The organism is Thiomicrospira sp. S5 (genome assembly GCF_003991075.1).
GTDB classification, from domain to species: domain Bacteria; phylum Pseudomonadota; class Gammaproteobacteria; order Thiomicrospirales; family Thiomicrospiraceae; genus Hydrogenovibrio; species Hydrogenovibrio thermophilus.
Map to the genome: position 1 here is coordinate 1323058 of NZ_CP014470.1, position 57671 is coordinate 1380728.

54 protein-coding genes (2 of these 54 only partly in view) are annotated in these 57671 nt (G+C 46.7%); 48 read left to right on the forward strand and 6 right to left on the reverse strand.

The window, feature by feature from the left end:
* Positions 1-1939, forward strand: the 3' portion of a protein-coding gene (gene rnr / locus AYJ59_RS05935; RefSeq protein WP_127119556.1) for a ribonuclease R. 431 nt of this gene lie to the left of the window's left edge; only the last 1939 of its 2370 coding nucleotides appear in the window; the start codon falls outside the window, past its left edge; the stop codon is at positions 1937-1939.
* 3 nt (positions 1940-1942) lie between these two features.
* Positions 1943-2677 (forward strand): 23S rRNA (guanosine(2251)-2'-O)-methyltransferase RlmB, encoded by a 735-nt coding sequence (rlmB, locus tag AYJ59_RS05940; RefSeq protein WP_029938375.1) that lies wholly within the window; start codon positions 1943-1945, stop codon positions 2675-2677.
* 108 nt (positions 2678-2785) lie between these two features.
* Here rlmB and AYJ59_RS05945 read toward each other — a convergent pair whose 3' ends face one another.
* The gene (locus tag AYJ59_RS05945; RefSeq protein ID WP_127119557.1) at positions 2786-3991 is read right to left on the reverse strand and encodes a PfkB family carbohydrate kinase; all 1206 of its coding nucleotides are present in this window, start codon (positions 3989-3991) and stop codon (positions 2786-2788) included.
* Between the two features lie 509 nt (positions 3992-4500).
* Here AYJ59_RS05945 and AYJ59_RS05950 point away from each other — a divergent pair.
* The 7 genes from AYJ59_RS05950 to AYJ59_RS05980 all read left to right on the forward strand — a co-directional run bounded on the left by AYJ59_RS05950 (position 4501) and on the right by AYJ59_RS05980 (position 12784).
* Positions 4501-5220 (forward strand): helix-turn-helix domain-containing protein, encoded by a 720-nt coding sequence (locus tag AYJ59_RS05950; RefSeq protein ID WP_029938373.1) that lies wholly within the window; start codon positions 4501-4503, stop codon positions 5218-5220.
* Positions 5221-5378: 158 nt separating this feature from the next.
* Positions 5379-5918: a peptidoglycan-associated lipoprotein Pal gene (pal, locus tag AYJ59_RS05955; protein ID WP_029938372.1), complete on the forward strand. Its 540-nt coding sequence runs from the start codon at positions 5379-5381 to the stop codon at positions 5916-5918.
* A gap of 140 nt (positions 5919-6058) precedes the next feature.
* On the forward strand, positions 6059-8692 hold the full coding sequence (gene pepN, locus AYJ59_RS05960; RefSeq protein WP_127119558.1) for an aminopeptidase N: 2634 nt from the start codon (positions 6059-6061) through the stop codon (positions 8690-8692).
* A 13-nt stretch (positions 8693-8705) separates the two neighbouring features.
* Complete coding sequence (locus AYJ59_RS05965) at positions 8706-10103, forward strand: penicillin-binding protein activator (protein WP_127119559.1); 1398 nt, start codon at positions 8706-8708, stop codon at positions 10101-10103.
* An 84-nt stretch (positions 10104-10187) separates the two neighbouring features.
* Positions 10188-11459, forward strand: a complete 1272-nt coding sequence (locus AYJ59_RS05970; RefSeq protein ID WP_127119560.1) for a hypothetical protein — start codon at positions 10188-10190, stop codon at positions 11457-11459.
* Positions 11460-11756: 297 nt separating this feature from the next.
* A complete protein-coding gene (locus AYJ59_RS05975; RefSeq protein WP_164730744.1) occupies positions 11757-12431 on the forward strand; it encodes an LPP20 family lipoprotein in 675 nt (224 codons plus the stop codon).
* Between the two features lie 50 nt (positions 12432-12481).
* Entirely contained in the window at positions 12482-12784 is a 303-nt protein-coding gene (locus tag AYJ59_RS05980; protein ID WP_127119561.1) for a hypothetical protein, read from the forward strand.
* 99 nt (positions 12785-12883) lie between these two features.
* Here the strand turns inward: AYJ59_RS05980 and AYJ59_RS05985 are convergent, their stop codons facing one another.
* The 4 genes from AYJ59_RS05985 to flgA all read right to left on the reverse strand — a co-directional run bounded on the left by AYJ59_RS05985 (position 12884) and on the right by flgA (position 15122).
* Positions 12884-13423 carry a PilZ domain-containing protein gene (locus AYJ59_RS05985; RefSeq protein WP_225972287.1) on the reverse strand — a complete coding sequence of 180 codons (540 nt, stop codon included), beginning with the start codon at positions 13421-13423 and terminating at the stop codon, positions 12884-12886.
* Positions 13424-13593: 170 nt separating this feature from the next.
* The gene (locus AYJ59_RS05990) at positions 13594-14082 is read right to left on the reverse strand and encodes a flagella synthesis protein FlgN (protein ID WP_127119562.1); all 489 of its coding nucleotides are present in this window, start codon (positions 14080-14082) and stop codon (positions 13594-13596) included.
* Between the two features lie 8 nt (positions 14083-14090).
* Entirely contained in the window at positions 14091-14396 is a 306-nt protein-coding gene (gene flgM, locus AYJ59_RS05995) for a flagellar biosynthesis anti-sigma factor FlgM (RefSeq protein WP_029938364.1), read from the reverse strand.
* A 111-nt stretch (positions 14397-14507) separates the two neighbouring features.
* Positions 14508-15122 (reverse strand): flagellar basal body P-ring formation chaperone FlgA, encoded by a 615-nt coding sequence (gene flgA / locus AYJ59_RS06000; protein WP_252120223.1) that lies wholly within the window; start codon positions 15120-15122, stop codon positions 14508-14510.
* Positions 15123-15402: 280 nt separating this feature from the next.
* On the opposite strand from flgA, the gene AYJ59_RS06005 reads away from it, so the two are divergent.
* The 29 genes from AYJ59_RS06005 to AYJ59_RS06145 all read left to right on the forward strand — a co-directional run bounded on the left by AYJ59_RS06005 (position 15403) and on the right by AYJ59_RS06145 (position 45770).
* Positions 15403-16380, forward strand: coding sequence for a chemotaxis protein (locus tag AYJ59_RS06005; protein ID WP_127119564.1), 978 nt, complete (start codon positions 15403-15405; stop codon positions 16378-16380).
* A 26-nt stretch (positions 16381-16406) separates the two neighbouring features.
* Positions 16407-17705 carry a hypothetical protein gene (locus AYJ59_RS06010; protein ID WP_127119565.1) on the forward strand — a complete coding sequence of 433 codons (1299 nt, stop codon included), beginning with the start codon at positions 16407-16409 and terminating at the stop codon, positions 17703-17705.
* Between the two features lie 340 nt (positions 17706-18045).
* Entirely contained in the window at positions 18046-18447 is a 402-nt protein-coding gene (gene flgB / locus AYJ59_RS06015) for a flagellar basal body rod protein FlgB (protein ID WP_029938360.1), read from the forward strand.
* Between the two features lie 2 nt (positions 18448-18449).
* Complete coding sequence (gene flgC, locus AYJ59_RS06020; RefSeq protein WP_029938359.1) at positions 18450-18860, forward strand: flagellar basal body rod protein FlgC; 411 nt, start codon at positions 18450-18452, stop codon at positions 18858-18860.
* Between the two features lie 9 nt (positions 18861-18869).
* Entirely contained in the window at positions 18870-19553 is a 684-nt protein-coding gene (locus tag AYJ59_RS06025; protein WP_127119566.1) for a flagellar hook assembly protein FlgD, read from the forward strand.
* A 15-nt stretch (positions 19554-19568) separates the two neighbouring features.
* On the forward strand, positions 19569-21191 hold the full coding sequence (locus AYJ59_RS06030; RefSeq protein WP_127119567.1) for a flagellar hook protein FlgE: 1623 nt from the start codon (positions 19569-19571) through the stop codon (positions 21189-21191).
* 306 nt (positions 21192-21497) lie between these two features.
* Positions 21498-22238 carry a flagellar basal body rod protein FlgF gene (locus AYJ59_RS06035; protein ID WP_127119568.1) on the forward strand — a complete coding sequence of 247 codons (741 nt, stop codon included), beginning with the start codon at positions 21498-21500 and terminating at the stop codon, positions 22236-22238.
* 17 nt (positions 22239-22255) lie between these two features.
* Positions 22256-23047, forward strand: coding sequence for a flagellar basal-body rod protein FlgG (gene flgG / locus AYJ59_RS06040; RefSeq protein ID WP_029938355.1), 792 nt, complete (start codon positions 22256-22258; stop codon positions 23045-23047).
* Positions 23048-23087: 40 nt separating this feature from the next.
* On the forward strand, positions 23088-23837 hold the full coding sequence (locus tag AYJ59_RS06045) for a flagellar basal body L-ring protein FlgH (RefSeq protein WP_127119569.1): 750 nt from the start codon (positions 23088-23090) through the stop codon (positions 23835-23837).
* A 321-nt stretch (positions 23838-24158) separates the two neighbouring features.
* Positions 24159-25259, forward strand: a complete 1101-nt coding sequence (locus AYJ59_RS06050; protein WP_029938353.1) for a flagellar basal body P-ring protein FlgI — start codon at positions 24159-24161, stop codon at positions 25257-25259.
* Between the two features lie 10 nt (positions 25260-25269).
* On the forward strand, positions 25270-25740 hold the full coding sequence (locus AYJ59_RS06055; RefSeq protein WP_127119570.1) for a rod-binding protein: 471 nt from the start codon (positions 25270-25272) through the stop codon (positions 25738-25740).
* A 40-nt stretch (positions 25741-25780) separates the two neighbouring features.
* Complete coding sequence (gene flgK / locus AYJ59_RS06060) at positions 25781-27619, forward strand: flagellar hook-associated protein FlgK (protein ID WP_127119571.1); 1839 nt, start codon at positions 25781-25783, stop codon at positions 27617-27619.
* 21 nt (positions 27620-27640) lie between these two features.
* Positions 27641-28660, forward strand: coding sequence for a flagellar hook-associated protein FlgL (gene flgL, locus AYJ59_RS06065; protein WP_127119572.1), 1020 nt, complete (start codon positions 27641-27643; stop codon positions 28658-28660).
* Positions 28661-28799: 139 nt separating this feature from the next.
* Complete coding sequence (locus AYJ59_RS06070; protein ID WP_127119573.1) at positions 28800-30050, forward strand: murein transglycosylase domain-containing protein; 1251 nt, start codon at positions 28800-28802, stop codon at positions 30048-30050.
* An 83-nt stretch (positions 30051-30133) separates the two neighbouring features.
* Complete coding sequence (locus tag AYJ59_RS06075; RefSeq protein ID WP_127119574.1) at positions 30134-31135, forward strand: NAD-dependent 4,6-dehydratase LegB; 1002 nt, start codon at positions 30134-30136, stop codon at positions 31133-31135.
* Entirely contained in the window at positions 31128-32339 is a 1212-nt protein-coding gene (locus AYJ59_RS06080) for a LegC family aminotransferase (protein WP_127119575.1), read from the forward strand. The genes AYJ59_RS06075 and AYJ59_RS06080 overlap by 8 nt, the downstream gene beginning before the upstream one ends.
* On the forward strand, positions 32336-32992 hold the full coding sequence (locus AYJ59_RS06085; protein ID WP_127119576.1) for an acetyltransferase: 657 nt from the start codon (positions 32336-32338) through the stop codon (positions 32990-32992). The genes AYJ59_RS06080 and AYJ59_RS06085 overlap by 4 nt, the downstream gene beginning before the upstream one ends.
* Positions 32992-34005, forward strand: a complete 1014-nt coding sequence (gene neuB, locus AYJ59_RS06090) for an N-acetylneuraminate synthase (RefSeq protein WP_127119577.1) — start codon at positions 32992-32994, stop codon at positions 34003-34005. The genes AYJ59_RS06085 and neuB overlap by 1 nt, the downstream gene beginning before the upstream one ends.
* Positions 34002-35183 (forward strand): UDP-N-acetylglucosamine 2-epimerase, encoded by a 1182-nt coding sequence (neuC, locus tag AYJ59_RS06095; RefSeq protein WP_127119578.1) that lies wholly within the window; start codon positions 34002-34004, stop codon positions 35181-35183. Before neuB ends, neuC begins: the two co-directional genes overlap by 4 nt.
* Positions 35180-36994 (forward strand): motility associated factor glycosyltransferase family protein, encoded by a 1815-nt coding sequence (locus AYJ59_RS06100; RefSeq protein WP_029938343.1) that lies wholly within the window; start codon positions 35180-35182, stop codon positions 36992-36994. Before neuC ends, AYJ59_RS06100 begins: the two co-directional genes overlap by 4 nt.
* A gap of 96 nt (positions 36995-37090) precedes the next feature.
* Entirely contained in the window at positions 37091-38410 is a 1320-nt protein-coding gene (locus AYJ59_RS06105) for an N-acetyl sugar amidotransferase (protein WP_029938342.1), read from the forward strand.
* A gap of 6 nt (positions 38411-38416) precedes the next feature.
* Positions 38417-39091 (forward strand): hypothetical protein, encoded by a 675-nt coding sequence (locus AYJ59_RS06110; RefSeq protein ID WP_029938341.1) that lies wholly within the window; start codon positions 38417-38419, stop codon positions 39089-39091.
* Entirely contained in the window at positions 39088-39876 is a 789-nt protein-coding gene (gene hisF / locus AYJ59_RS06115; RefSeq protein WP_127119579.1) for an imidazole glycerol phosphate synthase subunit HisF, read from the forward strand. The genes AYJ59_RS06110 and hisF overlap by 4 nt, the downstream gene beginning before the upstream one ends.
* Positions 39873-40526: an imidazole glycerol phosphate synthase subunit HisH gene (gene hisH, locus AYJ59_RS06120; protein ID WP_206197910.1), complete on the forward strand. Its 654-nt coding sequence runs from the start codon at positions 39873-39875 to the stop codon at positions 40524-40526. Before hisF ends, hisH begins: the two co-directional genes overlap by 4 nt.
* Before the next feature lie 21 nt (positions 40527-40547).
* A complete protein-coding gene (locus AYJ59_RS06125; RefSeq protein WP_127119580.1) occupies positions 40548-41624 on the forward strand; it encodes an N-acetylneuraminate synthase family protein in 1077 nt (358 codons plus the stop codon).
* Between the two features lie 18 nt (positions 41625-41642).
* Entirely contained in the window at positions 41643-42761 is a 1119-nt protein-coding gene (locus AYJ59_RS06130) for a phosphotransferase (protein ID WP_127119581.1), read from the forward strand.
* Between the two features lie 48 nt (positions 42762-42809).
* A complete protein-coding gene (locus tag AYJ59_RS06135) occupies positions 42810-43943 on the forward strand; it encodes a hypothetical protein (protein ID WP_127119582.1) in 1134 nt (377 codons plus the stop codon).
* 39 nt (positions 43944-43982) lie between these two features.
* Complete coding sequence (locus tag AYJ59_RS06140) at positions 43983-44699, forward strand: acylneuraminate cytidylyltransferase family protein (protein WP_127119583.1); 717 nt, start codon at positions 43983-43985, stop codon at positions 44697-44699.
* Between the two features lie 18 nt (positions 44700-44717).
* Entirely contained in the window at positions 44718-45770 is a 1053-nt protein-coding gene (locus tag AYJ59_RS06145) for a nucleotidyltransferase family protein (RefSeq protein ID WP_127119584.1), read from the forward strand.
* A gap of 63 nt (positions 45771-45833) precedes the next feature.
* Here the strand turns inward: AYJ59_RS06145 and AYJ59_RS06150 are convergent, their stop codons facing one another.
* Entirely contained in the window at positions 45834-48317 is a 2484-nt protein-coding gene (locus AYJ59_RS06150) for a 6-hydroxymethylpterin diphosphokinase MptE-like protein (protein WP_127119585.1), read from the reverse strand.
* A 223-nt stretch (positions 48318-48540) separates the two neighbouring features.
* On the opposite strand from AYJ59_RS06150, the gene AYJ59_RS06155 reads away from it, so the two are divergent.
* The 10 genes from AYJ59_RS06155 to AYJ59_RS06200 form a co-directional block, all read left to right on the forward strand.
* Positions 48541-49359 (forward strand): flagellin N-terminal helical domain-containing protein, encoded by an 819-nt coding sequence (locus AYJ59_RS06155; RefSeq protein WP_127119586.1) that lies wholly within the window; start codon positions 48541-48543, stop codon positions 49357-49359.
* Between the two features lie 51 nt (positions 49360-49410).
* A complete protein-coding gene (locus AYJ59_RS06160; protein ID WP_127119587.1) occupies positions 49411-49875 on the forward strand; it encodes a flagellar protein FlaG in 465 nt (154 codons plus the stop codon).
* Between the two features lie 313 nt (positions 49876-50188).
* A complete protein-coding gene (locus AYJ59_RS06165; protein ID WP_127119588.1) occupies positions 50189-51007 on the forward strand; it encodes a flagellin N-terminal helical domain-containing protein in 819 nt (272 codons plus the stop codon).
* A 141-nt stretch (positions 51008-51148) separates the two neighbouring features.
* Entirely contained in the window at positions 51149-51415 is a 267-nt protein-coding gene (locus AYJ59_RS06170; protein WP_127119589.1) for a hypothetical protein, read from the forward strand.
* Between the two features lie 157 nt (positions 51416-51572).
* Complete coding sequence (locus AYJ59_RS06175) at positions 51573-52394, forward strand: flagellin N-terminal helical domain-containing protein (protein WP_335930357.1); 822 nt, start codon at positions 51573-51575, stop codon at positions 52392-52394.
* Positions 52395-52743: 349 nt separating this feature from the next.
* Positions 52744-53562 (forward strand): flagellin N-terminal helical domain-containing protein, encoded by an 819-nt coding sequence (locus tag AYJ59_RS06180; RefSeq protein WP_127119590.1) that lies wholly within the window; start codon positions 52744-52746, stop codon positions 53560-53562.
* A gap of 235 nt (positions 53563-53797) precedes the next feature.
* The gene (fliD, locus tag AYJ59_RS06185) at positions 53798-55798 is read left to right on the forward strand and encodes a flagellar filament capping protein FliD (RefSeq protein WP_127119591.1); all 2001 of its coding nucleotides are present in this window, start codon (positions 53798-53800) and stop codon (positions 55796-55798) included.
* A gap of 44 nt (positions 55799-55842) precedes the next feature.
* Positions 55843-56286 (forward strand): flagellar export chaperone FliS, encoded by a 444-nt coding sequence (gene fliS, locus AYJ59_RS06190; protein ID WP_127119592.1) that lies wholly within the window; start codon positions 55843-55845, stop codon positions 56284-56286.
* A gap of 5 nt (positions 56287-56291) precedes the next feature.
* The gene (locus AYJ59_RS06195) at positions 56292-56573 is read left to right on the forward strand and encodes a flagellar protein FliT (RefSeq protein ID WP_127119593.1); all 282 of its coding nucleotides are present in this window, start codon (positions 56292-56294) and stop codon (positions 56571-56573) included.
* Between the two features lie 111 nt (positions 56574-56684).
* Positions 56685-57671, forward strand: the 5' portion of a protein-coding gene (locus AYJ59_RS06200; protein WP_127119594.1) for a sigma-54 interaction domain-containing protein. The gene runs 120 nt beyond the window's last position; the window shows 987 of its 1107 coding nt (coding positions 1-987); it begins with the start codon at positions 56685-56687; its stop codon lies off the right edge, out of view.

The following is a 57671-nucleotide window of genomic DNA, read 5'->3' on the forward strand; positions in this document are numbered from 1 at the left end:
CGTCATCGGCGTGGATCGCAAAGGTCGTCGTGAAGGCATGATCGTTGAGATCATCGAGCACGCCAATGAACAGTTGCTTGGTCGACTGCATTTTGAAGACGGTTTGGCTTGGGTGCAACCGACCAACAATAAAATTGCGCAGGACGTTTTCATTCCGCAAGACGGCCTGTTGAATGCCGAAGAAGGGCAAATTGTTCTGGTTGAGGTGATTCACCAGCCAACCAAGCGTTCCAGTGCCATCGGTAAAGTCATTGAAGTGATCGGGGATTATCTGGCACCGGGGATGGAAATCGATTCCGCGATTCATGCCTATGATATTCCGAACGAATGGTCAGAAGATACAACCAAACAGTTGGATGCGATTCCCGATGAAGTAACGGAAGCGGATAAGGAAGGCCGCAAGGATTTGCGAAGCTTGCCGTTGGTGACCATCGATGGCGAAGATTCAAAAGACTTCGATGACGCGGTGTTTGCTAAACGCCGTAAGAAGGGATGGCGACTGGTGGTGGCGATTGCCGACGTATCGCATTACGTGAAACCGGGCACACCGTTGGACAAGGAAGCTTACGAACGTGGCAACTCGGTGTATTTCCCACAACAAGTCATTCCGATGCTACCGGAAAAACTTTCCAACGGTTTGTGTTCCTTGAACCCGAAAGTCGACCGTTTGTGCATGGTGTGCGATATGTATATCGACGATGACGGTAAGTTGGAGAGAACCCAGTTTTACGATGCGGTGATGAACTCCAAAGCCCGTCTGACCTACAACCAAGTGCATGAAATGTTGACGGACGAACAGTCCGAACACCGTCAAACCTTCGCTGAATTCGTACCGAACATCGAGGATTTGAATGACTTATATCAAGTGTTGAAGAAAGCCCGTGAAGAACGCGGCGCTTTGGATTTCGACACTACGGAAACGCGTATCGTCTTTGATGAGAATCGTAAGATTGAGAAAATCGTTCCGGTAACCCGTAACGACGCACATAAATTGATTGAAGAATGCATGTTGATGGCCAACGTGGCAACCGCTCGTTACCTGAAATGGCATAAAATTCCGATGTTGTACCGTGTGCATGAAAAGCCGTCGGAAGAGCGCTTGACCAATTTGCGTACCTTCCTGGGCGATTTCGGCCTGACACTGGAAGGTGGCGATGAGCCGGATGCACAGGACTATGCGGCCGTTTCCGAAGCGGTCAAAGGAACGCCACATGAACACCTTGTGGAAACCGTGTTGCTGAGAAGTATGAACCAAGCCGTCTATCAGCCTGAGAACCAAGGGCATTTCGGTTTGAATTACGAGTATTACACCCATTTCACCTCGCCGATTCGCCGTTATCCGGATTTGTTGATTCACCGTGCGATTCGCTTTGCCTGGACCAAGCAAGCGGTTACGGAGTTCAATTATTCGGAACAGGATATGAAGTCTTTCGGTGATCACTGTTCTTCGACCGAAAGACGTGCCGATGAAGCGACACGTGATGCCGTTACTTTCCTGAAGTGCGAGTTCTTGTCGCACCGGTTGGGAGAAGAGTACGACGCCGTGGTGACTGCCGCGACCAACTTCGGGTTGTTTGTCGAACTGGATCCGCTTTATGTCGAAGGACTGGTGCACATTACCGAGCTCGGTGAAGATTACTTCCATTACGATGCGTCTCGTCACTGCTTGAAAGGTGAGCGCACCGGTAAAGTCTATCGATTGGGTGACCGCTTGAGAGTGCAGGTGGCACAGGTCAATCTGGATGATCGTAAGATTGACTTGCGTTTCCTGTCTTCGGAAGAGGACGGTGACTCAGAGACCACGGCTGAAACCAAGCCAGAAGGTGCGGAAACTTCGGCAGACGAATCGGAAGAATCCAAACCGAAGAAACGCAAGCGTTCCTATCGTAAAAAACGTGGTGGCCGCGGGCGCGGCGGTAAGAAAAAAACGGGAAGTTAAGCCGTGAAGCAAGATACCCTTTACGGCATTCACGCAATTGAAAAATTCCTGAAGCAATCCCCACATCTCGTTTATTCACTTGTCTTCCAAAAAGGCGTCGAGAATAAACGCATCCAAGGGCTGATGGCGCAAGCCAAGTCCCTTGGCATTCAATATCAATTCGAACCCAAGTCTTATTTCAATCGTTTCGATGCCGTACATCAAGGTGTAGTGGCGACAATTGCCAAACAGGCGGAGTTACAGGAATCGGACTTGTTGTCGATGATGGAAACTGAAAGTCAGCCGGTTTTTCTGTTTTTGGACGAGGTGCAGGATCCGCATAATCTGGGCGCAATTCTGCGAACGGCCGATGCGGTCGGCGTGACTGCGGTGGTGCTTCCTAAGCATAATTCGGTGGGGGTGAATGCCACGGTTCGAAAGGTGGCTTGTGGCGCGGCTGAAACCGTTAAAGTGGTTGTGGTCGCGAATTTGGCGCGTACCTTGAAAACGATGCAGCAATCCGGACTTTGGGTCACCGGCTTGGCCGGTGAGACCGATTCGACCATCTATGATATGGACTTTACCGGGTCGGTCGGCTTGGTGATGGGTGCGGAAGGCTCCGGATTGCGGAAACTGACGCGTGAGACTTGCGATCACTTGGCTGCGATTCCGATGGTGGGGGCGGTTGAAAGTTTAAACGTTTCCGTGGCCACCGGCGTGACCTTGTATGAGGTGTTTCGTCAGCGGCAGCGTAAATAAGGCCGTCACGTGCTTTTGAGCGGTGTTTATTCATTAGCATGAGGCTTTTCTGACAAGCCTTCTTACTTCTATAACTTAAGTCAAGAACGACCAGGCCTGGTCGTTTTTTTATTGTGCCAGGTAAATATCCCCTTGCTCGTCAATTTCAATCGCCACAGTGGTGAGCTCGTCATTGATGCAAGGACCTTCCACGCAGAGTCCGTCTTCGATATTGAAAAAGGCATCGTGCACGGAACATTTCATGGTCTTATCGAAAGGATTGACGTCAATCTTATAGGCTTCATTCAGCGGCACGTCCTGATGCGGACAGTTGTTTTCGTAAGCCTTGATGCTGTCTTCGTATTTGATGAGCACCACGGAATGCGCTAATTCGTCACAAGGCACGACCAGTGTTTTGGCATTTGTCACTTGTTTGATGTTGGCCAGCGGCCGTTTATCTTTGATTTCCGTCATCAGGTTATCCAAACCGGTTTGGCGGCATTTTCGTGCGGCCAGTCGGCTGCCGGCATGCACCGCTTCGGACAATGTCTTTCCGTTTAACAGGCTATCAATTACGCCCGCATTGAAGGTGTCGCCGGCGCCTAGGGTATCGACGGCCTGAGGAATGGTTTCAATGGGTTGGTGTTGAACCGGCTTGTCGGGGGACGCATACCAGGCGCCTTCGGTTCCCCAGGTACAAATCAAGTGCGCTTGAGGCGCCTTCTCTCGCATGGCTTCCAGTAAGGTTCGACCATTGGCATACCCTTTGGCTTTGGCATAATGATGCGAGAAGAAAATGACGTTGGCCTGTGGCAATAAAGCTTCGATGCCGTCGCGGGGTTTTTCCACTTCCAACGAAATCGGCTGATGACTTAGGAAGGTTTTGGCAATGTTAAGCATGCCACTCAGGTTGTCGATGTTTCGACCTTCAAAGTGCAGCCAATCATATTGTTCGATTTCGACTTTGGCAAAAAAATCGAAGTTAAGCTCCGGCAAATCACGATAGTGGGTGATGGTTCGGCTACCGGACGCTTCATTCAGTAACACATAAGAGGTTGGCGTCTGGCCTTGGATAAAGCGTTGGATGTGTTCTGTTTGGATGCGGCGCTCTTGCAAACCGTTCAATAATTGTTTGGAACTTTGGTCGCCACCGAGAGTGGTCATCAGGCTGGATTCATGCCCCAGTTGATTCAGGACATAAAGGCTGTTGCACACATTGCCGCCGACTTGGTGATGACGAGATAGCGCGCGCAGCTCTTCGTCTTCGTGGGGGTAGTGGTCGGTTTTCAAAATAATGTCCAAAACCGCATTGCCGATGCCTAAAATTTTTGCCATGACGTGTTCCTTAATGATGACCGTTTTATGACGCGAATTTTACCATAAATCCAATGTTTAAAAGGGGTGCGAGCAGTTTGTCGGTAAAAGTGAATAATTTCAAAAAAAACTTGACAAGCGAATAGCCGATATTAGTTTTTGTATTTAATTTGCATTCTAGTAATGCTTATTAAGATATTGTTTTTAAAATGTAAAAGATATTTTTATATTTGTTGGCATGGTTTTTAATTGGCCTGATTATAATCCACAGAAGCTGTGGATAACTTTGTGAAGACTTCTTTTTGAGGTGGCTAAATGCTTTAAAAATGTTACTGTTTTTATAAATTGATTAAAAAATAGGCAGTCGGGATTGATAAGAACTTTTAAGTAAAAAATAAAATTATTTTTCGCTGAATTTTTATGTTTTTTGACGAGCCGGAAAGTGCGACGCATTTTTGGGATATTTGGTGCCCCTGAAAAAAATATTTTGGTAGAATCGCGGAAAAGGGATTTTAAAAGAAAGTGGCGCTATGACAGAAAAGCATTCCGGGTTTAATGCAAGTTGCTCCAAATGTGCAATGCAAGGGATTTGCTTTGCCAACGGTTTGTACGATACCGATATTGAGCGTTTGGACCAACTGGTCGACCGCAAGCCGTCCTTGGTGAAAGGGGAATATCTTTATCAAGCGGGCGAGAATTTTACGTCGCTTTATGCGATTCGAGCCGGTATTGTGAAAGTCTACTCCGTTAACGAGCATGAGCAGGAAGTGATCCATGGCTTCTATTTGCCGGGGGATATTGTCGGGATGGAGGCTTTGGCGTGTTGCCGCCATGAATTCTACGCCGTGGCGATGGATACCACGACAGTCTGTGCGTTGCCTTACGAGCAACTCACCAAGCTGGGAACGGAAGTCCCGAACCTGAATGCGCAAATTTTCAGCTTGATGAGCCATGAAATTGTCACCGGGCGCCTGCATTCCACGATTTTGACCCAAAAAACCGCCGAGCAGCGGTTGGCCGATTTTATTTTGATGATGTCCGAACGCCTTCGGGCACGCGGGTATGAGCATACTCAGTTCCGGTTAAATGTGTTGCATCGCGATGTGGCCAGCTACCTTAACCTGACGCCGGAAACCGTTTCTCGCATTCTTGGAAAATTCCAAAAACAGGGTTGGATGAGCTGGAAGCGCAAGGAAGTGGTTATTCAGGATATGGAGGCCTTGCAGGCAATGGCCTCATCGGCGGGTTAAACCGTTTTAAATAGCGGTTTTGGAGTAAATAAAGTCTAAAAAAATAAGGTTTTTTACATAAATTCTGAAATAGAGTTCAATTTTTCTTAGAATTCAGGTATATTTGAATTTCGGTTATATTTTAAATACGTTTTTTTAACATTTTAGGGAGATTTACGATGTCTTTATCCGGTCTTAAACAACTATTTTTAGTTGGCTTTTTGGGGTTCGCTCTAGTCGGTTGTAGCTCAACGCCAACGACAGAAGAATCCGGTTCAGCAGATGCGCAAGCGGAAACGGCAGAACCAGTTGTTGTTGAACAAACAGAGGTGGTTGAAGTTGTCGAAGCAACCAACGATGCTGGTCAAACGGCCGCTGAGTTGAAAGCCACTTTGCAAGGAAAAGTCGTTAACTTTGACTTCGATCGTTCCGAAGTGAAAGCAGAGTTTTATGAAATCATTAAATTGAATGCCGATTACATGGCATTGGATAGCACGGCAAACGTCACTATCAAAGGTTACTGTGACGAAAGAGGTACGCGTGAGTACAACTTGGCGTTGGGTGAGCGCCGTGCAAATGCCGTGAAAAATGCATTGGTTGCTGAAGGTGTAAGCCCAAGCCGAATCAATGTCATCAGTTACGGTGAAGAGGATCCAGTTGATCCAGCGCATACTGAAGCGGCATGGGCGAAAAACCGTCGCGCTGAGTTCTCTTACTAAGACATTTCTGTAACTTTCCCTAAAAGCCTTTCTGCCTTTGGCAGAAAGGCTTTTTTTTTCAGATTTTTTTGTCCCAGTCTTTTACAATCAAACGTCTAACCATTCAATAGTACGATTCAAGCGAGTTCCTGATAACAGCTATGACACAAAATTTACCTAAAACGCATTATTTGACCGACTATCAACCACCGGCCTTTGAGGTTGAATCTCTTTTTCTGACATTCGAATTATTACCCAACGGTACACGGGTGACTAATCGCATGCTGGTTCGCCGGGAAAAGGATTTGTCCGCGCCGCTCGTGTTGGATGGCGAAGGGCTTGAATTAATTCAAGTCGACTTGGATGGTGTGGCCCTGATGCCGACGCAGTATGACGTCACCGATACACAGTTGATCTTGCCGGATGTTCCGGAACGTTTTGAGTTGGAAATCGTTACCGAAATCGACCCGGAAAACAACACGCGTCTGGAAGGGTTGTATCGGACCAGCGGTAATTACTGTACCCAGTGTGAAGCGGAAGGTTTCCGTCGCATTACCTATTATTTCGACCGTCCGGATGTTTTAACCTATTTCACGACCAAAATCATTGCCGACAAGCAAGACAATAAGGTATTGCTTTCCAATGGCAATCTGGTGGAAGTCGGGGATTTGCCGAATGATCGTCATTATGCGATTTGGAAAGATCCTTATAAAAAGCCTTGTTATCTTTTTGCATTGGTGGCCGGCAACCTGGAAGAAGTGGAAGACACGTTTATTACCCGGGATCAGCGTCAGATTGATTTGCGTATTTACGTAGAACCGAAAAACCTGGATAAATGTGAGCATGCAATGGAATCGCTGAAACGTTCCATGAAGTGGGATGAAGAACGTTTCGGTCTGGTGTATGACCTGGACATCTATATGATTGTGGCTGTAGATGACTTTAATATGGGGGCTATGGAAAACAAAGGTCTGAATGTCTTCAACTCCAAATATGTTTTGGCCAGGCCTGAAACCGCCACGGATGCGGATTACGAAGGCATTGAATCGGTTATCGGGCATGAATATTTCCATAACTGGACCGGCAACCGTGTCACCTGCCGCGATTGGTTCCAACTGACGTTGAAGGAAGGATTGACGGTTTTTCGTGATCAGGAGTTCACTTCGGACATGCTGTCTCCGGCGGTGAAACGCATTGAAGACGTCAAACGGTTGCGTAACAATCAGTTTCCGGAGGATGCCGGGCCCATGTCGCACCCGATTCAGCCGCAATCGTATATTGAAATGAATAACTTCTATACCATGACGGTGTATGAGAAAGGCGCGGAAGTGGTGCGTCTTTACCATACGTTGTTGGGTGAAGCCGGTTTCCAGAAAGGCATGCAGTTGTATTTTGACCGGTTTGACGGTCAAGCGGTTACGGTGGAAGACTTTCGAAACGCCATGGCCGATGCCAATGAAATCGATTTGGCTCAAATGCACAACTGGTACACACAAGCGGGTACCCCAACCTTGAAGGTAGAAAAACACTTCGATGCGGCGACCGGTACTTTAACACTTCATTGTGAACAATCCTTAAAGGGCCAATCAGCCCACGCACCGTTATTGATTCCGGTGCTGTTCGGGTTTCTGAATGATGATGGTCGGGCGTTGCCGGTCAGGCCTGGTGAAAATAGTCGAAATAAAGTCTTTGAAACCGAAAAAGGCCATTTGCTTAAGCTCACGTCTCTTTCAGAGACGTTTGAATTCGCCGGACTTTCTCAGGAACCGCATCTATCGTTGTTGCGGCATTTCTCCGCGCCGGTGAACCTGGAATATGCGGCCAGCGACGAGGAATTGATGATGTTGGCCTCGCACGATGCCGACAGTTTTGTGCGTTGGGAATCGATTCAGACCCTGGCGTTGAAAAACATCGAAGACAATGTCGCTCGTTTTCAAGCGGGGAATGCGATGGTGTTTTCCGAGCATTATCAGCAGGCTTTTCAGGCGGTGTTGGAAGCCGAGGGACTGGATCCTGCACTCAAAGCGTTAGCAATTGGGTTGCCGGACTTGCCGTATGTGTTTGAACAGTTCGAGACGATTGATGTCGATGCTGTCCTGCAAGCGGTGGAATATCAGAAAGCCCAGATTGCCCAAACGTTTGGTGGCGCTTTGGACAAAGCGTATTTGGCTCACTGTTCAGAAAAAGCCTATTGCTATGACAAACACGATATGGCGGCGCGGATGTTGAAAAATCAGTGTCTGGCCTATTTAGCTTATGGGGCGGAACCGGTGGGTCGGGCAGTGGCGCAATATGAACAGCAACAAAACATGACCGATGTTTTGGCGGCCTTGAATGCATTGAATCACTTGGCCGTACCGGAAAGAGAAGCGTGTTTATCCGATTTTTACGAGCGCTGGCAGCAAGATACGTTAGTGATGGATAAGTGGTTCTCGCTGCAAGCACGATCGGAATCGGAGCAGGCTTTGCAAGACGTGCGCGGTTTACTGGAACATCCGGATTTCAATTACCGCAATCCCAACCGGGTTCGCAGTGTGTTGGGTGTGTTCGGGCGTTTGAATATGAAGGCGTTTCATGACGCGTCTGGCGAGGGGTATGCCCTGTTGGCCGAAGAAGTGCTTAAAATGGATAAAATCAACCCGCAAGTGGCGGCCCGTTTGGTAACGGCTTTCACTTCCTGGAAGCGTTTCAAAGGTCATCGTCAGGATAAAATGCAATCGGCCTTGCAGCATATTGCGGCGGATAAAGCGCTGTCGAAAGATGTTTATGAAATCGTTTCCAAATCGTTAGAGTAGATTAAAAGGCATCATGAAACGGCATCGAAATCTGTTGGCTTGGAGTATGGTGGCAATATTTGCCTCTCCGTGGGGCGCTGTCGCTGAAGAAGGTGAAGTCATCACGCCATTGTCGGACAACCCGGCTCCGAGCGCGAATTTAACCTTGGATCAGCAGATTCAAATGATTGATGTCGAAATTCTGCTGCTGAAGGCGGAATTGGCACAGAAAAACCTGCAGGTTTCGCAAGTCGGCGTATATTTGTCCGAACTGAAAGCACTGTTGCCCATTGAAAGTTTAAGTTCGCAAATGCAAGACCGGGTGGCGCGACTGCAAGCCTATTATGACTCGGCGCAGTTAACGACCTTACCTTCAACAATGGGCTTTCGCTTCAATGCCCGGAAAATGTTAGCGCTCTTGCCGATGACCGGGCCTTATTCTCAAGCGGGGCAAGCGGTTTATCAGGGATTGCAAGATGCTTTTCACGACATGCCCATGCCGTACGATTTAGACGTTCTGGACACCAATATTTATGATTCCATGTTCGAGGCATGGGAGTGGGTACGCCTGTATCAGCCCAGTTTTATTTTTGGCCCCTTGCAGAAGGCGCATGTAGCGGAATTGAAAAACCTCGATTTGCATACGCCGGTGCTGGCTTTCAATGAACTTCAGGAGACGGAAGCTCGTGACGCGCTGCGTGCTCTGGCACCGTCTTCAATGGCCGACTCGGTTACCTCTCTGGTACGGTATTTACAGAATAGCCATGCGCATCGAATCGTGGTGTTGACCGATGGCGATGATAAGTCTGAAGCACTTGTCAAACGCTTCAAAGAGACGTTGGCCCCCGAAGATGACTCGGTCTTTCCGGTTAAGATTGTCGAGGTCACGAAAATCGAATCCCATGTCGATGAGGCTTTGGAGCGTGCCTTACACGCTCAGCAGTCCCAAGGGCGTAAAGGGTGGTTACAGCATACGATTGCTCACTCACTGGTGTTTGAAGAGCGTCCGAGACAAGATGTGGATGTTGTGGTCAGTTTTTTGCCTTACCGGCTGGCCATGCAAGTTTCCCCGTTGCTGGAGTATTATCACTTGAATGCTTTGGCACATTACTGGTTGCCTTCTGATTTGCCGCCGGCCGATCAGCTGATGACCAGCCTTCCTTATTGGCAGTCTACTTCTGCCATTCTTCCAAGCTACTACGCTGCTCAGGTTCAGAAAAAACAGTCTTCGACGGCTGCGGATTCAGGAGTTGGCATTTTTTATGCTTTAGGTCAGTTGGCGGCAAAAGCCGTTGTAAATTTGACGCAAGAGAATGTACATGTCATGCGCTCCGAACTGGGGGATTTAAGTGTGGACAGTGAACAGCACTTCCATTTCTATCCTGATGTCTACTGGTTGGACACCGGCGTATTCGAGCGATTGACACCGTAATTTTAAGCGTTCTTGCAGGTCGCGGAAATGGCCAGGCCTGGTGATATTAAGAAACCGATAATTGGCAAGTTTGGGGAATAAGCGGTGGCTGAATCCAATGATACCATTGATCCGAATGATCTAGACAGCATCGATGCCTTGTTAGACGAGGCGGAGCTGGAAGCGATTTCGAATGATGATGACCAAGGTGGTGAAACGGAAGCGGATCAACCCGAGGCCGACACTCCTCTGGAAGAAGGTAGTCTGGATGATTTTCCGAAAGAGGAAGAGCCGGAACCAGAACCGGAGCAGGTGGCCGAGCCTGAACCGGAATCAGAGCCCGAACCCGAGCCTGTCGTCGAAGAAATGCCCGATGTCGGTGGCGGGATTATGGATAATTTTCCGTCACCGGATGATGAAGCGGAGCTAGAGCCGCAACCTGCTGCGCAGCCTGAACCCGAACCGGCTCTGGAACCGATGTTTAAAGATGAACCGGTGGCCGAAGCCAGTGGAACTAATATAAATGACGAACCGCCTGCTCCGGCATCGATTGTTGAGGACGGTGCGGAAAACTTTTTGCAAAAGCGGGCGGCATTGCAGCAACAGAATCAAAGTCAAAACCAAAATCAAAATACGTTAACGGTGGCCGAAATGGACTCAATTAAAAAACTGATCATTATTTTCAGCTCAATCACAATCACATTGGTCTTGGTGGCGATTGGTACCGGGATTTGGGCCGCTTTGGCATCCAATCCTGGCTTGGATGAGGAAGCCAAGTCGCTTCTGGAGGATATTCAAGCCGGTTCGACGCAAAGCATGATTAAAAGTTCCAGTTCGGAGAAAACCGTCAAGGAACTGGAGAAAAAATTGGATGCCTTGAGCTTTCAAATTGAGCAATTGAACCGGGACTTAATACAAATGACACCATCTCAAGGCGCGGACACCGTGTCCGATGTATCAATTGATGGCAATAAAGATAGTCATAAGACTGATAAAAAAGATTCAGCGGTTGCGGTGATTCCTCAGCCTAGCCAGCCGGTTCCGGTGCCGCAGAATATCCAAGTATCGGCGATGGATCCGGAGTTGGCGAAGAAAATGGATAAAGTCAGCTCTCGAATGGTCGTTACACAAAGACGAGTGAATGAAATTAACAACCGTATCAAGTCGCTGCAGTCCCAGTACAAATCGATTTTGAGAACGGTCAAAAAAGTTGAACAGGGCATGCTGGAAGAACAGGTGAAGGTTGCGGAAGAGCAAAAGAAAGCCGAGGAACTTGAAAAATCCCAGCTGGCCAAACAAAAACAGCGTGCGATGGAAAAGGCGAGAGCTTATGAGTACAGTGCACCGAATAACCCGTATTTCGATTCGTATCAGTAATGGGAATGCTTGAGGGCTAAAAAGATGACAGGAAACGGTTTGTATAAGATGGTTTGGCTGTTGATGGCCAGCAGTCTCATGACCGCTTGTACTGGAATGGATGCGAAATATCGTGTGCCGGATTATTACACGACTGAATTAATACCGAAGCATTATCAACCAGGGCCGGAATATTCCGTCAATGGTCTGAGGTGCAGTGAACAGATTAACCGGTGTGAGCCTGAGCGATCCAACCGTTGGATTACGCATCGCGCTTACCCCAAACCTTATTTTTTTGAGTAAAACGGAGACACTGTTATGAATAAACAGAGCTTACTTTTCACAACCGCTTTGGCCAGTGCTATGGTCTTGGCGGGTTGCAGTACCCAACCCAAAGTGGAATCCACTTCAACATCTACACCTGCCCCTGTGCAAACGGTTCAGCCGCAGCCTGCACCGGCACCTGTAGCGCCAGCAGGTTCTGCCAGTATGTCGGATCAGGCCGCTTCTGAAAAAGAAGCGCCAACAGTGGAAGAAATGGTGGCGAAACAGCCGGTGGTTTATAAAGTTCCTAAAAGTGCTTTACAGCCTCAGCTGATTAAAATTTCCGGTATCGGTTATGGGGCCGAAAGTACTTATGAAGGCTATACGCCTGGACAACGTCGTTTGATGGCGATTCGGGCCGCGAAACTAGATGCTTACCGTTCATTGGCCGAGCAGCTGTATGGTATCAAAATCGACAGTAATACGTCGGTTGCGACTTTGACGGCTCAAAACGATAGTTTCCGTGCAAGAGTGAATGCGATTGTGCGAGGTGCGCGTGTTGTCAGTATCACACCAATGGCCGACCACAACTATGAAACCATTCTGGAAGTCTATATCGATAAAAGTTTCTTCCATAATGCCTTCGTTTATTCCAAGAAAGAAGAAGAAACCACCATTTCGGCGGAAGATTTGTGCCGTACTCTGACTTGCCATACGATTGGAGAGTAAGAGATTTGAATGAAATGGGTCGTCATCGTGGCGTATAAGGAGAAATGATAATGAATCGAACAGCCATTTTGGCTTCGGCCGTGATCATGCTGTTGACCTTTCAATCGATTGCGGAGGCGGCAAGCATCAGCACCCGTGTGCGGATTCTGGAAAGCAAGGTCTATAAGCAAGGCAAGCTGATTAAGGAGCAAGCCAAAAAAGACCGGGCTTACACCAGTGATTTGAAGCAGGGGCTGAAAGAGATTGAGTTGCTGAGAATCGAACTCCAGAAGTTTATGCGTCAAAAAGAAGCGATGGAGAAAAAGCCGTCGTCTTATGACGGAGATTTGGATCGAACCTATTCCTTTCCTTAAAGATGTGTTTTCGACTACTCAAAAAAATAAAACCGGCGAAAGCCGGTTTTTTTATGTCTGAATTTTGTTACACGGTTTGAAACCGGTATTCAAAGATGTTCAGTCGGTCTGTTGTTTTTTCATTTGGTTGGCCAACTCGATTTCCTTGCTTTGAATGAAGTACACCAATTTACGGCGATCGTCTTCCGACATGTTTTGATATTCCAATGCCACGGTTGTGGCTGAGCCGTCGGCTTCCGGAATAACCTTAACGATATTGCAACGGACCAATACAGGCGATTCATCTTCAAGTGGTTGGATCAGCAAATCCACTTTATCATTGGCGTTGACGTTTTCCGTTACCTTGATGGCAAGGCCTCCAGCGCTGATGTTCACCATGCGCTGTGGAATAGCGTGAACCAATTGTTTTCTGTCCACTGTCTGAAGCAGAAAGTTGATTTTGCTGTTCATCGCGGTCAGCGCAGTCGCCAATAAGGCACTTTTTTGACCGATTTGCGAGATGACCGTGCTCAATTGCTCATCCAGCTGGGTCAAATTTTCCATAAAGTATTTTTCGATATAGCTGGCATCAGGTGAGGTGGGAAGTGGTTGGTTAATGGCCTCTTCTTCCGGTACGATTCGGTAACTGCATGGCAGCATGACATCTATTCTAAAAAAAGATCGACTGTTTTTCGAAGACATAGGGTTTCTCTTCTAAGTTGCGTTTGCTGAATATCTTAATCGATATGCATAAAACGAGTGTATTAAATTCCAAAGAATCGTCAAGCAGAATTTACGCCAAACGGTGATGGCACTGCTGAAGGAAGGTTTCAGGCTTTTCCAAGTGGATTGGATTTTTGATCGCTGGGAAGTGTTTTGCCGGAAGCGCTATATGTTTTTCCGTTTTCATCTCGACCGGTTAATAAATTGATGGTGGTTTGGTTGAGGTTGCGGAGTGCCTGTACCGTCATGCCGTTGACGGCATTGAGTTTGTGGCATTGTTTGGCTTTTTCGGAAATTTTTTTCAAAGACTGTTTGTTGCTATCCGTTAACCCCGGTATTTCCAGAAGTGACAAGTTATCCAGAGAAATACGAGCGTCCTGGTCATGTGTCAAAAGAGTATGGGTCAGTTGGTCGAACTTTTCGGTGACCGCTTCGGATAAGGTTTCTTTTTGTTGGAGGATCTCGGAAAGAGAGGAAATATCTGGAGACTTTAAAACCGCGGCCTCGTCTTCCAAAGCCGTTTCAAATTTGGACAGTAGGTCAAGTAGCTCGGACAAGAGTGGGGATAAAGTTTGTGTGTCGGCTACTTGACTCATTGTTGCACTTAATTGCCTGCGAACAGGGCTTCAGTTTGAATCAGTTTATTGGCGACTTTTTCAGCATCGACTTGATAAGTCCCATCTTTGATGGCGGCTTTCAGTTCTTCAATTTTCGCTGAATTGTCAACGGTGCTGGCGGCCGCTTGCTTTTCAAGCGTTTGTACTTGGGTCGAAACGTCTGTCAACGTGACTTTATCCGCACTGACATTTGATTGCGATGCGTTTTGCGCACCGGCATTTTTGGGTGAACCATTCCCCGAATCGTTCAATCGGTTGTTCACCAGATTTTGATTAACACTTTTAATATCCATAACGGTATCCCCAAACCTTTAATGTATTTTAACAACTTGTGATATTTGTTCTAGTACTTTTAACGGCTGATTGTTTCGATACTTTAATTTTTTTTTTACGTATTTTTTGTCTTACGGTACTTCGACGGTATTTGGAGCAATAACTATGCCTTTTACGACTTTCTTTGAAGAAAGGTTTCTGACTGGGATTTGTTGGTTCTTCACGCCATTTTTCAAAGCCACTCCAATCGACTTAACCTTGATGTGGCCGACGCGGGTGATGATGGTCACGTTATTGTCTTCAAACACCAAATAGGGTGGTTGAAGTTGACGAACCGTCAAGATCGTATTGGGTGGAATAGCGCGTTTCGCACGCATTCCAACGGCTCGCTCGGCATCAATCAGGGCGCCACGTCGAACTTTTTGGTAAGGCATGAAAACCCGTTTGACGTCGCCAGGTTGGATAACGGCCTGTTTCAGGATTCCTTTAGTGGAAATGACGACGGGTAAATCGCCCTCTACCGTGGCGGTGACGAAAATTTTCCATTCCGGGTTCGGGCATTGCAGTTTGAAGGTCATGCGGCCATAAATTTTTTCGGGGGCTTTGTCTTCCAGTTCAAGTGGCTCTTGGCAACGTGAAAGTCGTAACCGGTCACTGAATTCCATAATGTCAAAAGTCGCGTTATGTACTTTTTGGTCGGTTTTTTGCTTTAGGTGATTCAGCACCATGTCATAGAGTGCTTGCATCGATTGATGTTCAGCCTTAGAACCGTTTTGGGAGGCTTGCGTTAGCGATGTAAAGAAGAGGCTTGCGATTAGCGCTAGCCCGAATAGAGGCAAGTGTTTAATTGTCCATTTTATGAGTGAATGCATAGGTGACTTTGCTTACCGGCTTGTGTTTTGCTTGCGTTAACGAATTCAGTTATATTAACTGATATTGATTGAATTATCATTGTTGTGTTTGTTGTCGGCTAGAGGAAGGCGTTGACTAACAGACTACAATGATCAAATGAGGAAGGTGGCATCCATGTCAAGTTTTCTAAAAGGGGTTGACCAACGAACGTCGCTTGCGGGCATGAACCGCATGGAGTTGTTGCTGTTTAAGATTCACGGTAACCAGTTGTTCGGAATCAATGTCTTCAAGGTTCGTGAAGTGATTCGTACACCATTTATTTCACCGGTCCCGAAAGCGGATTCGCGAGTGGTGGGTGTGTCCGATATACGCGGACAAACCATGCCGATGATCGATTTGGCGAAGTCTCTGGATTTGCCGGCTGTTCCGGCCGATAAATATAACGACTCGCTGACCATTGTGACCGAATTTAACAGTTCGGTTCAGGGCTTCCTGGTTGAAGATGTCGATCGAATCGTCCATTTGCGCTGGGAGGATATTTTGCCGCCGCCGGATTCATTACAGAACGTCAATTACTTGACGGGGATTACCCGGGCTCAGGATCAAATCGTTGAAATCGTCGACGTGGAAAAAGTGCTGGCCGAAGTATCGGGCATGCAAGAGCAGATGTCGGATGAGTTTTTACATCACAATCAATCCAAAACAGAAGGCCATGACTTCTTTGTTTTGGCTGCGGACGATTCCGCTGTGGCCCGTAACCAATTGAAAACCACTTTGGATAAATTGGGAATCACCAACAAGATCGTCACCAACGGTCGTTTGGCACTGGACTTCCTGAAAAAATGGGCGGACGATGCCGACAAAGACATCAGTCCTCCGGTCAAAGATCGGGTATTGATGGTCATTTCAGATATTGAAATGCCGGAAATGGACGGTTACACCTTGACGACCAATATTCGTAAAGATCCCCGTTTAAGCGATTTGTATGTGGTGCTCAGTTCGTCATTGAGTGGTGGTTTCAATGCGACGTTGACCGAAAAGGTCGGTGCCAATAAGTTCATGTCGAAATGGCATCCGGAAGAATTGGCGCAGGCCATTATTGACCGAATTGATGTTGTCACCGCCGAAAAGCAGCAAGCGCAAGCGTCCTGAATAGAGATTGAGAGACTGATTCTGTTATGAAAAACTTGGCTACGGGGCTTATTTTCGTTTTGTTCACCTTGGCTCAATTGTCGAGTCCTGCCGTTTGGGCCGAAACCTCTGTCAAAGGGCCGAAAAAAGAATACCCAACTCGTTGCGTGGTCGTGACCGGGGTGGCGTCCATGGACGGTGTTTCCAAGGAATTCGCCCGACAAATGGCCATTCGTAACGGTTTGAAGCAAGCCAGTATGCAAAGTAACCTGAAAATTTCTTCCGACCAGGTCGTGAAAGACTTTATGTTGTCCAAGGACGCGACGCGTTTTACCTCAAACAGCAAGGTTTCCCAGTTTCTGATTGTCGAAGAAGGTGTGCAAGAGGCGGACTTCAATGACCGTTTCGACGATAAAGGCATTGAAATTCTGGATGAGCAGAAACTCAAAAAAATGGAGACCTATCAGGTCAAAATGGAAGTCTGCCTGACTGAAGACCCGCAAGCTTGTAATAACGTGCCGGGAAACCATTATCAGCCGAAATTGGCCATTGCTCGTCCCATCACCACCGACAGCCGAGGTGCGACGGATATTTCCAACTTGTTGGGCGGGTTTCAGACCGAGTTGCAACGTCGACTGTATGAGGATGGTTACCGTAATATGGTGATGATCGAGGACAGTTCGTTATTGGATACCACTCAGGCGGTGGCACCGAACTTGTCGCCGGATGTCTTGGAGCCGATTCGTGAAGGGACTGGCGCACAATATCTGTTGTTGACAGTGATTCGCTCGGTTTCAAGGCATAACGATGACCCGAAATTGTGGAACGACTTCAAGCGTTTTTACAGTCGTGAGGTTCACCCTAATTCCCGTTTTATTGAAACCGATACGTATATTGTCGATTTATACAATTACGATATCGTATTGGAGAAGCGTAACGGTTTTGATATTAAAGGTGACGTGACGGTTGGGCGGGAGCGTCCATTTGGCACCAATGCATTTTTCGCCACCAATACAGGGATGGTCTTTCATGCGTTGTTGAATAATTCGACCCAGCAAGTGTACGGTTATATGCGTTGCAAACCGGTTGAGACCCGTATTATCGATATTCGCGGTAACGATTATGTGATTTACCTTTCCAACGAGTCCGGCGCTCAAGTCGGGGATGAGTTGGCGGTTTATCACAATGTCGGGCGACCGGTTCGCTATCAAGGCAATGACTTGGGACTGGATTCCGAGCCGACCGGCTTTCTTAAAATCAAGCGGATTCAATCCCGTTTCGCGGTGGGCGAAGTCTTGGCGAAAGACGGCCTCATCCAGATCGGCGATAAAGTACGCTCCTGGTAAAATTCGGAATATCTTTCCACTTCAAAAACGGCCAGGCCTGGCCGTTTTTGCCTGATTTATTTCTGATACCAATCTTTCCATAAGTAAAACTATTTTAAAAACAAATGGTTATGTTTCTATTCGGCAACTTTTGCCGAATTGGGAAAAAAATTGCCATTTTTTCCTAAAGTTTTTCTAAAGCCGGCCGATATACGGCCGTTTTTCCTGTCCTTTAGCTTTTTTTGCATATTTGGCACTCCTATTGCTACGTTTCGATAGAAAAATAAAAACAATAGTATTTTGACGGTTGTTTGACAGAACCTCTGCCACGACCGAAAAAAAGATCAGAAAGGAAAAATATATGGAATCTGTTTTTGGCATACATGAGCAAGCCTTAGCGGTTCGTAAAGAGCGCCAAGGCATTTTGGCCAACAACCTGGCCAATGCCGATACGCCGAACTTCAAGGCACGTGATCTGGATTGGCGTAAAGAACTGCAAACGGCGGAAGAAGATATGCAAACCAGCCGTTATAAACCGGATTTGAAAGTGACGAATAGCCGTCATATCGAAGGGTTTGCCGAGGCGTCGACCGACGATTTTTTGAAATATCGCATGCCGACTCAACCGTCTTTGGATGGCAACACGGTCGAAACGCATATTGAAAAAGCGCAATTTATGGAAAACGCCATGCAATATCAAGCGACGCTGGAATTTGTGAATAGCAAAATCAGCAGTATTCGCGGGGCCTTGAGAGGAGAATAATCATGAGTATGTTTCCAACCCTTGATATTTCTGCAACCGGGATGCATGTTCAAACGGTTCGATTGAATACCATTGCTTCGAATATGGCGAATGTCGACAGTATCAGTTCCAATTCGGATGAGACATACCGTTCCAAGCAACCGGTTTTCAAGACCATTATGAATGAAGAAACCGGTCGTCCGCAAGGCGGTGTCATGATTGATGACATCGTAGAAAGTGAGGCACCGGCAATCATGGAATACAGCCCGAATCATCCGATGGCGAATGAAGATGGCTATATTTATCGCCCGAATGTGAATGTGGTGGAAGAAATGGCCAATATGATGGATGCGTCCCGAACTTATGAGACCAACATCGAGGTGATGAACACTACCAAACAATTATTGTTGAAAACTATCCAACTGGGTAAATAGGAGTGAACGATGGCAACATCCGTATCAAATAACTCATCGGACTATATTGCTTCGTTGCAGCAATCTTCAAACCCTTCGGCGTTTGCGCCGAGTCAGGCAATGGATCAGTCGGATTTTTTGATGCTGTTAACCACACAGTTGCAAAACCAAGACCCGACCAAACCGATGGATCCGACCAGTTTCGTAACCGATTTGACACAAATGAGCCAATTGGAAGCGACTAGCGCCTTGAATGAGTCGGTGGTAGCGATGACGCAAGGTTTCCAAAACCTTCAGACCATGCAAGCTTCGTCATTGATTGGCAAATCTGTGCAAGCTGAAGGCGTTGAGTTCAGCCATACCAAAGATCAAGACTCCAATATCAAGTTGGATCTAGGGCAGGCGTTGACCGATGTCACCGTGATCGTATCCGACGATGACGGCGTGGTGAAAGAAATGTCGCTGGGCGATATGGAATCCGGCGAAGAAATCATTTCATGGGATGGTGTCGATGAAGACGGTAATTCGAAAGCTTCCGGTGTTTATAACCTGGTGGCCTACGGAACGGATGCAGACGGTGAACTTCAATCAATTAATACAGTGGTTTCGACCAAAGTGAATAGCGTGTCGATTAATTCGGACGGAACCATGACATTAACGCTGGCAACCGGGGAATCGGTGGATATGTCGGCAGTAAGAGAAATCAGTGAGTAAAAGAGGGCTAGGAACATGGCTAATTATGATTTAAATGCGGTAAGTGGTATTAATGCGGCGTCGAACGGCTTGGCGGTTATTTCCAATAACTTAGCCAACGCCGAAACAGTAGGTTTTAAAGCTTCCCGGGCGGAGTTTTCCGACTTGTTTTCCGGGTCTCAAAGCTCGCCAGGGAATGGTGTTCGAGTTGATGCCATTACACAAGATTTCACTCAGGGAACACTGAATGATACCGGTCGTGAACTGGATATGGCGGTTGATGGTGAAGGCTTTTTCATCCTGGAAGACAAAACCGGTAAATACGAAAACGTTTATACGCGTAACGGTTCTTTCAAATTGGACAAAGACGGTTACATCACTGATCAAAGCGGTAATAAAGTACAAGGGTATTTGTTGAACGAAACGCTTTCAACCGAAAATGAACCGGTTTTTGAAACGACACTGAGCTCCATCGACTTGGACGAATTGAATAAAAAACCACAAGCAACGGATGAGATGACTTATGACATCAACTTGGATGGTCAAGAAGTCAACAATGTTGACCCGGCGGGTACTTCGTCAGCGAATGACAACACGGATGATTCCATTGGCTCTTCCGAAAACTTGACAACTTTGATGCAGCCGGCTCAAGGGACTTTTCAAGGGTCATCTGACTATGCAACTAAAAAAACCATTTTCGATAGTTTGGGCGGTGAGCATCAATTGAATATCAGCTACTACAAACGTGATGTGGTTGATGCGGCGACATCTGATATTGATGCGAATGGTATTCCGACCGCAACATCCGGTGATCCTGGTGTGAAATATACATCTTGGTTGGTTCAATATACCATTACTGATGATGAGGGTAATTATACTGGGCATTTAGCAGATACAGCCGGTAACGTATTGGATGACGGGACCAACCCTTATGAGGGGCAAGTTTATGAAATGCGTTATGATACTGACGGTAACCTGTTGGGAATCTATCAGCCGGATGACGGTGCCGGGAATTATGATCCGACTCAAATCAACCCAACGTCCGGTGGTGTGGCTGACACCGATGCGGCGGTAGGGGCGACGGCGAATAACTTATCCACGGCGCCAGCCGGAACCTGGGCGCAAGTAAATGGAACGCCAACCTTGAATTTTGTGGTCGACAATCCTTTGACAGGTGCAACCGATCCGCTGGGTGGCGAGATTGCTGGAACACCGGACAATTTCCAAATCGAGTTGGATTTCACGGAAATGACCCAGTACTCCGGTTCTTATGATTTGGGAGGGGTATCTCAAAACGGTTATCAGGTGGGTGACTTGGTTGGCTTGACGACTGGCTCTGACGGGACGATTGAAGCACGTTACTCTAACGGCCGTTCGGTACCGGTAGCGCAGCTAGCGTTGGCAAACTTTACGGATAAAAACGCGCTTGAAAAATTGGGCGGTCAAACCTATGCAGAAACATTTGCTTCCGGTACAGTTCAGATTGGTTCGCCGGAACAGAATGGTTATGGTTCTATTACTGCCGGTTCTTTGGAGTATTCAAATGTGGATACGACGGGTGAGTTGGTTCATATGATCCAAACTCAACGAACCTATCAAGCCAGTGCTCAGGTTATTTCAACGTCTCAGACATTGACACAAACGATCTTGAACCTGTAAAAGCGTTCTTGAAATCATAAAAAAACCGGCATTTCTTGCCGGTTTTTTATTTCAGTCCTTCCTATATAGGTTTATCGGCCGAATTCTAAAGGCTTTAGTTCTTTTTTTACCTCAATTTGGCACGGCAAGTGCTAATAGTTCAGTAACGGATTTTCGAAATGTCGGAAATTTGACGAATAACGTTAACACACAAGGGAATCGAAACACCGACCGTTAGAGTCACACAAATAAAAGTGTTTCTGTGGGGGCCTCTTTTTTAGGTGGCTCCCGTTCTTTCAAGACTGGATTAAAGTAAGGATTTCGCTGATGGATCGTATGTTATACATCGCAATGAGTGGCGCCAAAGAAGTGATGCTCTCCCAAGCGAATAATGCTAACAATTTGGCCAATGCCAATACGGACGGGTTTAAGCAGGACTTTAACCAATTCCGTGCGCAGCATATGGAAGGGCCAGGCTGGCACACGCGTACTTATGCATTGGATGAACGCCCGGCGACGGATTTTACACCAGGTGCGGTCAAAGTGACCGGACGGGATTTGGATATGATGACCAAAGAAAACGGGTTCATCGGTATTCAGGCGCCGGATGGCACCGAGGCCTTGGTTCGTTCCGCTTCCATGCACGTGACTCAGGAAGGGGATTTGGTGAATGTGAACGGCGACCCGATTCTGAATGAAGGGGGAGCGCCAATCAACATCCCACCTGCGAAGGCCATCGAAATCGGTGACGACGGCACCATTTCATTTTTACCGGCCGATGCCCCGAATAATTTAATGGTGGTACTGGACCAGGTTCGAATGGTCAGCCCGGATGTCAAGAATCTGGAAAAAGGGTTGGATGGCTATATTCGTAGCACCGAAGACGGTGAGTTGCCGCAAGCGCCGGTGCAGCTGGTCAGTGGTGCTTTGGAAAGCAGTAACGTCAATACGGTTGAAGCCTTGACGAACATGATTGAGCTGTCTCGGAAATATGAGATGCAGATCAAGATGATGAGTACGTCGAAAACACATGCTCAGAAATCCGACAGTCTTGTGAAGTTAAGCTAGGGAAATAGGAGTTTAAAATGAATCGAACACTCTATGTAGCGAAAACGGGTCTTGAAGCTCAGGACTTTAGGCTGGCCGCGATTTCGAATAACCTGGCCAACGCGAATACTTACGGCTATAAAACCGGCCGAGCCGAGTTTGCGGACTTGATGTATCAAAATGTTCGTCAGCCGGGGGCTCAAGCCACACAGAATGAAGAGAATACTTTGCCGTCCGGCTTGCAGTTGGGAACCGGGGTGCGCGCTATTGGCGTTCAAAAAATCCATACCGAAGGGAATGCCATCATCACTGATAACGAATTGGATTTGATGATTGAAGGGAAAGGTTTTTTCCAGGCGCTTGACCAAGATGGAAACCTGATGTACACCCGTGATGGGTCGTTTGAAGTCAATCAGAATGGTGATCTGGTGACATCATCCGGTTATTTGGTTGAGCCGAACATCAATATTCCACTGAACTCGACCGAAGTGTTCATCACCGCTGACGGTATTGTTTCGGCCAAAGAACCGGGTAATCCGCAACCGGTTCAGCTTGGGCAGTTGGAGTTGGCCACGTTTATCAATCCATCCGGTTTGGAGTCCATCGGTAAGAACTTCTATCTGGAAACCTTGGCCAGTGGGCCACCGAATGTGAAAAACCCCGAAGTGGAAGAAGCCGGGAGCATTCTGCAGGGCGCATTGGAATCTTCAAACGTGAATACGGTTGAAGAATTGGTGGGCATGATTGAAGCCCAACGGACTTATGAAATGAACTCCAAAGCCATCAGTGCCGCAGACGGCATGATGCAATACCTAAATAATAACGTTTAACCATCTGGCGGCTGGCAAGCTTCAGCCTAAGGAGTGAGAAATGACTGGAAAAAAACAACAAACATCTACCGTATCGTCGTCTTTGGCTAAAGTAGCCATTGCCGCGGCGATGTCTTCCGTGTTGTTATCGGGTTGCTCAACGGTGCCCGAGCGAATGGAGAAGTTTTCATACGAACCGAACTACCCGATGAATATTCCAGCGAAGACCGAGCCGAAAGACGGTTCTTTGTATCAAGCCGGCGATAATTTAAGCCTGTTCGATGACTCAAGAGCGCATAAGGTCGGGGATATCATCACCATTAACTTGGCCGAGAAGTTCGATGCTAAGAAAAAAGACGAAGCGAAGTACAACAAAACCAATCAGCAGAACTTTGGTCTAAACGGACAAGCTGCGATTGGCTCGAATGCGACGGCGTTTGGCGGCAATATTTCCGTGCCTGGATTGGGCACGGGGATCGGCATCGGTTATGGGTCTGACGGCACTTTTAACGGTAAGTCAGACGTCAAACAGAATTCCAGTTTGAGTGGGTCGATTGCGGTGACGGTCGTTGAAGTGATTCCGAATGGTAATCTGGTGATTCGTGGCGAGAAATGGATCACGATTCACGAAGGGGAAGAAGTGATTCGTTTTGCCGGCATTATCCGGCCGCAGGACATTAGCCCCGATAACACCATCGACTCGGCCAAAGTGGCGGATGTGCGATTGATTTATAAAGATACCGGTATTTCCGGTGACATGAACCGACCAAGCGCGGGCACTCAGTTCTTGCATAAGTACTGGCCTCTATAATTTTGGTATGAGTTGGGTGAGCCGCGCACCGAAAACGCGGCCAAGTTTTTCCGGCTTGTTTTTTTATAATCTCCTTTTTGCAAGTCGGTTTTTTATTCTTTTCAAAACGGCCAGGCCTGGCCGTTTTGTGATAACCGTTTTTTTTCTGGTCTTTGGGGGCGCTCGGCGCCCCATTTTTTTATCTTTTTTCATAACCCTTAGTTATCGGCCTGTACTTGAATTTATTGAATTATTTTCAGTGTTTTTATTCGTTATGGCATAACTGATGCTATGGTTTTATTAAAATAACAATAAAATTGTCCTAAAGAATAGGAGAAAACCATGTTTACCAGAAGAAATGTCATTTTAATGGCGGTCTTACTCGTTTGGAGTGCGGTGTCCTATGCCGAAAGAGTCAAGGATTTGGCGAATGTCGCAGGCGTGCGTTCCAACCAATTGATTGGTTACGGTTTGGTCGTGGGGTTGAATGGAACCGGTGACAAGACCGATTATGCCGACCAGAGCTTGCTCAGTATGTTGAACAAGTTCGGCATCAATCTGCCGCCGGGCACCAAAACCAATTCAAAAAACGTCGCAGCCGTTGCGGTTCATGCCGATTTGCCGGCATTTTCTAAGCCCGGGCAACGAATTGATGTGACAGTTTCCTCGCTGGGGAATGCGAAAAGTTTGCGAGGCGGTACTTTACTGTTGACCCCGTTAAAAGGGGTGGATGGTAATGTGTACGCCTTGGCGCAAGGAAACCTGATTGTCGGCGGGTTGGATGCTTCCGGTGCCGATGGCTCCCGTATTACGGTGAATGTGCCGAGTGTGGGTCGAGTACCGGGCGGCGCGTCAGTGGAAAAAACGGTCAACAGCGGGTTTGATTTGGGTAATACCATTACATTGAACCTGAAAAATGCCGACTTCACGACCGCTTCGAATTTGGTGAAAGCCATCAATGAAAAACTGGGTGACGGCACCGCTTATGCCTTGGACGGCGAATCGGTTGAAGTGATGGCACCGCGTATTCCAAACCAGCGCGTGGCATTTTTATCGATTGTCGAAAACATTGAAGTACAACCCGGAGCGGAAGCCGCCAGGGTGATTATCAATTCACGCACCGGTACGGTTGTGATTGGCAATAACGTGCGCGTTTCCGCGGCGGCGGTGACGCATGGTAACTTGGTTGTGAAAGTGAGCGAGTTCAATAATGTCTCTCAACCGAATCCGTTTGCCGGTGGGGATACGGTTGTGACGCCAGAATCCGAAATCAGTGTGCAAAACGAAGGCAAGGGCCGAATGTTCAAATTCCCGAAAGGGGTGACATTGGATGATATCGTGCAGGCGGTCAATAAAGTCGGCGCGGCACCAGGTGACCTGGTGGCGATTTTGGAAGCACTGAAACAATCCGGTGCTTTGCAAGCCGATTTGATGGTGATTTAAGGAGGCGGTGATGTCGGGAGTGGATTTACAGGTCCCGAAACTGGAGGCCTATCAACAAATTTACGGCAATGGCGGCAGCTTTAACGACCTGAAGCAAATCGCGAAGCAGGATCAACGCGAAGCGTTGCGTCCGGTGGCGGAGCAGTTTGAAGCGTTATTCTTGTCGCAAATTCTGAAAGAAGCCCGTAAGGTGAAATTCGATGATGGTTGGCTGGATGGCGACCAAGGCGATTTTTACCGGGATTGGTACGATCAACAGCTCGGTCAGGTTTTATCCTCTAAAGGTTCGCTGGGCTTAGCCGATAAAATAGTTGAAGAGCTTGCGCCCAAGTTGCCGACTGTGTCAAAATCAGATTACAAAGCCATGTTAAATCAAGGCGCTAAACAAGAAAACACACAAGCGGATGACACGCAAAAACAACAAGAAATAACACCGGCGCAAACGACAGAAGATAGCTTGGCATTACGACGCTTACGATAAGCCGTTGTCCAGGTGAAGAGACCAGAAAGAGGAAAATATAATGGCTGACCTATTATCCATTGGTGCAAGCGCGGCCAATACCTTTAAAAATGCAATTGATGTCACCAGCCATAACGTCGCGAACGTGTCGACGGAAGGTTACAGTCGTCAACGTGCCGAAATCTCCAGTAATTCGACCAATGCCCTGACGACGGCCTTTAACGGTGGAGGTTCGACGGTTGACAGTGTCGAGCGTATCTACGCCAGCTATATCCAGACGCAACTCGTCAACAGCTACAGTTTGAAATCCCGTTATGATGAGCAGCTTTCTCTTGCGCAACAGGTAGAGGGTGTTATCGCCAGTAACGATGAAGGCGTTCAAGACTTCATGCAGCGTATTTTTGACTCGTTTCAAAACTTGGCAGATAACCCCACTTCCTCGACGACTCGCCAAGTTGTGTTGGATGAATCTGAAAATCTGGAAAGTTTGATGGGCAACATGGTCAACGTTTTGGATGAAACCAATGACCAAGTTAATAAACAGCTTTCGAATACGGTTAACGAAGTAAACACTCGCTTAGAAGCGATTCACAAAATCAACGAGCAAGTGGCGAACCTCATCAATACCAATGCTCAACCACCCAATGATTTATTGGATCAGCGTGACCAAGCCATTTTGGAATTGAGTCAGTATATGGATATCAAAACCTACACTCAAGACGATGGTAAAATCAATGTGTCGACTGGAGATGGAAGACTTCCGTTGATTAGTGATAATACCTTGACAAAATTAGACGCTGGTTTATCTGAGTACACACATGATAACCGTTTTGAAGTTTATATGAACATTAACGGTGAACGTCGAGTGATTTCCGACAATATTAATGGTGGAGAACTGGGAGCGGTTCTGGATTTCAGGGAAAATATGCTGGATAAATCCATGAATGAACTTGGAGTGGTGCTGAATGGAATGACGGCCTCGGTGAATTGGCAACATTACCAAGGTTATGATGAAAACGGTGATGCTGGCGGTAACATCTATGCGCCACTGGACACGAATGCACTGGCAAGTAGTAAAAACACCGGGACGGAAGACGGAACCAATATCTTAGTGAATTTCACGCCCGATATTGCAACCTTACCGGGTTATAACGGCCAGCCTCCCTATAATCCGGGTACTCAACCGGCTACTTACGGTGATAAAGAGGCCTTTTTGGACACGGCTTTCACTGCAATTGGTGACTTTAAAGCGAGAGAATACGAAGTTCGAGTGAATGGAGCGGGTGATTTTGACGTTTATGATGCAAATGACGTTGGAAGTGGACCGCTTGCGACAGTGCCTTTTGGAACCAATACTGAAATTGATGGTTTGAATTTTGATTTTTCAGGGGTGGGTGCCGGTACGGTAACCGAGGGAGACAAGTTTATTGTCAAACCGCACCAAGCGATTTTGGACGATTTTGAAACGGTTTTAAACGATTCTTCCCAACTGGCGACACGAGGACAGTCGCCTGTTGATACAGGTGGGGCTGGTTTGGATGATGAAGTGCCGGCTCCTGCTGCAGAAGGCGATAATGTTAATATCGCCAATATGGCGAGTTTACAAGGAAAAAACCTGTTGTATTCCGATGTCACTGGAACGCCCTCGGAAACCTTGCTAGGCGGGTATTCCATGATGGCGACGAACGTGGGCACCTATGTCAGCAGCACTGAAATCCAGGCGACAGCGCAATCAAACGTATATGATCAGATGGTGAGTCGCAGAGAGTCATTGTCCGGTGTGAACTTGGATGAAGAGGCCGCCAACTTACTGCGTTTTCAACAAGCTTATCAAGCTTCTGCGCAAATTTTGCAAACGGCTCAATCCATTTTCCAAACCTTGATGAATGCCATCGGTTAATCGGCTTAGAGGAAATACCAAATGAGAATTTCAACCAATTTATTTCACATGCAGTCGTTTGCGTCGATTGAGAAACATCAAAATTCCGTATTGGCGATCCAAGAGAAATTAACGACTGGCCAACGGGTGAATCGTCCGAGTGATGATCCGATTGCAACCAGCCAGATTAATGCGTTGAACACAACGATGAATACTTTGGATCAGTTTGCCAAAAACGGTGATTATGCCAAATCCATGCTGTCGTATGAAGAAACTCAAATGGATTCTGCCGTTGAAGCCACTCAGCGAGTGCGTGAGTTGACGATTCAAATGATGAACGAAACCTACACGCCGGAACAGAGACAGGCGGCGGGAGCTGAAATTGGCGAGCTAATCGATCACGTCACAAGTTTGATGAATAGCACTAATTCCGAGGGTGAGTTATTGTTTGCGGGAAGTAATGTTTCGGCGGATGCGGCATTTGTTGAAGATACGGTGAACCCGACTACCGCGACAGGCCTGAGTTTTTATGCTTATATCGGGAGTGCGAATGCGGGTGCGGACTATGATGAACGCGCTAATTTTGGTGCTCGCTTTGTTCAAATCGGTTTTGACAGTGACGATAAACTGAACCCGGATGACAATGGTGATCCAAGTCGGGTTCGAGTGACTGACCAAGGCGGAAAAGTGTTCAATGTTCCTGGCGCGACATCTTTGCCAGCCGGGGTTGATACCAACTTGGTGAATGTCATGGTTCAACTAAAAGACTATTTGGATCAAGGATTGCAACCGCCGGCTGAAATTGGCGATGATCTGCAAACTGGAATTAAAGAGATGTCTAAAGTTTTGGCAGAGGTCGGGAGTCGTCAGAACCGTATCGAAAACCAATATGATGCCGGGCAAGAATTCCGCATCGCTTTGGATGAACGACGCTCCAAACTACAAGATCAGGATGTGGTAGAAGGCATTTCCGAATTCACCATGAAACAAAATGCCTTACAGATGGCACAACAGGTGTTCAGTCAAGTTCAGGGTATGACGTTGTTCGATTATTTAAGATAAATTGGATGCGTATGCCGTATTTGAAAGCCTCTTTTTAGAGGCTTTTTGTTTTTTCGGAAGGACAATAAAATTGGCGTCGTAATTGCTAGAGTCTCTGAAGGATACAATACGGTTTACGGATTTTTGACAGAGGGTCGACGTGTCATTACCTAAAATTTTCTTTCATTTGATGTTTGCCATTATGATGCTGGGTGTCGTAAGCAGCGGAGTGATGACGGCTTTTCAGCACTGGGTGTTGTCGCAATCCCAGGCATCTGTTCCGGCGAAAACGCCGATTATTGTGGAGTCCGGCATTCGTCATATGATTTCGTCTAACCCCAAAGCGTTGCCGACATCATTTGAACCGGAAGATAGATTTGAGGATGCCGAAAATACTTCGGCCCCTAAGTTTGAAATCCCGCCGAACGACTCGAAACCGGCTTTTTCGTCCGAGCGACCACAGCCGGCATTTGTTAAAACCACGCCCAATTCTCCTTCAAAACCGTTGGAAAAAACGGCTGTAACCTCGTCGGCTAAAGCCAGCCCGGTGTTGGTGGTCTATGAAAACGAACTGGTGCTGGAGTTTCCGAAAGCCATCGCTTCCACGCAAAATATCAAAAACGCCGTCAGCCGTGTATTGTTACTGGATCGCCCGACAGCCGGGCACGAACTGTTGTCCCGTGAAAAAATGAATTTGCGCAAACGCCCATATTTTTATCGTCGAGTGTTGGATCAGAATCAAAATCCGGTCCGTTACCCGAAACAAGCTTTCGATTACGCCGATTACTTGATGGAGCATGAAGTGGAAGAGTTGTCCGATGAAGAAGGCGACTTTATCGCTCTGCACATTCCATTGCATGAAAGCGGTTTGTCGGGCCCGGCCAAAAACTACCAGGCCTGGGTGAAAAACTATGCGAGCGAATTTGGTGTGCCGGAATCTTTGATTTACGCGGTGATGGAAACGGAAAGCGCTTTTAACCCGAAAGCCGTCAGTCGTTCCAATGCGATTGGCTTGATGCAGGTCAAGGCGGAAGCGGCCGGTAAGGATGTTTATCAGTACATTGATGCCAAGCCGGGGCAACCCAGCTTGGACGAACTGTTCGATTCCGAAAAGAACATTCGCATGGGAACGGCTTATTTGGGCCTGTTGAAGCATGATTATCTGTCGGATATTCTGGATGATAAAATCAAGCAAATGGTGACCATTTCTTCTTATAATGGTGGCATCAAAACGGTTTTGGGGTTGTTTGGAAAAACACCGGAAGCGGCGATTAAGCGTTTGAATCACATGAAACCGAATCAAGTGTATCGCAAATTGCGTTACGATCATCATTCGGACGAAACGCGTCGTTATTTGGATAAGGTCATGAAAGCCGAAACCAAATATCGGGAGTTGTTGCAGGAAACCTAAGGAGCTTCTGATTGAATATCAAACCGATTCAATCAGAAGTTCTTTAACCGTTTCAAGACAAATACAATAAAAGCGAGAGAGGAATGACGGAAGCGTATTGGCAGGGAAAACAGGTGCTGGTCACGGGGGCGGACGGTTTTATCGGGTCGCACTTAACGGAACAACTCGTGAAAGCCGGAGCCAAAGTCCGTGCCCTGGCACTATACAATTCTTTTAATTCCTGGGGCTGGCTGGATCAATCCCCGTATTTGGATGACATTGAAGTGGTGGCCGGCGACGTTCGGGATCCGTTCCTGTGCCGAAAAATCACCCAAGATTGTCACACCGTCTTTCATCTCGCCGCTTTGATTGCGATTCCGTATTCCTATATTGCGCCGAATTCCTATGTAGAAACCAATGTCAACGGCACTTTGAATATTGCCCAGGCCTGCTTGGATAACGGCGTTCAACGATTGATGCATACCTCCACATCGGAAATCTACGGCACCGCGCAATATGTTCCGATTGACGAAAAGCACCCGGCGCAACCACAGTCGCCTTACAGCGCCAGTAAAATCGGCGCCGATGCCATGGCGATGTCGTATTTCAATGCTTTCGAATTGCCGGTTTCCATTGCGCGCCCGTTCAACACTTACGGGCCGAGACAATCGGCCAGAGCGGTGATTCCCACCATCATTACCCAAATCGCCAACGGCATGAAAGAAATCAAACTGGGGGATACCAGCCCGACACGCGATTTCAACTTCGTCACGGATACCTGCCGTGGCATGATGGCGATCGCCCAATCCGAACAAGCCATCGGCGAAACCATTAATATCGGTTCCAACTTTGAAATTTCCGTGCAGGATACGTTGGAAATGATTAAAGACATCATGCAGTCCGACGTCGTGTTCGTGACCGACGAGGCGCGCATTCGTCCGAAAGACTCGGAAGTCTTCCGCCTGTGGTGTGACAACACCTTGATTCAATCGCTAACCGGTTTCGAACCTCAGTACGATTTGCGTACCGGCCTGGAAGAAACCGTTCGTTGGTTCCGCAATGTGGACAACCTCAAACAATACAAAGCGGGCATTTACAATGTCTGACCGCTTGGCCGACACGCAAACACTGATTGATTTTATTCGGGATACCTATGCCGTGCCGAGTGCCGAAGCCGGTTTGATTCCATTGCACGCACCTTGTTTCGATGACACTGAAAAACACATGGTGTCGGATTGCATCGACAGTACCTTTGTGTCGTCGGTCGGTCAGTATGTCAATCGTTTCGAAGAGGCCATGGCCGATTTTACCGGCGCCAAGCATGCGGTTGCCGTGGTGAATGGCACAATGGGCTTGTTTCTGGCGATGAAAGTGGTCGGCGTGCAGCCGGGCGATTTGGTCTTGACGCAATCCTTGACCTTTGTGGCAACACCAAATGCCATCAAATTGTGTGGTGCAGAGCCGGTGCTTCTGGATGTGTCTCGTAAAACCATGGGCTTGTGCCCGGACAGTTTGGCCAATTTTCTTGCCGAACAAACCCATTTGGAAAACGGGCAATGCCTGCACACCGAAACCGGCCGACGCATTGCGGCCTGTGTGCCAATGCACACCTTAGGGTTTCCGTGCGAAATCGACCGTTTGGTCGACATTTGTCGAGAACATCATATTAAGTTGGTGGAAGATGCCGCGGAAAGCCTCGGCTCCGAATATCGGGGCCGCCATACCGGTACGTTTGGCGAGGTCGGCGTGTTCAGTTTTAATGGCAATAAAATTCTCACCACCGGCGGTGGTGGCATGTTGGTGACCGACGATACGGAATTGGCCGCACACGCCAAACACCTCAGCACCACCGCCAAGGTGCCACATGCATGGCATTTTGAGCATGACGAAGTGGCGTATAACCTGCGAATGCCGAATTTGAATGCCGCATTGGGCGTGGCGCAAATGCAAAAGCTACCGGCGTTTCGCCAGCAAAAACGCGCTTTGGCTGAGCGCTATCGAGCTATTATTGAAAACACACCAGGCCTGGCGTTTTTTGGGGATGCCAATAATGACCATGCGGCGGCTTCCAATTATTGGTTGAATGCCGTTTTGTGCGACGATGCCGCTCACCGCGAGGCGTTTCTGGCTTTTACCAATGAACAGAATATTCAAACCCGCCCATTGTGGACACCGATGCACAAACTGGAAATCTACCAGGCCTGCTTGCAAACGGAACTGCCGAATACCGAATGGTTGGCCGATCGGGTTGTGAATTTACCGAGTGGCATACCTTGTCACGGTGCGTCAAGCGAGGGTGTGACGTCATGAACCGAACCCCTCTGTTGTTACTGGGTGGCGGAGGCCACTGCGCCGCTGTGATCGATGTGATTGAAGCCACGGATGCTTATGATATTGTCGGCATTATCGAGTCGCCCGAATCGCAAACCGAATGTGTATTGGGCTATCCGGTGATTGGTACCGACGACGATTTACCTTATTGGGTTCAAAAAGTACCGGCTTGCCTGATAACGGTCGGTCAGCTTAAATCTTCGGCGGTGCGTCGTAGATTATTTCAACAGGTGCTTGATTTGGGCGGACATTTGCCCAGTGTGATTTCGCCGTTCTCCAAGGTGGCGGCATCGGCCAAAGTCGGCGACGGTGCGGTGGTGATGCATCAGGCCTTAGTGAATCCCCTGGCGGAAATTGGCGCCAATAGTATTATTAACTCCAAAGCACTGGTCGAACATGATGTTCGGATCGGCGCGCATTGTCATATTGCGACCGGCGCGTTATTAAATGGCGGCGTGGCCGTCGGTGATGATTGCTTGATTGGCAGTGGCTCGGTGGTGGTGCAATCAACGCGTATTGCCGGAAAAACTATCGTGGGCGCGGGCTCGGTGGTGGTGAAGGATATTGTCGAATCAGGTGTTTATATTGGACAGCCGGCGGCTCGGCACCTGAAAATGGAGGCGGAGGACTAATGTCGGTTCAGAAGCATACTTTCATTATTGCCGAAGCTGGAGTTAATCATAATGGTGACTTGCAAACCGCGTTGGCCTTGGTCGATGCCGCCGTTGCGGCGGGCGCGGATGCGGTGAAGTTCCAAACGTTCAAAACGGAAGCCTTGGTGTCAAAATCCGCCAAGCAAGCCGATTATCAAACGGAGAATACCGGCCAGGAGCAAAGCCAGTACGATTTGCTAAAGTCACTTGAGTTATCAGACTCCGACCATCAAACGCTGATTGAGCATTGTCGTCAAAACGGGATTGAGTTTATGTCCACGGCGTTTGATTCGGACAGTATTGACCTTTTAAGCGCTTTGGGTGTAACGCGGTGGAAAATCCCATCGGGTGAATTGTTGTCTGTTCCTTATTTGCGCAAAATCGCGGGTCTGAACCAACCGACCATTTTATCGACCGGAATGGGGGATTTGGAAGAAGTCCAATTTGCGGTTACTACCTTGTTGAAGGCGGGGTTGCATGTTTCAAATTTAACGGTTTTACATGCGAACACGGCTTATCCGACCCCTTACGAGGATGTCAATTTGCGCGCGATGGACACTTTGAAATCGGAGTTGAATGTGCCCATCGGTTTGTCTGACCATTCCCTTGGAATTGAAGTGCCGATTGCCGCCGTAGCGCTGAGCGCTTCCGTCATTGAAAAACACTTTACCTTGGATAAAACTTTGCCGGGGCCGGATCATAAAGCAAGTTTGGAACCTCGGGAGCTGGCGGCGATGGTGACAGCGATTCGACATATCGAAGTGGCCTTAGGAACGGGGATAAAGTCCGCTTCGCGATCCGAGGCGGGGAATATTGCCATCGCGCGTAAGCGCATTGTGGCATCGAAGCCCATTTCGAAGGGAACGGTTTTTTCGGAAGATAATGTCACCTTGAAACGAAGTGACAAAGGATGTTTTGCGACTCAGTGGGATGACGTGATTGGCCAAGTGGCTCAGCACGATTATCAAACTGAAGAGGGGATTGAACCATGAGTTCGGCCCGGAAAAAAATAGCGATAGTTACCGCTACGCGTGCTGAATATGGTTTGCTGTCGGGCTTGATTGCAGCGGTTGATCGAAATCCAAAATTGGAATTGCAGCTTTTCGTGACCGGCGCACACTTGTCGCAAGAGCAGGGCATGACCGTTCAGCAGATTGAAGCGGATGGCTGGCCGATTGCTGAAAAAATTCCCATTTTGCCGGAAAGTAAAGCCCCGGTTCTTTCTCAAGCTGAAGCGGTCTCGAAGGCGGTTTATGGTTTCAGTCATGCCTTCCAAACCTGGCAACCGGATTGTGTTGTCGTGCTAGGCGATCGCTATGAATTATTAGGAATTTGTTCGGCCGCATTATTGAATCATGTGCCGATTGCCCACTTGCATGGCGGAGAGGTGACGGAAGGCGCGATGGATGAAGCCATTCGTCATGCAGTCACGAAGCTTGCACATTGGCATTTTGTGGCTGCGGAACCTTATCGGCGACGAGTGATTCAAATGGGAGAACAGCCGGATAGCGTGTTTAATGTCGGAGCGCCGGGTCTGGATGTTATTCAAAAAAATGCATTCCTGTCTAAAGGGGCGCTCTCAAATAGCCTTGAGATGCCGTTAGATGCCCCCATTTTTTTAGTGACTTATCATCCGGTTTCATGGGGCGAGACTTCCGGTGCAACAGTATTGGAAAACCTGTTTAAAGCCATTGAACGCTTCCCAAATGCATCGGTTGTCTGGACAGCGGCCAATACCGATGCTTCCGGAGCAACCTTAAACCAAGCCGTTCAACGTTGGATAAAAGAGACAACCTTAAACGCTAAATTTTTTACGTCACTGGGCTCACAGCGTTATCTGAGTTTAATGCGCGAAGCGGACGTGGTTTTGGGAAATTCCTCCAGTGGAATCATTGAGGCGCCGGCAATTGGTACACCGACGGTCAATATCGGCGAGCGGCAAGCTGGGCGTTTGCGTGCGCTTTCCATTATTGATACGGATGAAACCGTTGAAGGAATTGTCACCGGGGTTGAAAAAGCCTTATCAAGCACAATGCAAGCCACGGCCGCAACGAAGCCTTCTTGCTATGGCCAAGGGGATACGGCCGAGCAAATCAGTTTATTATTGGCGAAACTGTTAAACCAGCCTTTTAGGCTGGCCAAATCTTTTTATGATCTGGAGGGGGTGTGACGCAGAATGGAAACGTCATTCTTTTGATTGGCCTTGCATCCCAGGTTTCCTCCGCAGAGTATCGGGTTGAACACGGCCGGCCAGGTGATTTTTGTTTATTTTTAACAGATGAACGCCCACATGGGTCATTTTCTTCGCTTTTGAACGTGGGCGTCGTTCAGAAAGATTTGCTTTCGATTTTATTACCATATTTCGCTCAGTTGTTGAATAGAGAGATTATCGTCCACAACTTATCCCCTTCATCTGAGTGGTCGGTAGAGATTGAACGGCAATTGCCGAAAGCGTTGGAAGAGTTGTCCTATCATCAAATGCGATTAAGGTATGCCCCTTTTGTCGATAATGCACTTTTGAATGCGACAGAATTAACACATCCCATTATTGCTTATTCTGATTATTGTGAGGGGAAAACCGCTGTCGTTTTGGGCGCGGCACCATCTGTAGAACAAATGCTGCCTTGGTTACGGGCCAACCGAGAGAGTGTTGTGGTGTTTGCTGTGGCTCGCTTGGCAAAGCGGTTGCAGGTTGAAGGCATCGTGCCGGATTTCTTAGTCGCTTCCGATCCAACCTCTGCGACATTAGCCCATGCGGAAAGGCTGGAAAACTTTCAGGCGCAAAGTGTTCTGATTGTTCAGCATTACGTTTCCCCAGTGTTGCTGGAAATTTGGCAGGGAGCGGTTTTGTACTGGGGACCGCATTGGCCGCAGCACGGTAAGGATTACCAAACAGAGGCGAATGTTGAAATTGAAGGCGGAACGGTAGCTAATCTAGCTGTTTTGTCCGCATTGGGACTAGGGTGTCGAGCGGTTTATTGTGCCGGGATGGATTTCTGCTTTGATGGGACGGGGGTAACGCATGAAAGTAGCAGTCTTGAGGCTGAAACCGATGTCAAGAAAGAACAGACCGAAACCATTGAAAACTACCAAGGGGATTGGTGTGATACTACGCTGGAGTTTTTAAATGCGGTGGAAGCGTTTCCTCAGCAGTTAGATATTTTAATCCAACGATATGGGCTATCGGCGGACTTTCAGCTTTTTAACATCAACCCTAAAGCGGCAAAAATCGATGGGGTTAAGCTGCTGGATTTAAAGACACTCGTTGTGCCAGAACAATCCGAAGTAGATGTCCTTTCCTTGATTCAGTCTTTGATGGGGTCAGAGCAAGAGAGTCGTAAAATATTGCAGGAAACACTTGCCACCCTGCAACGATATCAAAAGCATTATCGATTGGCTTCAGAGTTGGCACGAAAAGGTAAAAAATTGTTTGCCAAAACGGCGGAAGAAGCCATGAAACTGAATGGAGAAGCAATTGATTTTATTCAAAAAGTCGAAAAGCTGCATCGAAAGCTCGAGAAGCATGTACTGGATGACCGTTCTTTTATGCAACGCTATGGCTTTAGTGTGTTTTCATCCGTGATTCAAAATGCCAACCAATTGCAAAGTCACCCAAACGATAAGGTTTGGCACTATCGTTATTTCAAAACCTCGTTTGAGGCTTATGAGCGCACAGCGTCAGGCCTGGTCAGATCTTATGAAAAAGCTATCCGTAAAACACAATTTCAAATAAAAGAGTTGAAACATCTAAACGACTTTACCGAATTGAGTGCATTATGGCTGGCGGAAAAGCGACCTTATCGTTTTTCGGGATGGCGGCAACGGTTTCCAGAGGTGGCTGAAGCGCTTGAAGCAGAAAAACCTAAAAGCTATCAAATGCTTATGGAGAGTCTGTCGCAGTGGCAAGCAGAGTGTCGGGATATTTCTCAAGAAACCTTCGCTTACCTAAGCTCACAGCCGCATAAGCTGGAAAGGAAATAAACCGCTGTTTTATGGCGCATTTAGACTGAATTTTTAGTATAACTGGCCGATACGAATATTATAAAAATCAAAAATACTTCAGAGGGAAACAACACAATGTCTTTTATCATTCCAAAACCGAAGCCGATTGACCTGTCCAAGTTTGAACTGCCGGAAGATCAACTGGAAACCAAATACGGTTTACCGAAAGACGTTAAATTCTGTAAAAAATGTACCATTTCCAACCAACGCCCCAATTCAGCGGTGGAATACAAACATACTAAAGACTCCAAGAAAGCCACCATCAATTTTGATGAAGAAGGCGTGTGCGACGCTTGCCGAGTCGCTGAAGAAAAAGAACACACCATCGATTGGGGCATGCGGGAGGAAGAGCTACAGGCTTTGTGTGATAAGCACCGTTCCAAAGACGGTTCTTACGATTGTTTATTGCCCGGCTCCGGTGGTAAAGATAGCTTCTATGCCTCGCATATTTTGAAAGAAAAATATGGTATGCACCCATTTACTGTGACCTGGGCGCCGCATATTTACACCGAATGGGGCTGGCGTAACTTTCAGAAATGGATTCATGCCGGGTTTGATAACCAGTTGATGACCCCGAACGGGCGGGTGCACCGTTTGCTGACGCGCCTGTCAGTGGAAAAACTCTTTCATCCGTTCCAGGCGTTTATGATTGGCCAAAAAGCCTTGGCACCGAAAATGGCCGCGATGATGAACATACCACTGGTGTTCTTTGGTGAAAACGAAGCGGAATATGGCAACCCCAAAGGCGATACCGACAAGGCACAGCGTGACTGGCAATATTTCACCATGACGGATGAAGCCGAAATTAATATCGGCGGGGTGTCGATTAAATCCCTCAAAGATGATTTCGGATTGGAAAAAGCCGATTTGGACCCTTATATGCCGGCCAATCCTCAGCAGCTGGAAGAAACCGGCGTGGAAGTGCATTATCTGGGGTATTACCTTAAATGGCACCCGCAAAGTTGTTATTACTATGCCCACGAGCACGGAGGGTTTGAAGCTTCGCCGGAGCGTACGCCCGGCACATATTCCAAATATAACTCCATTGACGACAAAATCGACGATTTCCATTACTACACTACCGGCGTGAAATTCGGCATTGGCCGTGCCACTTATGATGCAGCGCAGGAAATCCGTTCCGGCGATATTGACCGTGAAGAAGGTGTGGCCTTGGTGAAACGCTTTGATATGGAATTTCCGGAGCGTTTTGCCGAAGAAATTTTCGAATATTTATCAATTCCGGAAAAAGAGTTTCCCATCGCTTCCAAGATGTTCGAGCAACCGATCATGGACAGAGAATATTTTGATTTATTGACAGATACCTTCCGCTCGCCGCATTTGTGGAAAAAAGAAAACGGGGTCTGGGTGCAGCGTCATACGGTTTGGGGTAAATAGAAACTTATGGATATGAATAAAATAACAATTCTCAAAGACGAGTTAATCAGTTTTGTACCTAGGTTTCCTGCAATAGTTAAGATGAAATTAAAAGGTAATTTAGTACAGTGGATGTTATTTAACTTAGTAACGGCTATTATTGGTGGATTCGCAATATTTAGCGATTTAATTATTCAAAATTTTTTATATCAAATAATTTTATTTTTGATTACTTTAATTGTTTTTTTTACTTCCGCTATTTTTTTAATACAAGAGGAAGAAACCTTAAATGTTGAAGAAAAAGAAGTCGATGAAATAAGAAAAAAATTAAAAGAGAAAATTTTAAATTGTGAATTAAGTAAAAATGATTTAATTGAACTAAAAAATGAGATTAAACCAAAAGGATTGATGCATAGTCTAAATAAGCAATATGAAAGATTTTCTAATATAGTAGGGCTAATCTTTGGTTGGGTTTCTATGACTGTATTTTTAATCACAGGTTTTTGGGGTATTGGTTTAATAAAAGTTATTAATGCCATTGAATCAGGAGACGGTTCCGTATTTCCCTTTTTATTCATAGTAAGTTTTATTGGAATGTTTTTAGTTTATATTTGCAAGTCTTTTTTGGATGTTGTAGATAGGTTCTCTGGTAATTTTCAGCGAAGAGTTGTGTTACAACAAATTAAAGATATTCATAAATGATTCGTCTTATTCCCCGTCTTGATATTAAATCCAAGCACCTGATTAAAGGCGTCAAGCTGGAAGGTTTGCGTAAAATCGGTAATCCGAATGAATATGCGCGTAAGTATTACGAGAAGGGTGCGGATGAATTGTTGTATATGGATGCCGTAGCGTCGCTTTACGGTCGCAATAATCTGACTGAAATCGTCAAGGAAACGGTTAAATCTGTGTTTATTCCGATTACCGTGGGTGGCGGTATTCGCTCGGTAGAAGATGCGCGGGAAATTTTGCGCTCTGGTGCCGATAAGGTGGCGATTAACACTGCTGCGGTGCAACGCCCGGACCTCATCAATGAAATGGCGAAAACCTTTGGTGAGCAATGTGTGGTGTTGTCGGTTGAAGCTATCCGGCAAGCCGATGGTAAATGGTTGGCGTTTACCGACAATGGTCGTGAGCATACCGGTTTGGATGTCGTGGAATGGGTCAAGGAAGCGGTGGCGCGTGGCGTCGGTGAAGTGTTGTTGACTTCCGTGGATAAAGAAGGCGGCCGTAAAGGGTATGACTTGGCGTTGATTGAGGCGGTTTCCGAGGCCGTATCGGTGCCGATCATTGCTTCCGGTGGCATGGGGCAAGGGATGGATGGTGTGGAAGCAATTCAAGCCGGGGCGAATGCGATTGCCATGGCGGATATTTTGCATTATGAGCGCGATACCGTTGAGGGCATTCGACAGGTGTGTGCCGAAAACGGTTTGTCGGTTCGCCCACAAGAGGCAATCCATTCCGTTCACGGAGGGGAGCTGTCATGAGTTCAATGAGCCAAATGAGTCGCAATGTTACCTTGATTGATTACGGTGCCGGGAACTTGCTGAATGTGCAGCGTGCATTTGAACATCAGGGCGCGACAGTCGATATCGCCACGCGACCGGAACAAATCGAACAAGCCGAGCGACTGGTGTTCCCGGGGGTGGGGGCGTTTCCGGAAGCGATGCAGCAATTACAGGCTCAAGACCTGGTGGAAGCGATTCAACAGGCAGCCAATGATAAACCCTTTCTAGGGATTTGTTTGGGCATGCAAATGATGTTGGATGAAGGCGAAGAGTTTGAAAAAACACCAGGCCTGGGGCTTTTACCGGGTCGGGTCGAAAGACTTCCGGAGCGAGGTGTGAACGGTCAAAACATGACGGTTCCGCACATGGGCTGGGCATCGATTCAGCCGAACAAAACGTCCTGGCAAGGTTCTTTGCTGGAAGCCGTGCCGGAAAGCAATGCTTTTTATTTTGTGCATTCGTATTATGCGGATGTGGCCAATGACGCCGACCAATTGGCGGTGTTCGATTTTGGCGGGCACGCCATTACCGCCGCGATACAGCGTGACAATAAAATCGGTTGTCAGTTCCATCCGGAAAAATCCGGCGAGTTGGGGTTGAAATTGGTGGAAGCCTTTTTGAAATTATGATGGGGCATCGGGAGGGGTGATATGGATGTAAGAAGTTTTTGGCAAGACCAGTTGCACTCCGGTCGACCGATGTTTTTACCGGATATCGGTACTTATTTCAATCAGGATATGCAACAAGCCGAAGCGTTGGTGGATGCACTGGGCGAGGCGGGCGTTACCACCATCAAGGGTGAGATTCTGCAGACGCCGGAAATTTGCCTGGATGCGCATTTGTCCGGTAATGAAAAATACTGGGGACATCAAACCGGTGAGCTTAAACAGGAAAACTACCGTGATTTGATTGAGCGCAAGGTAGTGCCGTTATCGTCTTATGAAACCTTGTTCCAGTACGCCAAAGATAAGGGCATGGATACCATTGTGTCCGTTTATGATTTTGAAGGGGCGGATTTCGCCCGACAAATCGGTTGTAAGGCCATCAAAATCGCCTCGTCCAATATTACCCATCAGCCGTTAATCGAATATGTCGCACAGTTAGGGTTGCCGATGATAATCGATACCGGTCATTCCACGGTCGAAGAAATGGCGCGTGCGGTTAACTGGGCGCAGGATTGCGGTTTGAAAGGGGATGCGGTCGACATTGTTGTGGAGCATAGCCCAAAAGGACCGCCCAATCCGGTGGAACAGCAAAATCTACGTTTTATGCAGACTTTGGGACAAGCCGTTGGGCTGCCCTATGGTTTATCGGATCATCACGGTGGTGAAGAAATGTTGTATGCGGCCACGGCGATGGGAGCGGTGGTGTTGGAAAAAGGCATTTGCCCCGATGAAATGGGCGATGAACAGGATGGCGGTCATGCCATGCCGGTCAGCCAAGTTGCCGCCGTTTTGCAGAAAATCAATAATATCGCCGATGCGATGGGTAATGGAATTCGCGTTCTGCCACGGCAACGTGAAAAATATGTATCGCGAATGGGCTTGGTTGCCAAAACCGATTTGGCGGCAGAGAGTGTTTTGAGCATCGATAATGTCCGTTTTGCCTTTCCGGCATTGGGCATCAAAGCCGAATATTGGTCGGAAATAGAAGGGCAGGTCTTGAAGCGTTCGCTTTCGGCGGGGGAAATCATTGGCTGGCCGGATATTGCGTTCCGTGAGAAGTAAGCGGTATTGGGAGATGTGATGCGCTGGTTACCTGAGCTTCCCGCTTTCCCCGGTCTTCGTCCTCCGGAACTGAAATGGTTAGAGATGGTGATGTCATCTCATGACGCATCACCAGAAAACGCCCAGGCCTGGGCGTTTTTGCATTTACTGTCCGAAAAACATTCAATCAAAATTGACCAGGCCTGGCAATTGCAAACCCACCAAACTGGGCCGTACGGTTTTTTTCGTCTGACGGGCGAGATGTCGAACCACGAAACCTTGGATTGGTTTTTAAAGCTGGTGGCTCCGCAAAAAGCGAAACGCATGCTGGAAGGTCAGGTTTTGGTTGATGCGATGATGTCCACTCATCAAGATTTGTCTATTGATGCGAACGTGGTTTTTTCCGTACCGCCTATGGTTCAAGGGTTTCCGGATACGGTGTCCGAAGATGTGACAGCATTGGCGTTTCCTTTTTGGGAGGGACGCTTTACCGATTATGAGGGTTCGGATTTACGGTTGTTGGGACAGGCGCTCGGGCAACTTCATCGACGATTGAAGAATCTACCGCAAGCGGAGAAAATTCGAGCGGGCGGGGAAGAACGTCATGCGATGTTAACGGCACGTTGGAAGATGTTGTTGCAATCCCCTGAAAGAATGGCTCAATTGCCGACTGAAGCCCAAGCGTGCTTAAAAGCACATTCGCCGGATTGGTTGGCGCACTTGATGGATGACGGTCAGCCTGTGCACGGAGACTTGAATGTCGGTAATGTTTTGTTTCGGCCTGATGGTCGGGTGGCGTTTTTGGATTTTGAAGACAGTTTGACGGCTTGGTTCGACCCTTTGAAGGATCTGGCTTTTGTGATTGAGCGATTCGTGTTGTGCGTGCATGAACCTGAACAATTGGCGGCCATGAGTCATACTCTTTTGGATGCCTATCAAGCGCAAAACCCGGTGGCAATCCGCTCTGAAACCCGGTTCATCGACTTGTTGCAAGGGCTGGCGATTCGGGCATTTTTGATTTTGGCAGAGTTGCAATTGACTACCTCACAGGAAATACCGAAATCCGAGTGGCAAAAGTTCGCATTTTTATATAATCTAACCTTTCGACATGAAACGGAGTTAAAAGCCATCGCCGCGCCTTACGTTGTCAAAACGTGATTCGTAAACTGGAACGCTTTCCGGGGCTGCGGCGGCCTGATTGTTCAGATGATGAAATTATTGATTACCGCACGAGACCCTGCCACAGCGCTTTCGTTCGAAAAGCTGATTCCGGAATTGCTTGAAAGCGGACGTTTTGAATTACGTGTTTTATGCCAGGAACCGGCGTTTCAAATGCTGCAACCGTTTGTGCCGGCCGATAAGCTTTACGCCATTCCCAAAGATGAATTTGCGCTTGTATTGGAAGATGCATTTCTCCGTAATCAGTTTGAAAGCTTTCAACCCGACGCGGTCTTAACCGGTATTTCAGGACCGGATACCGGTATCGATGAAGCGGTATTGCACTATGCCGCGACTCACGATATTCATTCTTATGCGTTGCAAAGTTTCTGGGGAGATATGAATCAAGCCTCCGGCGCATTACCGGACACGGCTTTTGTGATGGATGACGAAGCCATTCGCATCACCCAGGAACGTTATCCGGATATCGAGAACGTCGCGATTGGTTCCATCAAGCATATCGATTATCGCGCTTATGATCCTCTGAAAGCTCGCGCCGAAAAACGCCCAGGCCTGGTCGAATCCGATGAAGTTGTCTTGGGATTTTATGGCCAACCGATACTGGAGATTGCCGGTTATTTCGAGACCATTGAAGCGCTCACCCGTCAACTTTCCAACTGGCCGCGCCCGTTTAAATTACTGTACCGTCCGCACCCGAAAGAAACGCCGGAATTGCAAGAGAAAACCTTGTCGTTGTTCACCGAAGCATTTGGTGACCGAGTTTCTTTGGACCCGTTTTTGGATATTAAGGACAGTTTGGTGGTGTGTGATTTGGTACTGAGTGCTTTTTCGACGTGTTGTTTCGATAATCTTTATTTAAACGAAATGGCGCATCGACCATTCAACGCCAGCGTCTATTTGTGGTTTGAACCGGAGTTGATTCGTTGGTGGCAGGAGTACAGTCATTTGAAAGAATTACCGTTAATCAGTGAAGAGTTGCTGTTATCGGTCGATAAAGAAGAAGAGATGCTGACGGTTTTGGAACAAGGTTTGCTCGAAGAAACACGGCAAATCCTTTGGCATAAAGCAAAGGCTCATTTGCCTAATCCGCAGGCTTCCATCGGCATAATGATGGAAAAGCTGTTATCGGATTTTGAAAAGTCCAAACGCGCATTTGGCTGACGTCTATGTCGGTTTTGAACACACAAAGGAAATACAGAGATGGTTGAACAGGCGGATATTTTAGCCTTAATCCCGGCACGAGGCGGTTCTAAAGGATTGGTTGGTAAAAACCTGTATCCGATTTTAGACAAACCCTTGTTGCAATATACGATTGATGAAGCACAAAAAAGCGACTATTTGAACGGTTTGATGATGTCGAGTGAAGATGCCGAAATCAATGGGTATGCGAAATCATTGGGACTGAAAGTCGACTATGTTCGTCCGGCCAGTTTGGCGGAAGATCATACCACGACGGCCGAAGCTGTCTTACATGCGCTGGATTGGCTGGAAGAACAGAACCGTTTGCCGGATGCGGTGGTATTGTTGCAACCGACGTCGCCTTTACGAACTGTGGAGGAAATCGACGCGGCCATTTTACAGTTCCTGGAAAGCGATAAAGATTCGTTAATTAGTGTGCAGCCGATGAAGGAACACCCTTACAAGTGCGTTCAAGCACATGATGGGGGCTGGGAATATCTTGCGCAACCGGAACGTTATGTTTCCCGACGCCAGGATTACACCAATGATTATTATGTGATTAACGGTGCAATCTATATCGTCACACCACAATTCTTACGCTCGCACCGTGAATTTACCGGTGAGGGATTATCCGAATTGTTTGTGATGGATCCGATTTCCGGGGTGGACATTGATGATTTGGCCGATGTATTCCAAGTCGAAGCTTTGTTAAAGATGCGGCAAACGCAGCTGAAATAATGACTGGAAGGAATGTGCATGGACTTATTTGATTGGCAGGCCATATCCATTAGTGAAGATGCAACCATTCGGGATGCTTTGACGGTGTTGGATCAGCAAGCGATGCAAATCGTGCTGGTCATTTCGAAAGACCGTCAGTTGAAAGGCACGGTGACGGATGGGGATATTCGCCGGGGTCTATTACGTGGCGAAAGTCTGGATAGTCCGATTACACTGGTGGCGAATGCTAAGCCCTCTGTTGGCTATGAATCCGAAACGGAGATGGTTTGGCATCAACACATGAAGCGTCGTTCCTTGCGGCATTTACCAATCTTAAATGCCCACAAGCAAGTGGTTGGGCTTTATTACCGTAAAACACAGATCACGCCGCGGCGTAAGAACCCGGTGGTTTTAATGTTGGGAGGCCTGGGAATGCGATTGCGGCCTTTGACTGAAACCGTTCCAAAACCCATGTTGCCGGTCGGCAATCAACCGATTTTGGAAACCATCGTCAAACACATTGCCGATCAAGGGTTTACGGAGTTTTATTTTTGCATTAATTACCTTGGCGAAAAGATTCGACAGTATTTCGGTGATGGGAAACAATGGGGTATACGCATTACCTACATAGAGGAAACCAAGCCGATGGGAACGGCGGGGGCTTTAAGCCTTTTGCCAAAGTTGCCAGGCCTGCCTTTAATTGTGATGAACGGAGACCTTCTGACCAAAGTTGATTTCCGTTCACTGTTGGACTTTCATGCCGAGCATGAAAATTGTGTGACGACGTGTGTACGTGAGTATTCACATCAAGTGCCGTATGGTGTGATTGAGATGCAGGGGCCTTATATTAACCAGTTGGTAGAAAAGCCGGTTTATCGGTATTTTGTGAATGCCGGCATCTACTGTTTATCGCCGGAAGTTCTGTCGAAAATCCCGCAGGATAGTTTTTATGATATGCCAACGTTGGTGGATGCTCTGATTGATGAAGACCAAAAAACCGGAGGATTTCCGCTAACAGAGTATTGGATGGATATTGGTCATATTCCCGATTATGAGCAAGCTCAAGCCGATTATGAAGTCTATTTCAAATAGTCTCAGAATAAGTCTTAGGGATAAACAAAAACCGGCATTGGCCGGTTTTTGTTTAAGGGAGGGTTAATTTTTCGGGCGTGTCGCCAGGTTCATCAGTTCATCGGTTACGATATTATCCGGGTCGATTTCCTTGATTTTATTGATGGCTTGAATGGCATCATCTTGAAGTCCAAGATAGATGAGCAACTTGGCCAGTTTAATCCAGGTTGCGGAATCTTTTTCATTGCGATTTAAATAGTGAAGATAGATTTCCGCTGCCCCTGGGCCGTCTCCGGTAGCGGCCAGAATATCGGCATAAGCGATGAAGTATTCGTCTGAATAGTGAGTCAGCACTTCCAGTGCATTCAGAGCGGTTTGGTAATCTTTTTTATCCAAGGTGATGTTGACGACCCGCTTTAGCCCTTCCATCAAAAGTTTTTCTTCTTTGATCTGCACGAACTGATCGATGGCGTCATTTGGCATTTCTTTGAGTTCATATAAGTAACCGGTTCCTAAATGGCAAAGGTCTTTGGCATTGTCACCACCCTGTTCGGCAATGTAATTAATCAGTTCTTCTAAATCATAAGGCCGGTTTTCGATGAAATAGCGATGAATCCGGTCAAACAGATTGGCTATGTTTTCACCTTGAGATTTCAACTGTTGGCTCAGCTGAGTTTCATTTGAAGTTAATTCTTGATGGTAGGTGTCAAGTAAGGTTTGTACGGCTTTTTGTTGCTCTTCAGTTAAGTCCTTTATTGAAAGGTCATGCATTTTCATCCAAACAATTGGCCGTCCCTCTTCATGCCACTGATGCCATTTTTCAACCAGTTTATCGAAATGTTTGGTCCCTTCTGTTTCTTTAATGCGGTGGTTTAAACGCGAGATGGCTTCTTCGATGGATTTTTTTAGAGGGGTTGCAGAATTCACCAGGCCTGAGAAATAATGGATAAAGGAGTCTTTGATTTGATCACGCGTCATATCCTCCTTGCCGATACTGGGGTTCATAAAATCTTTGTAGGCTTTGATGGAATAATTAAATATAAACTCGGCATGCGTCCCCATTTGAGCGTTCAGGTTTTTTTGGAGAGTAATGATTTGTTGGGTAAGTTTGTCGGTTTCGTCTAAATCTTTAAATAAACGCTGTGCAATTTTTTTGCCTTGCCGAGATTCTTTAATGATCGTACGGCATAGATCGCGCATTTCCTGACAGTAAGACTTGGCATATTGTAAATGTTTCTTATAGGTTTTTAGGTCAAAGGAAAGGGCTTTTTTTATATCACGGATGGCTTCGGCTTTCGTTTGGGCGGGTAGTTGAATGTTTTCTGGGCGGGCGTACTCAACTTTGTCGATTAAAGCCGCTTCCTGACTAAGGGTGTAAAAACGGCTTTTGAAAAATTCGACAGAATAAGCGACTAATTCTTCCATGCCCTGACGAGCATTGGCAAAGCTTGGGGTGGTTTCGGCAATGCGTCCTGAATAAGTTTTAACGCGGTTGGTCGCGGTATCCAGATATTTGCCTGTTTTGGACTCAACACTTTCGGACTCGTAACTTTTGCCGCCTTCTCCATAACAGAAATCCACACCTGAAAAAACAACTTGTTCCGCCCCGAGATAGCTGGCTACGGATGCCATGGTATTGGTTACCGTTGGGCCAACGATATTAAGGTTGTCTGGTTGTGGATGTTTTTCATCCACCCAAGGAAACATTAAACCAAGATAGGCATGTACACCAGACCATTCGGCGATGAGTTTGTTATTGGCATTATTGGAATGAACCAATATGGCGCTGTCACCGAATTGGAGCATGGGTTTGCTGTTGTCGTAGCTCACCGCATGGGGATCTACTGTGACGAAAAAATCAGGTTGAACTCCTTCCTTTTTCAAACGATTGGCAATTCGAGCCGCTGCAAAAATAACAAGCTGGTCTTGATTGGCTTTAATCCAATCGATACTGTCGTCCAGAGACGGCCCCCCACCCATGATGACTGCGGTAGTGCCTTTTAAAGCCTTTTCAATTTTTGATACTGGCGTGCTATTGGACGACAGACTTTTAAGTTGGCTGTCAATGAAAATATTATTGATGGCGTAGCCACTTTCGGATGCAGAGAAGATGTTGTACTTGTCTAGAGTGATTTCCCAAAGTTGGCGATACAGGTCGTTTTTGGAATCAATAACGGATAGTGAACGCAGTAAAGTATAACGACCGTGGGCGATGTAATCCGAATAACGTTCAGACAAGTCACCGAAGTTTATATCTTCAGACGCCAAGCTAATCAAGCTTTCATCGATTTCCATATTCGTGTTTATGTAAGACAGAATTTCCGGTTTATCAATCAGAATGTAGTGGCGTCCTCGGCCAGAATGATATTTTTGTAAATAGGGAACCAATAATCCTGAATCGGACCCGACAATAATGAAAAGCATATTTTCTTGGTCAAGGACTTGATTAAATACCTTATTGAAAGTGGAAGTCGCGCCAACCGTGTCAAATGCTGTGTGGTTGATTTCTTGGAAATACTGATCGCCAAAAGCATTGGTGTAAAGGTTTTGAGTATTAATTGTATCCATAGGTTCCGTTTTAGTTTTCTCAAAAAATGATGAAAATGCCTGTTTTTAAAGCCTTTTGCATACGTAACAGAAAGTATGCCAAAAAAAATTTAAAAAAAATCGATTTTTTTTCTAAAGCTTTATAAAAGTTGGCCGTTACCAACAGTGAAGGGAAAGAATGACTCGATTGTGCTGATATAAAAAATAATAGCAATCGTATATTTTTTAAAAAGGAGATAAGATCATGGCAATGGTAATCAATACAAATATTGCTTCCGAAAACGCAGTACGTCTATTGGACGGTTCTAACCGTGAAATGGCGACTTCAATGGAGCGCTTGACCTCTGGTTTGCGTATCAATAAAACAGCAGATGACGCGGCCGGTAAAGCGGTTGTAACGTCAATGACTTCACAAATCCGTGGTACGGATATGGCGGTTCGTAATGCGAATGACGGTATTTCTTTGGTGCAAACCGTTGATGGTGCGGCCGAAGAAACCGTTAACATGTTGTACCGTATTCGTGAGCTAGCAGTTCAGTCGGCGAACGAAACTTACAACTCGGCACAGCGTTCACAGATGAACATCGAAGTGTCTCAGTTGAGACAAGAAATTAACCGTATCGCGTCCACCACCAAATTTAACGGTGTGAAGCTGATGGCCAGTTCGAATACAATTTCCATTCATGCGGGTTGGGAGACAGCTGCTGACAACACCTTGAAAATTTCATTGAAAACCATGAATGCTTCAGCATTGGGTGTTTTAGGAACGATTCAAACGCAAGCTTCGGCCCTGGGGGTTATGTCTCAGGTAGATACTGCACTGGAAACAGTTGCAAAAACCCGTGCTGGATTTGGTGCCTTGCAAAACCGTATGGAATACACCATTTCTAACTTGCAGAATGTTAACGAAAACATTTCAGCCGCCCGTAGTCGTATTGAAGATGCGGATTACGCTGAAGAAAGTGCTAACTTGGCGAGAACACAAGTTCTACAACAAGCGGGTATGAGTATGTTGTCTCAAGCGAACCAGTCTCAGCAAAATGTATTGGCATTGCTGAGTTAATTTAGTATAAATACATACTATAGCTGAGCTTGAAAGGAGGGGGGTATTATTATGAATACTCTTGGTGATGAGTTACTGGAGACGAAAATGTACGTGCCAAGCACGACATCGACGCCAAAGGTAGCGAATGAATCAACAACAGTGGGTTCCGCGCCTCCTTTAGACAAGCAGAAGGCTTCTTCCAGCATAGATGTTCTGAACAAGAAGTCTTCGATTGATGCTCCTCAAAATTCGAGCAGTGTTACGGTTTCCGAAACGGAAACCGATCGTCTGATGGAAAACATCAATGCCATGTTGGACAATTTGGACAACTATATGATGTTTGAAAAAGACGATGTAACGGGGAGAAACATCTATTCTTTAATCGATAAAGACTCTAAAGAGGTCATTAAGCAATTTCCTTCGGATGAGTTTTTAAGCGTCTCCCGACGTCTGGTCGAGTATTTAGAAGCAGAGCTTTCTAAAGAGGTAAGCCGTGACGATAAAATTGGCAATATTGTCAGTAATATTGTTTGATTTTATGGTTATCTAAAAGCGAGTGTTGGGTTTTCTCGGCACTCGCTTTTTTTATTTCTAAGCCCTCCGTGATTGATGTTCTAAAAGCCTTTCTCCTTCCTTATAAAGCTATCTTTTATTAAATTTTAGAGTTCCAATATTTTTTAAGTTATTGAAAATAAACTATATTTTATATTTTTAAGTAAAAAGGTATCAAGTTTTCTAGTGGTGTCCCGATAACGTAATTGAAAGGCGAAAGGTTTCATGGCTACGACCGAGATGGAATAGGATGAGACCTTGATATTAGCTTACTTTACACTTGGGAGTAAATATTATGGCTATGGTAATTAATACAAATATCGCTTCTGAAAATGCGGTCCGTTTGTTGGATCAAAGCAGTCGCGAAATGTCAACTTCAATGGAACGTTTGACTTCTGGTTTGCGTATCAATAAAACGGCGGATGACGCGGCCGGTAAAGCGGTTGTGACACAAATGACCTCTCAGATTCGTGGTACGGATATGGCGATTCGTAATGCAAATGATGGGATTGGTTTGGTACAAACCGTTGATGGTGCGGCCGAAGAAACCGTGAATATGTTGTACCGTATTCGTGAGCTAGCGGTTCAGTCGGCGAACGAAACCTACAATTCAGCTCAACGTTCACAAATGAACATCGAGGTTTCTCAGTTGAGAATCGAGATCAACCGTATCGCTTCCACCACAAAATTTAACGGCGTTAAATTGATGGCCAGTTCGAATACAATTTCCATTCATGCCGGTTGGGAGACGGATGCTGAAAACACGTTGAAAATCTCCTTGAAAACCATGAATGCTTCGGCATTAGGTGTTTTAGGAACGATTCAAACGCAAGCTTCGGCCCTGGGGGTTATGTCTCAGGTGGATGCCGCACTGGAAACAGTTGCAAAAATCCGTGCTGGTTTCGGTGCGATGCAAAACCGTATGGAATACACCATTTCCAACTTGCAAAATGTTAACGAAAACATTTCGGCCGCCCGTAGTCGTATTGAAGATGCGGATTATGCCGCTGAGAGTGCAAATCTTGCCAGAACGCAAGTTCTGCAACAGGCGGGTCAAAGTATGCTTTCGCAAGCGAATCAATCAACTCAAAATGTACTTGGATTACTTCAGTAATCTAAATAATGCCGGGAGGAATTTCCTCCCGGGCTTTTTCCTCATTATATTTTGATTTGTGGAGTCTTGCTCAAGCAGCACGACTCTATAAATCAAAGTTTAATGTCCTGATTTGACACAGGCTAAAAGGAGTGGTTTCTCATGACACAGGTAATTGAAAAACATTTGTTGGGCTTGCATGGGAACGTTTATGCTAAAGCGGTGGAAAACGAGTTGGTCTTATCTAAACGTTTGTTACGTGTTGATCAGGGGGACACGACTGGCGTATCGACTCAGGAAGTACAGAATTTGGATGAAATTCGCCGTTTGGTGTCACGTTTTAGACGACGGGCTTCTGTCAATGCGTCTGAGTGGATGGTGTTGCAGGCAAACCCTAAACAGCAAAGTGTTTTAGGGTTGCTAAGATAAGACGATGTTGTAAATTCAGGAAGTACATATTTAATCATTTAAATTGATAATACGCTGTGTTTAAACAGCAAGAGAGTTTAAGGGTTTCCCTTGTGTGTTAACGGCATCGTCATTTTGGCATGCCGTTTTTTTTATTTCATCAGTTGACGGAAAAACGATGATGAGCATGGTTATCAACACAAATATAGCGTCGGTGAATGCCGTTCGGTTGCTGGATCAGTCCAGCCGGGAAATGGCGGTTTCGATGGAACGTTTGACCTCCGGGTTACGAATTAATCGAACAGCGGATGATGCGGCCGGTAAAGCGGTTGTAACGGCGATGACGGCTCAAATTCGCGGTACCGACATGGCCATTCGAAATGTGAACGATGGTATTTCATTGGTACAGACGGTTGACGGCGCGGCAGAAGAAACCGTCAACATGTTGTATCGTATTCGTGAACTAGCGGTACAGTCAGCGAACGAAACCTACAATTCAGCTCAACGTTCTCAAATGAATATCGAGGTGTCTCAGCTGCGAATCGAGATCAACCGTATCGCTTCGACCACGAAGTTTAATGGTGTGAAGTTGATGGCGAGCTCGAATGTCATTTCCATCCATGCCGGTTGGGAAACGGCATCTCAAAATACGTTGAAAATCTCATTAAAAAGCATGAATGCATCCGCCTTGGGGGTTTCCGGAAGAATTTTGACCCAAGCCTCCGCTCTGGGTGTCATGTCGCAAGTGGACGTGGCGTTGAAATCGGTGGCGAAAACCCGAGCGAGTTTTGGGGCCATGCAAAATCGTATGGAATACACCATTTCCAACTTACAGAATGTGAATGAGAATATTATGGCGGCTCGGAGTCGCATTATGGATGCGGACTATGCAGCGGAAAGTGCGAACCTGGCCAGAACACAAGTTTTGCAACAAGCCGGGATGTCCATGTTATCTCAAGCGAATCAAATGACTTCCAGCGTCTTGTCTCTGCTTCAATAAAAGATGACTCCGAAAATTACGGAGAGTGACATTAAGCGGGTTTTTTGGGTAAAATAAACGGGCTGGATTATCGTAGCGATAATTTACAGTTCCCTTGTGTGTTAACGGCGGTCTGAGATTTCGGATTCGCCGTTTTTTTTTTGCGTTTTTTAAGTGATATAAAAAATGACCAGGCCTGGTGAAAAGCGGATGATGGCTTGTAGTTAATGTTTTTTCGATTTAAACGTTAAAAAATTTCTAAAGGAATTTGAAAAGGTCCCGATAAAGAAATTGAAGGCAGCAAAGAATGCCTCAAACATAAAAATAAAGATATTAAAAACACACACAAGTACACACAGGGAGAACTGTCATGGCACTAGTCATCAATACAAATATTGCGTCTGAAAATGCGGTCCGTTTGTTGGATCAAAGCAGTCGCGAAATGTCGACTTCAATGGAACGTTTGACTTCTGGTCTGCGTATCAATAAAACAGCGGATGACGCCGCCGGTAAAGCGGTTGTTACCGCAATGACTACGCAAATTCGCGGAACCGATATGGCTTTGCGTAACACCAATGACGGCATTGGCTTGGTACAAACCGTTGATGGTGCGGCCGAAGAAACCGTGAATATGTTGTACCGTATTCGTGAACTAGCGGTTCAATCAGCGAACGAAACTTACAACTCCGCACAACGTTCACAAATGAACATCGAAGTCTCTCAGTTGAGAATCGAGATTAACCGTATCGCGTCCACCACGAAATTTAACGGTGTTAAATTAATGGCCAGCGCCAATGTGGTATCCATTCATGCCGGATGGGAAACGGATGCTGAAAATACGTTGAAAATTTCTTTGAAAACCATGAATGCTTCCGCATTGGGTGTTTCTGGTACGATTCTAACTCAGGCGTCAGCGCTGGGGGTTATGTCTCAAGTGGATAAAGCTTTGGAATCGGTTGCGAAAATCCGTGCCAGCTATGGTGCCATGCAAAACCGTATGGAATACACCATTTCCAACTTGCAAAATGTTAACGAAAACATTACGGCGGCCCGTAGTCGTATTGAAGATGCCGATTATGCCGCTGAGAGTGCAAATCTTGCCAGAACGCAAGTTCTGCAACAGGCGGGTCAAAGCATGCTTTCGCAAGCAAACCAGTCGACTCAGAACGTTTTGAGCCTTCTTCAGTAAACCTTGAGCATGAATTCTCGTTAATCTAAACACTTTGTTGGCCTGAAATTTGTTATGGTCAACAAAGTGTTTTTAGATATGTTCCTTTTGCCAATCGAAAGCTTTTTTCATAAAAGGCTAAAGTTACGTTTTTGATGGCCGATTCATTGAATGTAAGTATCTAAAAATATAACAATACCGTTAATATAGACAGTTAAAATAGGTTTGTATTAGCTTTAAAGGCTGGAGAAAAATCATGGCAAACGATATCGGTGTCAGTATCCTGAATTCGATGGGTGCGAATACTTTTGATGTGAGCACCATTTCCAAAACCTTGGCGGAAGCGGATGTTTCGGCTCGCCGTACTATCATCGAAAACAATGAAACCAAATACAACAGTAAATTAACGGGGTACGATACCCTGGAAATGGCTTTTGATGGTTTCATGTCGCAAATCAGCACCTTGATGGATATTTCCAATTTCCAGCAAAAAACCGTTGTGTCCTCCGATCCGTCTGTATTAGATGCGACCGTGACAGGCACCCCAAATAATGGTTCCTACCAAATAGAAGTTCAGTCTTTGGCTACCTCTCATACTCTGGCTTCTCAAACAGAGTTCGCGTCTACCAGCAGTGTGATCGGAGAGGGTACCTTGACGTTTAATGTCGGCGGGGCGGTTTCAAACATTATCATTGATGCGACTAACAATACCTTGTCTGGCATTCAGCAAGCCGTGAATGACGCCGGTATTGGTGTCAATGCAACGGTTGTTAATGTTGGCACTGGTTATAAACTCATGTTTTCGTCGGCTCAATCGGGTGCCGGTAATACGATAGATGTATCCATTAGCGGTGATACCGATGGGAACGATACGGATGCGTCCGGACTTTCACGCCTGACAACCGCTAATATGGATGAAACGGTCGCGGCGCAGGATGCGACTGTTGTGGTAAATGGTTTAACCATCACCAATTCTGGCAATACCATTGACGGGGTGATTGAGGGCGTGTCCTTAAATTTGAAGTCTTCGGATATTGGTAGTACGAAAACCTTAGAAATTCAAAATGATACCACTGACTTGGCTCAGTCCGTTCAGGACTTCGTTGATTTGTATAATGCCTTAGACGATATTTTTAATAACCTAGGTTCTTCTGAAACCGATGAAGAAGACGAAACCATGGGGTCTTTGAATGGGGATTCAGCCCTACGAGAGGTTAAATATCGTATTCGGGATGCGATGATTGAGTCGATTCCGGGGCTAACGGGTTCGGTTCAGTCGCTGGCTGACATAGGGATTACCTCTGAGCTGGATGGCACGCTTTCATTGGATACCAGTATGCTCAACACAGCTCTCGCGAATAACCCTGAAGCGGTTGGGAAATTGTTTGCTGCCAGTGCTACAGCGACGGATAATCAAGTAACCTATACCGGATCAACCGATGAAACACTTGAGGGGACTTTTGATTTGACGGTGAATATAGCCGCTTCTCAGGCACAAATTGCCGGTGCCTCCATTGGTGTTGGAGGTGATATCTCCATTGATGGTACGAATAATGTACTGAAAGTGGCAGTGGATGGTAATACAACTTTAGATCTGCAATTGACACAAGGCACTTACACACGTGCGGATCTTGCAAAAGAGATGGCTCGTGTAATCAATAACGATAGTACTGTTGCCGGGGCAGGCGCTAAGGTTTCAGTGGAGTATGATGATGCGACTCAAACCTATACGATGACGTCGAATAAATACGGCTCGGCATCCTCCTTGGAACTGGTGTCGGGCAGTTTCTTGACATCGGGCATTTCTGGCCTAGGGGTGACAGCGCAAACGACCGGCACGGATGTACAAGGTTTTTTGGAAAATGACGAAGGCACCATCTATACCTTTGTGGGGCAAGGCCAAGATGTGACCATTAGTTCGATTTTGGATGGTTCTCCAAAAGGTTTAGAATTTACAATTGGTGGGACCGCAACAGGTGCTCGAGGTTCGATTGAGTTTAACCGAGGATATGCCGATCGTTTGGATATGTTGTTTGATGACATGATGGATGAGGATACCGGTATTATTGGTAACCGGATGTCTAATTACCAAGATCGTTTGGATGACATTGAAGAACAAAAAGCTGAAGTGGATGAGCGTTATGAGGCGCTGGAATTAAAATACCGTATTGAATTTGGTGCTTTACAGACATTGTTATCTGAAATGGAAAGTACACGGGAATCTTTAGCCTCTATGTTAACTACCAGTGATGAATAACAGACTCTATCAATAGAGAAAATATACATGGGAAGTCAACGTCTATGATGAATTCAATGATGAAACAGAAGTTCTTGGATCAATACCAACAAACATCCGTGCAAACTGGACTGGAAAATGCGACTCCGCATAAGCTGGTATCCATGTTGTACGATGGTATTTTAGACAACCTGGCGTTGACGAAAGGGGCCATGCAACGCAAAGATTATGAACAAAAAGCCAATAAACTTAATAAAGCTGTCTTGATTATTGGTTCTTTGCGCAGTAATTTGGACATGGAGCATGGCGGGGAAGTGGCGACAAACTATGAAGCTTTGTATTCTTATATGAACCGCCGTTTGCTACAGGCCAGCGCACAAAATGATGAGACACTTATCGACGAAGTGGCTAATTTGGTTCGCGAGTTAAAGGATGCTTGGAACCAGATGCCTGATAATTTTAAAATGGCGACTCAATCGCAACTTGAGTCGGTCAAAAACATTAAGTGATTCATATGACGAATGATTTATTGAATTGTCTGCACGAGTCCAAAATGCTGTTACGGTGTGCTGAAGACGGCGATTGGGATGCCTTTATTGAGCGTCACCCTGTGTGGACGATTCAAGTTAATCAACTGCTCGAAAACCCTTCTCCAGACATGGAAGCTTCATTGGCCGAGTTGTTGGAAGACGTCGATAAAATCCGTGCTTTGATTCAGCGCAGAATGGTTGAAATTGAAGCCGCGGTATCTTCCGGGCGTCAACAGCAAAAAGCTGTCAAACAGTACTTGCGATAAGCCGAATTACCTGTAAAAGCGCTTTTTCCACAAAAAGAATGCCAAAATTTTGACATCCTAGGTAAAAACTTATATAAAGGCACCTAGATGACCAAATAAAATGGCGGCTAGATGAAAGAAGAACTTTTATCCTCCTTGGTTGGTAATGGACCAGCCATGCAACAAGTCAAGAAACTAATTCAACAGGTTGCCCAGACCGATGCAACCGTCCTCATTCTCGGAGAATCGGGCACCGGGAAAGAAGTCGTCGCCCAAAGCCTTCACTCCGTTTCAAGTCGTTCCAATCAAGCCTTTATTCCAATCAACTGTGGTGCTATTCCGGGGGAGCTGCTGGAGTCTGAATTATTCGGGCATGAAAAAGGGGCTTTTACCGGCGCGATCACCGCTCGTAAAGGCCGTTTTGAAATGGCGGAACGGGGGACGATTTTTCTGGATGAAATTGGCGACATGCCATTGCCGATGCAGGTCAAATTGCTGCGAGTGCTGCAGGAACGGATTTACGAGCGTGTTGGCGGTAATAAAAGTTTTGAGTGTGATGTCCGCGTTATTGCCGCCACGCACCGCAATTTGGAAGACAATATTTCCGACGGAACCTTTCGCGAAGACTTGTTCTATCGGTTGAATGTTTTTCCGATTGAGATGCCGTCCTTAAGAGAACGCCCGGAAGACATTCCCGATTTGTTCGATTTCATGTTCGATAAAATCCAATCCTCCGGTCGAGCGATTCCCAAGCTGTCTGAAAAAGCCATGATTGCCTTGCAACAATATGCCTGGCCGGGCAATGTCCGTGAACTCGGCAATCTGGCTGAACGTTTATCCATTCTGTTTCCTGACTTGGTTGTTGAATATGGCGATTTACCGGTGAAGTATCAAGTTGAGCTACCGGAAGATGCCAGTTTGATTCGTGTCGACGCCTCTCAATTGGCCCAGCAGCCGGTGGAAACGACACCTCAAAGTGAACCTCCTTCGTCAACCGATATCGTGATGGAAGCTGAAACCCTTGACGCCGCAGGTCAAGCGGACGGATTTATGGCCTCAAACCCGACGCCGAATCTTGAAGAAGGCCTGGACTTGAAGTCGTATTTGGTGGAAATGGAA

What these genes read in the sequence shown, in the direction of transcription:
- AYJ59_RS06125 (WP_127119580.1), top strand. Translation starts at nt 40,548, where the DNA reads ATGGATGTAAGAAGTTTTTGGCAAGACCAGTTGCACTCCGGTCGACCG.
- AYJ59_RS06075 (WP_127119574.1), top strand. Translation starts at nt 30,134, where the DNA reads ATGACGGAAGCGTATTGGCAGGGAAAACAGGTGCTGGTCACGGGGGCG.
- AYJ59_RS06180 (WP_127119590.1), top strand. Translation starts at nt 52,744, where the DNA reads ATGGCACTAGTCATCAATACAAATATTGCGTCTGAAAATGCGGTCCGT.
- flgK (WP_127119571.1), top strand. Translation starts at nt 25,781, where the DNA reads ATGGCTGACCTATTATCCATTGGTGCAAGCGCGGCCAATACCTTTAAA.
- AYJ59_RS06055 (WP_127119570.1), top strand. Translation starts at nt 25,270, where the DNA reads ATGTCGGGAGTGGATTTACAGGTCCCGAAACTGGAGGCCTATCAACAA.
- AYJ59_RS05965 (WP_127119559.1), top strand. Translation starts at nt 8,706, where the DNA reads ATGAAACGGCATCGAAATCTGTTGGCTTGGAGTATGGTGGCAATATTT.
- AYJ59_RS06165 (WP_127119588.1), top strand. Translation starts at nt 50,189, where the DNA reads ATGGCTATGGTAATTAATACAAATATCGCTTCTGAAAATGCGGTCCGT.
- AYJ59_RS06145 (WP_127119584.1), top strand. Translation starts at nt 44,718, where the DNA reads ATGGACTTATTTGATTGGCAGGCCATATCCATTAGTGAAGATGCAACC.
- AYJ59_RS06050 (WP_029938353.1), top strand. Translation starts at nt 24,159, where the DNA reads ATGTTTACCAGAAGAAATGTCATTTTAATGGCGGTCTTACTCGTTTGG.
- AYJ59_RS06005 (WP_127119564.1), top strand. Translation starts at nt 15,403, where the DNA reads ATGTCAAGTTTTCTAAAAGGGGTTGACCAACGAACGTCGCTTGCGGGC.
- AYJ59_RS06140 (WP_127119583.1), top strand. Translation starts at nt 43,983, where the DNA reads ATGGTTGAACAGGCGGATATTTTAGCCTTAATCCCGGCACGAGGCGGT.
- pepN (WP_127119558.1), top strand. Translation starts at nt 6,059, where the DNA reads ATGACACAAAATTTACCTAAAACGCATTATTTGACCGACTATCAACCA.
- hisF (WP_127119579.1), top strand. Translation starts at nt 39,088, where the DNA reads ATGATTCGTCTTATTCCCCGTCTTGATATTAAATCCAAGCACCTGATT.
- AYJ59_RS06170 (WP_127119589.1), top strand. Translation starts at nt 51,149, where the DNA reads ATGACACAGGTAATTGAAAAACATTTGTTGGGCTTGCATGGGAACGTT.
- flgC (WP_029938359.1), top strand. Translation starts at nt 18,450, where the DNA reads ATGAGTATGTTTCCAACCCTTGATATTTCTGCAACCGGGATGCATGTT.
- flgB (WP_029938360.1), top strand. Translation starts at nt 18,046, where the DNA reads ATGGAATCTGTTTTTGGCATACATGAGCAAGCCTTAGCGGTTCGTAAA.
- AYJ59_RS06080 (WP_127119575.1), top strand. Translation starts at nt 31,128, where the DNA reads ATGTCTGACCGCTTGGCCGACACGCAAACACTGATTGATTTTATTCGG.
- neuC (WP_127119578.1), top strand. Translation starts at nt 34,002, where the DNA reads ATGAGTTCGGCCCGGAAAAAAATAGCGATAGTTACCGCTACGCGTGCT.
- AYJ59_RS06155 (WP_127119586.1), top strand. Translation starts at nt 48,541, where the DNA reads ATGGCAATGGTAATCAATACAAATATTGCTTCCGAAAACGCAGTACGT.
- flgG (WP_029938355.1), top strand. Translation starts at nt 22,256, where the DNA reads ATGAATCGAACACTCTATGTAGCGAAAACGGGTCTTGAAGCTCAGGAC.
- AYJ59_RS05985 (WP_225972287.1), bottom strand. Translation starts at nt 13,423, where the DNA reads ATGCTGCCATGCAGTTACCGAATCGTACCGGAAGAAGAGGCCATTAAC.
- AYJ59_RS06175 (WP_335930357.1), top strand. Translation starts at nt 51,573, where the DNA reads ATGATGAGCATGGTTATCAACACAAATATAGCGTCGGTGAATGCCGTT.
- AYJ59_RS06035 (WP_127119568.1), top strand. Translation starts at nt 21,498, where the DNA reads ATGGATCGTATGTTATACATCGCAATGAGTGGCGCCAAAGAAGTGATG.
- AYJ59_RS06160 (WP_127119587.1), top strand. Translation starts at nt 49,411, where the DNA reads ATGAATACTCTTGGTGATGAGTTACTGGAGACGAAAATGTACGTGCCA.
- AYJ59_RS06085 (WP_127119576.1), top strand. Translation starts at nt 32,336, where the DNA reads ATGAACCGAACCCCTCTGTTGTTACTGGGTGGCGGAGGCCACTGCGCC.
- AYJ59_RS05990 (WP_127119562.1), bottom strand. Translation starts at nt 14,082, where the DNA reads ATGAGTCAAGTAGCCGACACACAAACTTTATCCCCACTCTTGTCCGAG.
- hisH (WP_206197910.1), top strand. Translation starts at nt 39,873, where the DNA reads ATGAGTTCAATGAGCCAAATGAGTCGCAATGTTACCTTGATTGATTAC.
- AYJ59_RS06195 (WP_127119593.1), top strand. Translation starts at nt 56,292, where the DNA reads ATGACGAATGATTTATTGAATTGTCTGCACGAGTCCAAAATGCTGTTA.
- AYJ59_RS05950 (WP_029938373.1), top strand. Translation starts at nt 4,501, where the DNA reads ATGACAGAAAAGCATTCCGGGTTTAATGCAAGTTGCTCCAAATGTGCA.
- flgL (WP_127119572.1), top strand. Translation starts at nt 27,641, where the DNA reads ATGAGAATTTCAACCAATTTATTTCACATGCAGTCGTTTGCGTCGATT.
- AYJ59_RS06105 (WP_029938342.1), top strand. Translation starts at nt 37,091, where the DNA reads ATGTCTTTTATCATTCCAAAACCGAAGCCGATTGACCTGTCCAAGTTT.
- AYJ59_RS06045 (WP_127119569.1), top strand. Translation starts at nt 23,088, where the DNA reads ATGACTGGAAAAAAACAACAAACATCTACCGTATCGTCGTCTTTGGCT.
- AYJ59_RS06130 (WP_127119581.1), top strand. Translation starts at nt 41,643, where the DNA reads ATGCGCTGGTTACCTGAGCTTCCCGCTTTCCCCGGTCTTCGTCCTCCG.
- AYJ59_RS06030 (WP_127119567.1), top strand. Translation starts at nt 19,569, where the DNA reads ATGGCTAATTATGATTTAAATGCGGTAAGTGGTATTAATGCGGCGTCG.
- AYJ59_RS06110 (WP_029938341.1), top strand. Translation starts at nt 38,417, where the DNA reads ATGGATATGAATAAAATAACAATTCTCAAAGACGAGTTAATCAGTTTT.
- fliS (WP_127119592.1), top strand. Translation starts at nt 55,843, where the DNA reads ATGATGAATTCAATGATGAAACAGAAGTTCTTGGATCAATACCAACAA.
- AYJ59_RS06135 (WP_127119582.1), top strand. Translation starts at nt 42,810, where the DNA reads ATGATGAAATTATTGATTACCGCACGAGACCCTGCCACAGCGCTTTCG.
- AYJ59_RS06150 (WP_127119585.1), bottom strand. Translation starts at nt 48,317, where the DNA reads ATGGATACAATTAATACTCAAAACCTTTACACCAATGCTTTTGGCGAT.
- pal (WP_029938372.1), top strand. Translation starts at nt 5,379, where the DNA reads ATGTCTTTATCCGGTCTTAAACAACTATTTTTAGTTGGCTTTTTGGGG.
- fliD (WP_127119591.1), top strand. Translation starts at nt 53,798, where the DNA reads ATGGCAAACGATATCGGTGTCAGTATCCTGAATTCGATGGGTGCGAAT.
- AYJ59_RS05980 (WP_127119561.1), top strand. Translation starts at nt 12,482, where the DNA reads ATGAATCGAACAGCCATTTTGGCTTCGGCCGTGATCATGCTGTTGACC.
- AYJ59_RS06010 (WP_127119565.1), top strand. Translation starts at nt 16,407, where the DNA reads ATGAAAAACTTGGCTACGGGGCTTATTTTCGTTTTGTTCACCTTGGCT.
- flgA (WP_252120223.1), bottom strand. Translation starts at nt 15,122, where the DNA reads ATGCAAGCACTCTATGACATGGTGCTGAATCACCTAAAGCAAAAAACC.
- neuB (WP_127119577.1), top strand. Translation starts at nt 32,992, where the DNA reads ATGTCGGTTCAGAAGCATACTTTCATTATTGCCGAAGCTGGAGTTAAT.
- flgM (WP_029938364.1), bottom strand. Translation starts at nt 14,396, where the DNA reads ATGGATATTAAAAGTGTTAATCAAAATCTGGTGAACAACCGATTGAAC.
- AYJ59_RS05975 (WP_164730744.1), top strand. Translation starts at nt 11,757, where the DNA reads ATGAATAAACAGAGCTTACTTTTCACAACCGCTTTGGCCAGTGCTATG.
- AYJ59_RS05945 (WP_127119557.1), bottom strand. Translation starts at nt 3,991, where the DNA reads ATGGCAAAAATTTTAGGCATCGGCAATGCGGTTTTGGACATTATTTTG.
- AYJ59_RS06025 (WP_127119566.1), top strand. Translation starts at nt 18,870, where the DNA reads ATGGCAACATCCGTATCAAATAACTCATCGGACTATATTGCTTCGTTG.